The 55611-nt window shown below is 70.4% G+C and carries 53 protein-coding genes and 2 pseudogenes (2 of these 55 running past the window's edge); 27 read left to right on the top strand and 28 right to left on the bottom strand.

The annotated features are described in order from the left end of the window. Positions 1-431, top strand: the end of a protein-coding gene (locus ACFPZ3_RS06735) for a TIGR03619 family F420-dependent LLM class oxidoreductase (RefSeq protein ID WP_379513074.1). The gene continues 481 nt to the left of window position 1, outside the view; the window shows 431 of its 912 coding nt (coding positions 482-912); the start codon falls outside the window, past its left edge; the stop codon is at positions 429-431. 3 nt (positions 432-434) lie between these two features. Here the strand turns inward: ACFPZ3_RS06735 and ACFPZ3_RS06730 are convergent, their stop codons facing one another. Next, positions 435-1607 carry an MFS transporter gene (locus ACFPZ3_RS06730; protein ID WP_379513073.1) on the bottom strand — a complete coding sequence of 391 codons (1173 nt, stop codon included), beginning with the start codon at positions 1605-1607 and terminating at the stop codon, positions 435-437. A 97-nt stretch (positions 1608-1704) separates the two neighbouring features. Here ACFPZ3_RS06730 and ACFPZ3_RS06725 point away from each other — a divergent pair, with 97 nt between their 5' ends. From ACFPZ3_RS06725 to ACFPZ3_RS06715, 3 genes are all read left to right on the top strand, one after another. Next, positions 1705-2022, top strand: a complete 318-nt coding sequence (locus ACFPZ3_RS06725) for an ArsR/SmtB family transcription factor (protein ID WP_379513072.1) — start codon at positions 1705-1707, stop codon at positions 2020-2022. Positions 2023-2137: 115 nt separating this feature from the next. Beyond that, positions 2138-2728, top strand: a complete 591-nt coding sequence (locus ACFPZ3_RS06720; RefSeq protein WP_379513071.1) for a VOC family protein — start codon at positions 2138-2140, stop codon at positions 2726-2728. Positions 2729-2733: 5 nt separating this feature from the next. Next, on the top strand, positions 2734-3831 hold the full coding sequence (locus ACFPZ3_RS06715; protein ID WP_379513070.1) for a winged helix DNA-binding domain-containing protein: 1098 nt from the start codon (positions 2734-2736) through the stop codon (positions 3829-3831). Here ACFPZ3_RS06715 and ACFPZ3_RS06710 read toward each other — a convergent pair. Next, entirely contained in the window at positions 3828-4307 is a 480-nt protein-coding gene (locus tag ACFPZ3_RS06710; RefSeq protein WP_379513069.1) for a MarR family winged helix-turn-helix transcriptional regulator, read from the bottom strand. The genes ACFPZ3_RS06715 and ACFPZ3_RS06710 overlap by 4 nt on opposite strands. Before the next feature lie 99 nt (positions 4308-4406). Here ACFPZ3_RS06710 and ACFPZ3_RS06705 point away from each other — a divergent pair, with 99 nt between their 5' ends. Next, a complete protein-coding gene (locus ACFPZ3_RS06705; protein ID WP_379513068.1) occupies positions 4407-4583 on the top strand; it encodes a hypothetical protein in 177 nt (58 codons plus the stop codon). A 6-nt stretch (positions 4584-4589) separates the two neighbouring features. On the opposite strand, the gene ACFPZ3_RS06700 is transcribed toward ACFPZ3_RS06705, so the two are convergent. After that, positions 4590-5288, bottom strand: coding sequence for an SDR family NAD(P)-dependent oxidoreductase (locus ACFPZ3_RS06700; protein ID WP_379513067.1), 699 nt, complete (start codon positions 5286-5288; stop codon positions 4590-4592). Between the two features lie 103 nt (positions 5289-5391). Here ACFPZ3_RS06700 and ACFPZ3_RS06695 point away from each other — a divergent pair, with 103 nt between their 5' ends. Then, complete coding sequence (locus tag ACFPZ3_RS06695) at positions 5392-6279, top strand: helix-turn-helix transcriptional regulator (RefSeq protein WP_379513066.1); 888 nt, start codon at positions 5392-5394, stop codon at positions 6277-6279. 6 nt (positions 6280-6285) lie between these two features. Here ACFPZ3_RS06695 and ACFPZ3_RS06690 read toward each other — a convergent pair whose 3' ends face one another. Further along, positions 6286-7209, bottom strand: coding sequence for an NmrA family NAD(P)-binding protein (locus ACFPZ3_RS06690; RefSeq protein WP_379513065.1), 924 nt, complete (start codon positions 7207-7209; stop codon positions 6286-6288). A 101-nt stretch (positions 7210-7310) separates the two neighbouring features. Between ACFPZ3_RS06690 and ACFPZ3_RS06685 the strand changes: the two genes are divergently transcribed. Further along, a complete protein-coding gene (locus tag ACFPZ3_RS06685) occupies positions 7311-7877 on the top strand; it encodes a TetR/AcrR family transcriptional regulator (RefSeq protein WP_379513064.1) in 567 nt (188 codons plus the stop codon). Positions 7878-7888: 11 nt separating this feature from the next. Here the strand turns inward: ACFPZ3_RS06685 and ACFPZ3_RS06680 are convergent. The 4 genes and pseudogenes from ACFPZ3_RS06680 to ACFPZ3_RS06665 all read right to left on the bottom strand — a co-directional run. Continuing rightward, positions 7889-8321: pseudogene (locus tag ACFPZ3_RS06680) on the bottom strand (cytochrome P450); the annotation flags it as partial. Between the two features lie 316 nt (positions 8322-8637). Next, the gene (locus ACFPZ3_RS06675) at positions 8638-9834 is read right to left on the bottom strand and encodes a hypothetical protein (protein ID WP_379513063.1); all 1197 of its coding nucleotides are present in this window, start codon (positions 9832-9834) and stop codon (positions 8638-8640) included. Positions 9835-9936: 102 nt separating this feature from the next. Next, on the bottom strand, positions 9937-10812 hold the full coding sequence (locus ACFPZ3_RS06670) for an isocitrate lyase/PEP mutase family protein (protein WP_379513062.1): 876 nt from the start codon (positions 10810-10812) through the stop codon (positions 9937-9939). Between the two features lie 125 nt (positions 10813-10937). Then, positions 10938-13034 carry a glycoside hydrolase family 43 protein gene (locus ACFPZ3_RS06665; protein ID WP_379513061.1) on the bottom strand — a complete coding sequence of 699 codons (2097 nt, stop codon included), beginning with the start codon at positions 13032-13034 and terminating at the stop codon, positions 10938-10940. A gap of 456 nt (positions 13035-13490) precedes the next feature. Between ACFPZ3_RS06665 and ACFPZ3_RS06660 the strand changes: the two genes are divergently transcribed. Further along, complete coding sequence (locus tag ACFPZ3_RS06660) at positions 13491-13979, top strand: CAP family protein (protein ID WP_379513060.1); 489 nt, start codon at positions 13491-13493, stop codon at positions 13977-13979. Positions 13980-13991: 12 nt separating this feature from the next. Here the strand turns inward: ACFPZ3_RS06660 and rph are convergent, their stop codons facing one another. The 4 genes from rph to efeU all read right to left on the bottom strand — a co-directional run bounded on the left by rph (position 13992) and on the right by efeU (position 20071). Further along, complete coding sequence (rph, locus tag ACFPZ3_RS06655; RefSeq protein ID WP_379513059.1) at positions 13992-16631, bottom strand: rifamycin-inactivating phosphotransferase; 2640 nt, start codon at positions 16629-16631, stop codon at positions 13992-13994. Between the two features lie 226 nt (positions 16632-16857). Then, on the bottom strand, positions 16858-18075 hold the full coding sequence (gene efeB, locus ACFPZ3_RS06650) for an iron uptake transporter deferrochelatase/peroxidase subunit (RefSeq protein WP_379513058.1): 1218 nt from the start codon (positions 18073-18075) through the stop codon (positions 16858-16860). 21 nt (positions 18076-18096) lie between these two features. Next, positions 18097-19233: an iron uptake system protein EfeO gene (efeO, locus tag ACFPZ3_RS06645; RefSeq protein ID WP_379513057.1), complete on the bottom strand. Its 1137-nt coding sequence runs from the start codon at positions 19231-19233 to the stop codon at positions 18097-18099. 13 nt (positions 19234-19246) lie between these two features. After that, on the bottom strand, positions 19247-20071 hold the full coding sequence (efeU, locus tag ACFPZ3_RS06640; RefSeq protein WP_379513056.1) for an iron uptake transporter permease EfeU: 825 nt from the start codon (positions 20069-20071) through the stop codon (positions 19247-19249). A 228-nt stretch (positions 20072-20299) separates the two neighbouring features. Here efeU and ACFPZ3_RS06635 point away from each other — a divergent pair, with 228 nt between their 5' ends. From ACFPZ3_RS06635 to ACFPZ3_RS06620, 4 genes are all read left to right on the top strand, one after another. After that, the gene (locus ACFPZ3_RS06635) at positions 20300-20698 is read left to right on the top strand and encodes a BlaI/MecI/CopY family transcriptional regulator (RefSeq protein ID WP_379513055.1); all 399 of its coding nucleotides are present in this window, start codon (positions 20300-20302) and stop codon (positions 20696-20698) included. A gap of 386 nt (positions 20699-21084) precedes the next feature. Next, positions 21085-21690, top strand: a complete 606-nt coding sequence (locus ACFPZ3_RS06630) for a pyridoxamine 5'-phosphate oxidase family protein (protein ID WP_379513054.1) — start codon at positions 21085-21087, stop codon at positions 21688-21690. Between the two features lie 113 nt (positions 21691-21803). Beyond that, on the top strand, positions 21804-22211 hold the full coding sequence (locus ACFPZ3_RS06625) for a YciI family protein (protein WP_379513053.1): 408 nt from the start codon (positions 21804-21806) through the stop codon (positions 22209-22211). After that, complete coding sequence (locus tag ACFPZ3_RS06620) at positions 22208-22471, top strand: hypothetical protein (protein ID WP_379513052.1); 264 nt, start codon at positions 22208-22210, stop codon at positions 22469-22471. Before ACFPZ3_RS06625 ends, ACFPZ3_RS06620 begins: the two co-directional genes overlap by 4 nt. A 91-nt stretch (positions 22472-22562) precedes the next feature. Here ACFPZ3_RS06620 and ACFPZ3_RS06615 read toward each other — a convergent pair. The 8 genes and pseudogenes from ACFPZ3_RS06615 to ACFPZ3_RS06580 form a co-directional block, all read right to left on the bottom strand. Beyond that, positions 22563-23161: pseudogene (locus tag ACFPZ3_RS06615) on the bottom strand (alpha-galactosidase); the annotation flags it as partial. A gap of 69 nt (positions 23162-23230) precedes the next feature. After that, positions 23231-25021, bottom strand: coding sequence for a DUF2264 domain-containing protein (locus tag ACFPZ3_RS06610; RefSeq protein WP_379513051.1), 1791 nt, complete (start codon positions 25019-25021; stop codon positions 23231-23233). Between the two features lie 31 nt (positions 25022-25052). Beyond that, positions 25053-26099, bottom strand: coding sequence for a LacI family DNA-binding transcriptional regulator (locus tag ACFPZ3_RS06605; RefSeq protein WP_379513050.1), 1047 nt, complete (start codon positions 26097-26099; stop codon positions 25053-25055). 580 nt (positions 26100-26679) lie between these two features. After that, positions 26680-28143 (bottom strand): alpha/beta hydrolase, encoded by a 1464-nt coding sequence (locus ACFPZ3_RS06600; protein ID WP_379513049.1) that lies wholly within the window; start codon positions 28141-28143, stop codon positions 26680-26682. 97 nt (positions 28144-28240) lie between these two features. After that, positions 28241-29218 (bottom strand): aldo/keto reductase, encoded by a 978-nt coding sequence (locus ACFPZ3_RS06595; RefSeq protein WP_379513048.1) that lies wholly within the window; start codon positions 29216-29218, stop codon positions 28241-28243. Between the two features lie 70 nt (positions 29219-29288). Beyond that, positions 29289-30323 (bottom strand): zinc-dependent alcohol dehydrogenase family protein, encoded by a 1035-nt coding sequence (locus ACFPZ3_RS06590; RefSeq protein ID WP_379513047.1) that lies wholly within the window; start codon positions 30321-30323, stop codon positions 29289-29291. A 293-nt stretch (positions 30324-30616) separates the two neighbouring features. Further along, a complete protein-coding gene (locus ACFPZ3_RS06585; protein WP_379513046.1) occupies positions 30617-31159 on the bottom strand; it encodes an MmyB family transcriptional regulator in 543 nt (180 codons plus the stop codon). A gap of 70 nt (positions 31160-31229) precedes the next feature. Beyond that, complete coding sequence (locus tag ACFPZ3_RS06580; RefSeq protein WP_379513045.1) at positions 31230-32195, bottom strand: TetR/AcrR family transcriptional regulator C-terminal domain-containing protein; 966 nt, start codon at positions 32193-32195, stop codon at positions 31230-31232. 219 nt (positions 32196-32414) lie between these two features. Here ACFPZ3_RS06580 and ACFPZ3_RS06575 point away from each other — a divergent pair, with 219 nt between their 5' ends. Then, positions 32415-33416, top strand: coding sequence for a hypothetical protein (locus tag ACFPZ3_RS06575; RefSeq protein ID WP_379513044.1), 1002 nt, complete (start codon positions 32415-32417; stop codon positions 33414-33416). Positions 33417-33452: 36 nt separating this feature from the next. On the opposite strand, the gene ACFPZ3_RS06570 is transcribed toward ACFPZ3_RS06575, so the two are convergent. The 3 genes from ACFPZ3_RS06570 to ACFPZ3_RS06560 all read right to left on the bottom strand — a co-directional run bounded on the left by ACFPZ3_RS06570 (position 33453) and on the right by ACFPZ3_RS06560 (position 35868). Then, positions 33453-34403 (bottom strand): GNAT family N-acetyltransferase, encoded by a 951-nt coding sequence (locus tag ACFPZ3_RS06570; RefSeq protein ID WP_379513043.1) that lies wholly within the window; start codon positions 34401-34403, stop codon positions 33453-33455. A gap of 90 nt (positions 34404-34493) precedes the next feature. Further along, entirely contained in the window at positions 34494-34730 is a 237-nt protein-coding gene (locus ACFPZ3_RS06565; protein ID WP_379513042.1) for a DUF6289 family protein, read from the bottom strand. Positions 34731-34839: 109 nt separating this feature from the next. Continuing rightward, on the bottom strand, positions 34840-35868 hold the full coding sequence (locus ACFPZ3_RS06560) for an alpha/beta hydrolase (protein WP_379513041.1): 1029 nt from the start codon (positions 35866-35868) through the stop codon (positions 34840-34842). A gap of 143 nt (positions 35869-36011) precedes the next feature. Between ACFPZ3_RS06560 and ACFPZ3_RS06555 the strand changes: the two genes are divergently transcribed. Continuing rightward, entirely contained in the window at positions 36012-36884 is an 873-nt protein-coding gene (locus ACFPZ3_RS06555; RefSeq protein ID WP_379513040.1) for a helix-turn-helix transcriptional regulator, read from the top strand. Here ACFPZ3_RS06555 and ACFPZ3_RS06550 read toward each other — a convergent pair. Next, positions 36854-38299 (bottom strand): MFS transporter, encoded by a 1446-nt coding sequence (locus ACFPZ3_RS06550; protein ID WP_379513039.1) that lies wholly within the window; start codon positions 38297-38299, stop codon positions 36854-36856. The genes ACFPZ3_RS06555 and ACFPZ3_RS06550 overlap by 31 nt on opposite strands. 59 nt (positions 38300-38358) lie before the next feature. Further along, positions 38359-39393 (bottom strand): LacI family DNA-binding transcriptional regulator, encoded by a 1035-nt coding sequence (locus ACFPZ3_RS06545; RefSeq protein WP_379513038.1) that lies wholly within the window; start codon positions 39391-39393, stop codon positions 38359-38361. A gap of 32 nt (positions 39394-39425) precedes the next feature. On the opposite strand from ACFPZ3_RS06545, the gene ACFPZ3_RS06540 reads away from it, so the two are divergent. After that, positions 39426-40688 carry an MFS transporter gene (locus ACFPZ3_RS06540; protein WP_379513037.1) on the top strand — a complete coding sequence of 421 codons (1263 nt, stop codon included), beginning with the start codon at positions 39426-39428 and terminating at the stop codon, positions 40686-40688. Positions 40689-40708: 20 nt separating this feature from the next. Here the strand turns inward: ACFPZ3_RS06540 and ACFPZ3_RS06535 are convergent, their stop codons facing one another. Then, positions 40709-41311 carry a response regulator gene (locus ACFPZ3_RS06535; protein ID WP_379513036.1) on the bottom strand — a complete coding sequence of 201 codons (603 nt, stop codon included), beginning with the start codon at positions 41309-41311 and terminating at the stop codon, positions 40709-40711. A 206-nt stretch (positions 41312-41517) separates the two neighbouring features. On the opposite strand from ACFPZ3_RS06535, the gene ACFPZ3_RS06530 reads away from it, so the two are divergent. The 5 genes from ACFPZ3_RS06530 to ACFPZ3_RS06510 all read left to right on the top strand — a co-directional run bounded on the left by ACFPZ3_RS06530 (position 41518) and on the right by ACFPZ3_RS06510 (position 46026). Beyond that, positions 41518-42402 (top strand): ABC transporter ATP-binding protein, encoded by an 885-nt coding sequence (locus ACFPZ3_RS06530; protein ID WP_379513035.1) that lies wholly within the window; start codon positions 41518-41520, stop codon positions 42400-42402. 24 nt (positions 42403-42426) lie between these two features. Continuing rightward, positions 42427-43146, top strand: coding sequence for an ABC transporter permease (locus ACFPZ3_RS06525; RefSeq protein ID WP_379513034.1), 720 nt, complete (start codon positions 42427-42429; stop codon positions 43144-43146). 29 nt (positions 43147-43175) lie between these two features. Further along, positions 43176-44621 carry an alpha/beta hydrolase gene (locus ACFPZ3_RS06520; protein ID WP_379513033.1) on the top strand — a complete coding sequence of 482 codons (1446 nt, stop codon included), beginning with the start codon at positions 43176-43178 and terminating at the stop codon, positions 44619-44621. Beyond that, positions 44534-44809 (top strand): GPP34 family phosphoprotein, encoded by a 276-nt coding sequence (locus tag ACFPZ3_RS06515; protein WP_379513032.1) that lies wholly within the window; start codon positions 44534-44536, stop codon positions 44807-44809. The genes ACFPZ3_RS06520 and ACFPZ3_RS06515 overlap by 88 nt, the downstream gene beginning before the upstream one ends. 185 nt (positions 44810-44994) lie before the next feature. Further along, positions 44995-46026 carry a hypothetical protein gene (locus ACFPZ3_RS06510; RefSeq protein WP_379513031.1) on the top strand — a complete coding sequence of 344 codons (1032 nt, stop codon included), beginning with the start codon at positions 44995-44997 and terminating at the stop codon, positions 46024-46026. A gap of 69 nt (positions 46027-46095) precedes the next feature. Here ACFPZ3_RS06510 and ACFPZ3_RS06505 read toward each other — a convergent pair whose 3' ends face one another. Together ACFPZ3_RS06505 and ACFPZ3_RS06500 are read right to left on the bottom strand one after the other, a co-directional pair. Next, positions 46096-46995, bottom strand: a complete 900-nt coding sequence (locus tag ACFPZ3_RS06505) for an LLM class flavin-dependent oxidoreductase (protein ID WP_379513030.1) — start codon at positions 46993-46995, stop codon at positions 46096-46098. A gap of 89 nt (positions 46996-47084) precedes the next feature. After that, positions 47085-48017, bottom strand: coding sequence for a TIGR01777 family oxidoreductase (locus tag ACFPZ3_RS06500; RefSeq protein ID WP_379513029.1), 933 nt, complete (start codon positions 48015-48017; stop codon positions 47085-47087). Positions 48018-48160: 143 nt separating this feature from the next. Here ACFPZ3_RS06500 and ACFPZ3_RS06495 point away from each other — a divergent pair, with 143 nt between their 5' ends. The 7 genes from ACFPZ3_RS06495 to ACFPZ3_RS06465 all read left to right on the top strand — a co-directional run. Then, positions 48161-48469: a MiAMP1 family antimicrobial peptide gene (locus ACFPZ3_RS06495; protein WP_379513028.1), complete on the top strand. Its 309-nt coding sequence runs from the start codon at positions 48161-48163 to the stop codon at positions 48467-48469. Between the two features lie 96 nt (positions 48470-48565). Next, positions 48566-49405, top strand: coding sequence for an aromatic amino acid lyase (locus ACFPZ3_RS06490; protein WP_379513027.1), 840 nt, complete (start codon positions 48566-48568; stop codon positions 49403-49405). Positions 49406-49417: 12 nt separating this feature from the next. Further along, a complete protein-coding gene (locus tag ACFPZ3_RS06485; protein ID WP_379513026.1) occupies positions 49418-50014 on the top strand; it encodes an aromatic amino acid lyase in 597 nt (198 codons plus the stop codon). 165 nt (positions 50015-50179) lie between these two features. After that, a complete protein-coding gene (locus ACFPZ3_RS06480) occupies positions 50180-53041 on the top strand; it encodes a peroxidase family protein (protein ID WP_379513025.1) in 2862 nt (953 codons plus the stop codon). A 14-nt stretch (positions 53042-53055) separates the two neighbouring features. Further along, positions 53056-54420 carry a hypothetical protein gene (locus ACFPZ3_RS06475; RefSeq protein ID WP_379513024.1) on the top strand — a complete coding sequence of 455 codons (1365 nt, stop codon included), beginning with the start codon at positions 53056-53058 and terminating at the stop codon, positions 54418-54420. A gap of 32 nt (positions 54421-54452) precedes the next feature. Further along, positions 54453-55283, top strand: a complete 831-nt coding sequence (locus tag ACFPZ3_RS06470; RefSeq protein WP_379513023.1) for a helix-turn-helix transcriptional regulator — start codon at positions 54453-54455, stop codon at positions 55281-55283. Beyond that, a protein-coding gene (locus ACFPZ3_RS06465; RefSeq protein ID WP_465263540.1) for a quinone oxidoreductase family protein crosses the window boundary here: on the top strand, positions 55280-55611 show its beginning. 661 nt of this gene lie beyond the right edge of the window; 332 of the gene's 993 nt are visible here — the first part of the coding sequence; its start codon is at positions 55280-55282; the stop codon falls past the right edge of the window. The genes ACFPZ3_RS06470 and ACFPZ3_RS06465 overlap by 4 nt, the downstream gene beginning before the upstream one ends.

The following is a 55611-nucleotide window of genomic DNA, read 5'->3' as shown; positions in this document are numbered from 1 at the left end:
CCGTCGAGTTCCACGGCGAGTACTACTGGATCCCGCCGTCCAAGGTCGGCCCGAAGCCGTGGGGCGGCACCATCCCCCTGTTCGTGGGCGCGATCACCCGCCCCACAATCGAACGAGCCGCCCGCATCGGCGACGGCTTCATCACCGTCGCCGTCGACTGGGAGGACACCCGCACCAAGCTCCGCTGGTACCGGGACGCCGGCGGCACCGGCACCGCGGTGGTGAACGCCATCCCGGCCCGTCCTGGCGCCCCGATCTCCCCGGGCGCCTTCACCGACGCCGTACTGGCCGACCTCGACCGCCTCGTGGCCGTCGGCGCCGACGAGACGCACATCGCGCTCCACCTCCTGGACGCCGACCCGGAGCAGCAGGTCGAACTGCTGGAGGCGCTGGCGGCCAAGCTCGGCCGGCCCTCGGCGGCGACCGCCTGACGGCTATGCCCTGCTGGGCACCTCCCCCGGCGAGGGGGCAGGCGCCGCCTTCTGGCGGATGAGCAACGTGCCCAGCAGGGCGAGCAGGTACACGGCGCCGGCGAGCAGGGGCACCGCGGTCACGCCGAGCGTGGCGAGCGTCACGCCGCCCAGCCCGCCGCCCACGGACATGCCCAGGTAGAGCGCGGTGCTGTTCAGGCTGAGCAGGAGGGTGCCCGCCTCCGGCGCCGCGGCCATCAGCCGCCACTGCTGGGCGGGGACGATCCCGGCGGCGGCCAGGCCCACCAGCCCGATGACGGCGCCGGCCAGAACGGGATCGTGCGCGAGCAGCAGCGCTGGGGTGCCCACCAGCGCCGCGCACAGAGCGATCAGCAGAATCCGCCGCCCGCCGTACGCGTCGATGGTCCGCCCTGTCACGGCCGTCCCCGCCAGACTCGCCGCGCCGGAGACCAGCAGCACGAGCGTGAGCCCGCGCCCGCTGATGCCCGCCGTCTCGGCCAGCAGCGGCGCCAGGTAGGTCATCAGCGCGTAGGCGCCTGCCATGGTCACGGCCGTCACCCCGAGCACGCCCGCGATCCGCGGCTGTGCCGCCATCGCGATCCGCTCGCGCAGCGAAAGCGTCACGGGCAGGTGGATCGACGGCAGGAAGAAGGCCACTCCGGCGGCGGCGAGCAGGCCGAGCGCCACGATCATCCAGAACACGCCGCGGGGCCCCAGCTCCTGCGCCACCAAGGTCCCGAACGGCACCCCGATCAGCCCGGCGGCGCTGAGCCCGCCCATGACCAGGGCCAGCGCCCGCCCCGACCGCTCGGGCGGGCTGAGGATCACGGCGGCTCCTGAGGCGTTCGGCAGGTAGAGCGCCGCTCCGAGCGCGGCGATCACCCGTGAGGCCATCATCAGCCAGTACGTGGGCGCGACCGCCGACAACGCGTTCCCCGCGGTGAACACGAGCAGTGTTACGGCCAGCAGCCGCCTTCTGTCGATGTGGCCGGTCATGGACGTCAGCACGGGCGCGGCGATGGCGTACACCAGCGTGAACGCCGTGACGAGCTGCCCGGCGGCGGCCACGGAGACGTCCAGGTCGGCGGCCAGTTCGGGGAGGATCGGAGCGACCACGAACCCGTCCACCCCGATGGCGAAGGCGGCCACGGCCAGGATGAAGAGCCTGGGGGACATACAACTCCTTCGATAGTTCCAATATCTTCGAACAAGGAGCAAAGCATGCCGCGAGGCTTATTTCAATAGTTCTCGAACTTTCGTATAAGGTGGGGGCATGAGAGAGCTGAGCCAGCCCGCCAGGGACGACATCGACCTGAGCAACGTCCTGTTCGCCCTGGCCGATCCGGTCCGGCGGCTGCTCATCGCCCGCCTGGCCGAGGGCGGGGAGTGCGGGACGACGCAGTGCGCGGGTGAGGACATGGCCGCCTCCACGGCCTCCCACCACTTCAAGGTGCTGCGTGAGGCGGGCGTGACGAGCACGCGCCGCGACGGCACCCGCCGCCTGGTCTCACTGCGCCGCGCCGACCTCGACTCGCGCTTCCCCGGCCTTCTCGACGTCATACTCGACGCCGACGACGCATCGGCCAGCTGAACGTCTTCGGGCCGCCGCGAGAAGCGGCCACAACCTGGCCTCTTCCCCTGTGATTGTTGTCTCGCGCCGGACGACGGCGTTCGGAAAACGATGATCGAAGGTCAGGAGCCAGAAGATGGCGGTCAAGTCCGTTGCCCATCTGAACTTCCGCGGCGACGCCCGCGCGGCGCTCGAGTTCTACCAGTCCGTGTTCGGTGGTGACCTCGCCGCCGTCACCTACAAGGACGCCGGTAACCTGCGGGATCCCGCCCAGGCGGACCAGGTGATGTGGGGCCAGGTGCTCGCCGGCGACGGGTTCCACGTGATGGCGTACGACGTGCCCGCGCACATGCCGTGGAACCGGGGCGAGAACTCGTTCTTCCTCTCCATCCGCGGCGAGACCGCGGCGGAGATCACCGCGTACTGGGAGAAGCTGTCCGTGGGCGCCACCGTCGCGCAGCCGCTGGCGCCCGCGCAGTGGGCCCCGCTCTACGGAATGCTCACGGACCGCCACCCCGACCTGCGGACCGACATCGAGGAGATCCTCTCCGCGCTGACCGACCTGACGCGCGAGGGGAAGGTGCGCGCCATCGGAACCTCCAACGTCCCCGCCTCGGACCTCGTCGAGGCCCAGTGGGTGGCCGGAATGTCCGTGTCCTACGACCCGCCGGCCATCACCCGATCGGCGCTGCGCCGGCGAGTGGCTGGCGAGCGGGCCGCGGCGTGACCCCGATGACCGTTCTCGACACCCGGGCGCTCAACCGCGCGACGCTCGCCCGGCAGTTGCTGCTCGATCACGCCGGCGTACCGGCGCTCGACGCCGTCGCGCATCTGTGCGGGCTGCAGGCGCAGGAGCCGCAGGAGCCGTTCGTGGGGCTCTGGTCGCGGCTGCGCGCGTTCGACCCGGCGATGCTCTCCGACCTGCTGACGGGGCGTCATGTGGTGCGGACCCACCTCATGCGCCGCACCGTCCACCTCCTGACCGCCGATGACGTCGTGGCCTGGCGGGCGCGCTACGACGTCATGCTGCGCCAGCGGGTCCTGGGGACCTACCGTCGCGAGCTGGCCGGTGTGGACCTCGACGAGCTCGCGGCGGCCGGGCGGGCGGTGATGGCCGACGACGAGCCCCGTTCGATGAGCGAGATCGCGCGGGCGGTGGCCGGGCGCTGGCCGGAGCCGGGGACGCGGGCGCTGGGCGAGATGTTGCTCGCCGCGCTCCTGCCGGTGGTGCAACTGCCGCCGCGTGGGTTGTGGCGCACGAAGGCGCGGGTACGCAACGCCAGGCTCTCCTCCTGGCTGGGACGCGAGATCGACCCGCCGGCCCAGGACGGCTCCGATCCGGTCGGCCAGGCGCTCGTGCGCCGCTACCTGGCCGCGTTCGGCCCCGCCGCCACGGCAGACCTGCGCGCCTGGAGCGGCCTGACCGGGCTCCCGGCCGCGGTCGCCGCGATCCGCGAGGAGCTGGTCACCTTCCGCGACGAACGCGGCCGGGAACTGCTCGACCTGCCAGGCGCGCCGCGCCCCGACCCCGGCACCCCCGCCCCGGTACGGTTCCTGCCGGCGTTCGACAACGCCATCCTCGGCTACCACGACCGCAGCCGGATCATCGACGACGCCCACCGTGGCCTGTCGGTCACCGGCGCCCGCGTCGTCCTGGTCGACGGCCGGGTCTCCGCGACCTGGACCGCCGAGGCCGGCGCCGTGACGGTCACCCCGCTGCGCGGCCTCTCCCCGGCAGAGCGCACCGCCGTGGCCGAGCAGGGAGGGGCGCTGGCGTCTTTCCTGTCCGACGGCGACAGCGACCGGGTGCGGATCGCGGCGGAACCTTAGGCCGTCTCGTCCTGCGGCTTGGGGTCGTCGGCGTGATGCGCCGCCGAGATCACCCGCATCAGCGACCGGTGCAGGTTCTCGAGTTCTTCGATGTCCATGCCGAGCCGGGCGACGATGGCGGGGGGAATCTTCTCCGCCTCTGCCCTGAGCTTCCGGCCGGCGGGGGTGAGGGTGACGGCCAGGGCACGTTCGTCCTTGCTGTTGCGCCCACGGTCGATGTAGCCGAGGGCCTGGAGCCGCTTGAGCAGCGGGGAGAGCGTGCCGGGGTCGAGCTGGAGCAGCTCTCCCAGCTCCTTGACCGACAGCGGCTCGTTTTCCCAGAGCGCGAGCATGACCAGGTATTGCGGGTGGGTCAGCCCCATCGGTTGCAGCAGCGGCCGATAGAGGCCGATCACGCTGCGTGAGGCGACGCTGAGGGCGAAGCACACCTGCCGGTCCAGCGCCAAGAGATCTGTTGCCTGTCTCACAGTCTCCATGTCCGTACGCCTCCGACGTCTCTGGTAAATTACTTGGTGTACAAACCATTAGCCTACCAATAGATGCCACGCAAAGCGTACTGCGGAGAGGGACGTCTCATGTTTCACCGCAAGCCGATCGAGGAGCGCATCGCCGAGCGTGTGGCGAAACTGCCCCCGTTGAAGGAGGGCAAGCACTTCGAGCACGGCCCGGCCAAGTTCGTGTTCGTCACGCTGATCACCGCGGTGGTGCTCATGCACGTCGTCGGGCTGGCCATCGTCATGCACTTCGCCTGAGACCCTTCAGGACCAGGCGATCTCCCCGGTCCGGTCGACGAAGCGCCCGGAGCCCGCGCCGGGCTTCTCGGTCGCCAGGCCGACGATCGCGTCCGTGCCCTCGGTGACGGTCTGAGGGCCGCTGTTGCCGTTGAGGTCGGTCGCCGTGTAGCCGGGATCGGCGGCGTTGACCCGGATGTCCTTCAGCGCTTTGGCGTATTGCGTGGTCAGCATCGTCAGCGCCGCCTTCGAGGCGGTGTAGAGCGGCGCGATCGCGGAGGACTCCGCCCGCGACGGGTCGTGGGTGAAGGCGAGCGAGCCCATGCCGCTGCTGACGTTGACGATGACCGGGTCCGATGATCGGCGCAGCAGCGGCAGGAACGCGGTGGTCGTGCGGACCACACCCGCGAGGTTGACGTCGAAGACACTGAGGGCGTCGGAACCGGTCAGGGCGGCGGGGTCACCGTGGGGGCCGTGGATGCCGGCGTTGTTGACCAGGACGTCGATCGAGCCCTCGTGCGCGGCGACATCCGCGGCCGCGGCGGTGACGGACGCGTCGTCGGTCACGTCGATCTGGACGAACCGCGCGCCGAGCGCGGCGGCGGCCCGCGCGCCCTGTCCGGGGTCGCGGGCTCCGATGAGCACGGTGTGGCCGAGTTCGACGAGGCGGCGGGCGGTCTCGCGGCCGAGGCCCTTGTTCGCTCCGGTGATGAAAGTGATCGTCATATGGCCATCATCGGGTTCACCTGCGGCAGCGGGCCAGGGACGCCTCAACGGTAGGAACAGCGGTACCACCTTCACGAGCGGGGGATGCGGGAAAATGGGTGTCATGACGACGACACCTGGGGCCGGGCTGGGCGCGATGATCCGCACGTGGCGGGATCGGCTGCCCCCGTCGGCCGTGGCGCTGCCGGTGGGCCGGGCACGCCGCGCCACCGGGCTGCGCCGCGAGGAGCTCGCCGAACTCGCCGGTGTGTCGGTCGACTACATCGTCCGCCTGGAGCAGGGACGGGCCACGACGCCCTCGGCCCAGGTGGTCGCGTCCCTCGCGCGCGCCCTGCAGCTGACCACCGCCGAACGGGACCACCTGTACCGGCTGGCCCGTCTCGTGCCGCCGGCGGACGGCGCGATCTCCGACCACATCCCGCCGGGCGTGCACCGTGTGCTCACCCGGCTGGGAGATGTCGCGGTCGCCGTGTTCGCGGCGGATTGGCAGCTGATCTGGTGGAACCGCAGCTGGGCCGCGCTGCTGGGCGATCCCTCGTCCTCGCCGCCACGGCTGCGCAACTTCGCCCGTGACAGGTTCCCGGTGGATGCGGGGCCCGCCCGCCTCGCCCTGTGGCCCGTGGCCGAACTCGACAGTGACACCACCGACGCCGCCGTCGTGTCCGACCTGCGCCGCGCCACCGGCCGCTTTCCTCGGGACGCGCGGCTGGCAGAGCTGATTCGCGACCTGAGCACCGGCAACGAGCGCTTCGCCGAACTATGGGCGGCGGGTACGGTGGCCGCTCATCGCGAGGACCACAAGACGATCGAGCACCCCTCGGTCGGACCGATCACAGTGGACTGCGACGTGCTGGCCGACGGTGACTCCGAGTGCAAGATCGTGATCATGACCACCGTGCCAGGGAGCGCGGACGAGACCAAGCTGCGGCTGGCCGTGGTCGCCGGCGGGCAGCTCTCCCGTACGCCGGCAGGCGAGTGGAACGCTGGGTGAACCGGGTCAGGCCGTCGGCCGCATGTGCTCCCGCGCCCACTCCTCGAAGCTGGTGAGCGCGATGCCCAGGTCCCTCGCGTACTGCGGGCGGCCCGGCTGACCGACCACGTTCAGCCACTCGTGTGAGGCGCCCATCGCCGGCATTCCGGCGGCGATGGCCTCCTTCTCGGTCATGTCCGGCGCGGACAGCCGTATGCCCAGAACGCCGGAGAGGACCTCGGCGATCTCCGCCATCGACAGGTGGTCGCTCGCCAGCTCCAGCTCGACCCCGTCGAACCGCTCCGGTGCGGCGATGGCCGCGGCGGCCGCCCCGCCGATGTCCTCCACCGCGGCGAGGGACAGCCGAGTGCCGGGCTTCAGCACGCTCACCAAGCCGCCCTCGATGCCACGCGGGAACAGGAACGCCATGGACGGCAGGAAGTTCTCCATGAAGAAGCCCGGCTTGAGCAGCGTCCAGTGGGGGAAGCCGGCCTCGCGGACCCGGTCCTGGATCGCGCTCTTGGCGCCCAGGGTGGGTTCCATCGAGGCCCAGCGGCCTTCGGCCCAGCCGGGAGACTCGGTGTGCTGACCGGCGCCGGAGACGGAGGTGTGCACGAACTGCGGCACCCCGGCGGCCTTCGCGCCCTCGACGAGGTTGACGCCCTGGGTCACCTCCCCGTCGAAATCGAAGCCTTCCGCGCTCATGCCGGGCATCTGCACGGAGAAGACGGCGCGGGCGCCCTCGGCGGCCCTGATCACGGAATCGCGGTCGTGAAGATCGCCGGTGACCAGCTCGGCGCCGAGTGCCTCGACGGCCCTGGCCCGGTCGGTGGCCGGGTCACGGACGAGAGCGCGAACGGGGACGCCCGCCGCGCGCAGGGCGCGGGCGGTGGCCCCGCCCTGCCTGCCGGTGGCGCCGGTGACGAGAACGGGTGCGGATTCTGCGGACATGATGCTCCTAGGGTGCTCGTCCAGTAAACGGCGGGGCCCGCCGTTTCACTCTGCGGTACGATACGGCGGGGCCCGCCACTTAGCAACCTGGAGATGACGCCATGCCCGAGCACCAGCGTGCGGACGCCAGGCGCAACTACGCCCGGATCCTCGCCGTGGCCGAGGCGGAGGTCGCCGCCCACGGCGCCGGCGCCTCCCTGGAACAGATCGCCCGCACCTCGGGCGTCGGCTCGGCGACCGTGCGCAGACACTTCCCCACCCGCCGCGCGCTGGTGGAGGCGGTCTCCCGGGAACGGATCGAGGCCCTGTGCGTCCGCGCCCACGACCTGACCGGCAAGGGCGACAGCCGGAGCGCGCTACTGGAATGGCTGAGTGAGGTCGTCGCCTACTGCGTCGCCGCGCGCGGGCTGGCGGCCGCCCTGGTCTACGAGGGGGACGGGCCCGACTCCGTACACGAGAACGCCTGTTCGGCGAGGATGGAAGAGGCGGGAGAACCGCTGCTGAGCCGGGCCGTGCGGGACGGCGCGGTGGCGGCGGGCGTCACCGTCGCCGACCTGATCGCGCTCGCCGTCGGCATCGTCCTCGCCACGGAGCACCATCCGGACCCCGCCGCCGCGGCGGACCGGCTGTTCCGGCTGGCCGTGGCGGGTCTGAGCCCGCAGAGCTGAAGGCAGGCACGTCACCAGCGGACCGGGACGGCGCGCAGACCGCCGACGACCAGCCCCTCCACCCGCTGGAGCTCCTCGGCCGGCACAGCCGGCTCCAGCGTCGGGAGCCTGCGCAGCGGCACCTCCAGCACGACCTGCAACTCGGTGCGGGCCAGCGCCTGCCCCAGGCACGAGCGCGCGCCCGCGCCGAAGGCCAGATGCGGGTTCGGGCTCCGCGTGAGGTCCATCCTCCACCGCCGTGCGGATCAGGGACGGGTCGGCCAGCAGCCGCTCCCACCGGCCGCGCTCGGCCAGCAGCATGGAGATCATCTTGCCGATCATGTTCGCGGTGGTCTCGTGGCCGGCCACGAGCAGCACCATGCCGGTCGCGAGCAACTGGACGTCGGACAGCCCGCCGTCCTCCGGGCCGCCCGCCGCGATCAACTCGCTCAGCAGGTCATCGCCGCGGCCGCCTACCACCGCGTGCACCCGTCCGCTGACGCCTCCCCGGAGCAGGACGGCGCGCGGCCGGACATCCCGCACGACGTGCCCGCCGCGTTCACGGCCGGGGCTATGCGGCACGCGGGCCTATCGTTACCGGGCGCGCGCGCCGGGCGCCAGGAGCTCGGACGGCCACGTCGGGGTCCTGGAACGACGCCGCGAGCCGCGTCATCCTGCCGGCCGCGGCCCGCACTCGGCGCCCTTCGGGGGAAGTTCTGGCATGCCCTTCAATCTCGCGCACCTCCGGCGGCTGCGGGTCAGGCGGTGGGCATGCGCAGGTTCAGCCGGTCCCACCGCGCTGCAGCGTCCGGAACTCGTTGAGCCACGCGTAGCCGCGGCCCGTGGTGCCGTTCGACCATGGCCGCACCGTGTACGGGGCGAAGACGCAGTTGAGCACCCACGGCGGTTTGTCCGCGGCGAAGCTCTGCGACATCGGCAGCCCTTGGCGGTAGTCGCAGGTGGCGACGGCCAGCCGGCCGGTCGCGCGGAACCTCTGCATCTGATCGCGCAGGAAGAACTTCTGGCTCTCGTACCACGGGCTGGCGGACAGGAAGGCGTCCCATTCCTCCTGGGGGAACGGGCGCTGGGTGGCCTCCAGGATCACCTGCCAGACGAGGCTGTCGCGGGAGAACCCGTACCGGTCGGCGAACGCGGCCGGAATCGGGTCTTTCATGTGGGCCTGCCAGTACCAGACGAGCGAGAACTCGGTGACCAGGAAGGTCTGGTCGGCGCGGAGCCTGGGCAGGATGTAGTCGAGGAACGGCTGTACGGCGGCGGCGGACGGGACGTGGGGGTGGATGTCGACGCCGTCGATCTCGGGGGTCTCGCGGACGAACGTCATCCAGCGCTCGGTGGCGGCGGTCTGCCGATCCGGCAGGTCGAGGCGGTTGAGCGCGCCCATGTAGAGCCGGGTGCGGCATGGAGTCCCGCAGTGCGCGCCGCGATAGGCGATGACGTGGCGTGCGACGGTCTCGTAGAAGACGTTCAGCGAGTCGGTACGGTCCTCGGGGCGGCTCTCGATGAAGGGCTCGTTGCCGATCACCAGGATGTCGATGTGCTCCATGACCTCGGCCAGGACCTTGTCCACCTGGGCCAGCACGCTCTCCATCGCCGGGCTGTCCGGTGCCGGGAAGGCGGACTGGTTGTAGGGGAACTTCAGGTTCAGGATGGTCCGGTAGCCGCGAGCGTCGAGGTTCGCGATCATGCGGATGTTGGCCTTGTTGGCGAGCACGCCCTGCTCGGCGTCCGGCATCGGGAAGAATCCCCGCACCCAGTCGGTCTGTCCGAGCTGGAGTTCGCGTAACTGCACATTGGCGAGGAGCTGGTTGAAGTTCCCCCCGAGCGCGCCGTGGGCGTCGGACGCCTGCGTGCCGGCTTGGGCGAGCGCCGGGGTCGCCGGCCCGAAGGCCGTGGACAGGCCGATCACCCCGGACCCTTCGATGAAGCGGCGCCGGGACATCCGGCGGGAGCCGGTCATGGTTGCCTCCTGAGCACATCGGGGATCATGAAATTACCGCGTGGCATGCCGCGTGGCAATACGTGGCTCAAGCACGAGGGGGAGGGGGTGCGGAGTTTGGCTTCAGGGCGTGGAGCGGTAGCGATCCTCCAGCGCCGCGTGCTCATCGAGGCCCATCAGCTCGTTGAACCCCTCGAACGCGATCATCCTCGGCAGGATCGTGCGTGTGTCGCCCTGCGCGGCGAGCGTTTCCAGGTAGTCGCTCATTCCCTTGGCGGCGGCGAACGCCACGCCCACCGAGAACAGCGCCAGCGCGTACCCCATCTCCTGCAGCGCCCGCACACCCACCAGCGGCGTCCGGCCGCCCTCGATCTGGTTGCTCAGCACGGGCACCACGCCCCGGAAGGCCGCACCGACCCGCCGCATCTCCTCCTCGCTCTCGGGGGATTCGATGAACAGCATGTCGGCGCCTGCCTCGTGGTAGGCGACGCCCCGCTCGATCGCCTCGTCCAGTCCCAGACTCGTCCGCGCGTCCGTACGGGCGATGATCACAAATTCGGGGTCGCGGCGGGCGTCCACGGCCGCCCTGATCTTCTCGATCATCTCCTCCCTGGCGATGACGGTACGGCCGGTCATGTGCCCGCACCGTTTGGGGAACGTCTGATCCTCGATGTGCAGGGCCGCGGCGCCGGCCGCCTCGTACGCCCGCACCGCACGTCGCACGTTCAGCGGGCCGCCGTACCCCGTGTCGGCGTCGGCGATGAGGGGCAGGTCGGCCGCCTCGGCCAGCGCGGCCACCCGCGCGACCATCTGCGTCATCGTCAGATAACCGACGTCGGGCTGACCCAGCAGGCTCGCCGCCGTCTGGAAGCCGCTGACGTACACGGCCTGGAACCCCATCGCCCGGACCAGCCGCGCCCCGGTGCCGTCGTACGCGCCGGGCACCACGAGGATCCTCGGGGCGCCGAGCAACTCCCTCAACCGGGCGGTATGCCGCATCACCGGTCACCCCCCTCTCCTCTGTACGCCTTCTACCCCTCCCATCGGCCTTCGAGGAGGCCGTGTGCAAAGAATTGGCACCGGTCCCGTCCCTCCCTCTGACATGGGGGAGGGACGGGACAGGGTCACCGGCTCCGGTACACGCGCACGTAGTCGAACTCGGCGTCCACCGCCGGCTGCGCGCCCCCGTGCGCGACCAGCCCGATGCGCGGCGCGGTGTCCTTGCCGAACGTCCACACCCCGCCCCACGTCCACGTCTTGCCGTCGGCGCTGGACGCGGCCCGGAACTCGTGCTCGCCGTTCACCGGGTCCACCTGGTGCACCAGCCGCAGCCAGGTGGTCCTGGCCGGCGGGCCGACGATGTTGGCTCCGTACGACAGGCGCCCGGCGAAGGACAACTCCCGGCCGTACTCGACCTGGCGGGTGTTCCAGATGGCCACCTGGCAGAGCCGGGCGAAGTCGTCGTCCGACACGTACGCGACGAGTCCCGCCTGCTGGTAGTTCCGTACCGTGTCCTCGCCCAGGTCGAGCGTCACCTTGGTCTCGATGATGTAGTCGCCCTCGGGCGGGGTGCGCAGCAGCGCGCCGGCCGCGTTCGCGCTCCCGCTCAGGTCGCCGCCCTGGACCGGCCAGCGCAGCACGCCGCCGTCGACCTTGGCGGCGCCGTCCTCGCGTACCCACTGCCAGCCGCCGCCCCGCCCGTCGAACTCGTCGGCGTCGAGCAGCCTGCCCGGCCGGGGCGTCGGCACGAGGCGGGTGACGGGCTTGGCCAGGCGGGTGAGGCTGACGTTGTCGAAGTCGGCGGCGCCTCGCGCGACCAGCCCGAACGCGCCAGAAACCGGAGTGGGCGAGTCGAGTCGCACCGTGGCCTGCGGGTTCTCGAGGCGGTCGGCCGCGCCGACCTGAGCGGTGATCGTAGGCCCCTTGACCGTGACGGCCAGGTTGCGCCAGCTCGCCGCGCCGCCCGGCAGCGCGACGGCACGCCGCACGCCCCCCGCCGTCACCGTGAGCTGCTCGCCGGACACCTGCACCCTCGCCCCGCCGATCCGCAAACCTCCGGCGGCCTCGTCCGCCAGCCGGAGGTTGGTCTCGGCCCGCACGTCACCGCCCGAGCCCTGCCGCGCGGTGAGGGTCCCGCTCCCGGCGCCATGCCGTACATATCCCTCTTGTACGCTCCACCCCGCCGTACCGCCGCGCCATCCGGACAGATCGCCGGTGAAGCGGTCGTCGACGACACCCCGGGTGACGGGCGCCTCGCCGGACCGCTCGGACGGTCCCGCGCCGGCCCGGACCGTCGGCCAGCCGTCGATCCAGTCCAGCCGGTCGAGCAGCATGGGCCGCTCGTTGATCCCGAAAGGCTCGTCAAGGTAGGGATCGGCGCGGTCGATCGCGTGGTAGAGCATCCAGTCCTGCCCCGCCAGGTCCGTGAGCTGGGCATGGTGGCCGGTGCCGATCCAGCGGTCGCCGTTCTGGTCGAGTACGGGGGTGCCCCCGGCCCGGGACGCGAGCAGCGGTCGCCCTTCCTTGTCCGTGAACGGCCCGCGCGGACTGGTGGCGCGGCCGGCCAGCACGGAGTAGCCGGTGGTGGGGCCGGCGCAGCAGTTCGCGGAGGAGGCCAGCAGGTAGTAGTAGCCGTCGTGGCGGACGACGAACGAGCCCTCGAACTTGTTGTCAATGGCGACCTGCTGCGGCTGACCGACCGTGCGCAGGCCGTCGGCGGTCAGCTCGGTCATCCACAGCCCGCCGAAGAATCCGCCGAAGTACAGATATTTCCGCCCGTCCACGTCCGTGAACTGCGCAGGGTCGATCGTGTTCCAGTACGCGTCCCCTGACGGTCGCGGCGGCACCACCGGCGCGGACACGTGCGTCCACGGCCCCGTCGGGGTGGGCGCCGTGGCCACGCCGATCGAGTAGTCCCATTCGTGCGGCGTGGTCGTGGTGTTGGTGACCGTGAAGTACATGACGTACCGGCCGTCGAGGTAACGCACGTCGGGCGCCCACAGCAGGCTGCCCGGTGCGGCGTACGGCGGCAGCTCGTCCTCCCCGAACGCGTCCCCCACGTATGTCCAGGTCACCAGGTCGCTGGAGCGCGCGATGGGCAGCCGATGATGCTTGCCCTCACCCTCCAGGAGTGGATCGGAGGTCCCGTACGAGTACCAGTACCCGTCGAGCCCGCGCACCACAGCCGGATCGGCGAAGCTGTCCGCGAACCCTGCGGACACGGGGTTCGTGTAGCTGGAGGGAGCATCGAGTAAGGGCGCACCGAGTAAAGAGAGAACGAGCGATGCGACCGCTGCAATATGCATATATCAGCCTTTCAGCCCACTATGGGAAATACTGTCTGGCGCCCGCCATGATCACCGCATGGTCGAACCATCTGCATCACGCTCCTGCCGCATGCGGTGATGCCTTGTTTTTACATCGTTGTAACCAACGTTGTAAACAGCGCCCTTCCTCTTCGTCGAAGCCTTGTGCCAGCGGGCGGCAGCGTGACGCATCGTCTCGGCCCGGTGGCTTAGTGTCCGATGTCGGACAGCGGTTGTATCTGGTAAATGTCCGTGGGCGGCAGAGGATGAGGGACAGGCGGCCGCGGTAGAAGTCGCCTTCCGCCGGCAAGAAGCCGCGATGAGCAGCGATCGCGATCCGGCGGGTGTCCACACGCTGCCAGAGGATGTCCCATGCCAGGAACCCGCCCCGCGCTTCCCGACGCCACCACGCCTGAATTCCAGGCAGAAGCGCTCGCCGAAGCCAATGCCTTCCGGGCCAAGCACCATGCGCCGCCGCTGGTCATGGACCCCGAACTCAACGCGTACGCGATGGCGCGGGCAGCCTCACGCTCGGAGCAGGAACGGCTCAAGGCCGGTCACGCCGACCTGCGCGCGCAGACGGGGGAGAACATCTTCTGGGGCGGCGGCTCCGAGGCCCTGCCCGGCTCGGACGCGGTCAACCGCTGGTACAACGAGATCTCCGCCTACGACTTCGCCGCGGCCCAGTTCTCCTCCGGTGCCGGCCACTTCACCCAGCTGGTCTGGAAGGCCAGCACCAAAGTCGGCATCGGCCGCGCCGCCGGGCAGGGCGGCGAATACTTCGAGACGTACATCGTGTTCGTCTTCGAGGAGCGGGGGAACATGCAGGGCGCGTTCGCGGACAACGTCCTGCCCGCCTGAGGAAGCGCAGGGTCAGGGCAGGAGCTCGACGTACCCGTCGGTTCCGTGCACGCGGATCCGCTGCCCGTCCCGGATCAGCCGGGTGGCCTGCTCCACGCTCACGACGGCCGGCAAGCCGTACTCCCGGGCGATCACCGCGCCATGGGTCATCAGGCCGCCCACCTCCGTCACCAGGCCCGTGATCCCGACGAAAAGGGGCGACCAACTGGGGTCGGTGTAGGTCGTGACCAGGATGTCGCCCGCTTCGAGGTCGGCCCGCGCCATGTCCAGGATGACGCGGGCCCGGCCTTCGACGGTCCCGGCGGAGACCGGCAGGCCGATCAGAGCACCGGCCGGCACGTCGTCGCGCCGGTACGCTCCGGTGATGACCTCGCCGTCCGAGGTGAGCACCCGGGGCGGTGTGAGCGCCTGGTACGACCGGAACGCGTCCTTGCGCCGCTGGATGAGCTGGTGGTCCACGCTGTTCGAGCGCACGACGTCGTGGAGTTCCTGGAACGTGAGGTAGTAGATCTCCTCCTTCTCGGACAGCACTCCGGCCCGCACGAGGCGCTCGGCCTCCTCCAGAACGGCCTGCTTGTAGACGAAGTAGCGGCTGATGATGCCGTACTTCGGGTACTCCCGGTAGCCGATGAAGGTCCGGACCCGGTCGATCATCCGCTTGGTCTCGCCGGCCTTCCGCTCCCCGTCAGGAAGGGCCCGCAGGCGTGACAGCACGTCCTGCTCCTTCTTCTTCGCCTCCTGCCGCCCGTGCTCGAAGCGCCGCCCGGCGGCGCCCGGCTCGAAGTTCCTGACGTTGTCGAGGATCAGGGGTACGAGCGTGGTGGGGCGCTCGCTCCAACGCGGCCTGGTGATGTCGATCTCGCCGACGCAGCGCATGCCGTACCGGTCGAGGTAGGCCTTGATGGCGTCGCGCGCTTCGGTCCCGCCGGCGAGTTCCGGCAGCTCGTCCAGGAAGCCCTCGTCCCCGACGCCCTGCAGGAACGCCACCACCTCCGGATGCGGGCGGATCACGTCCGCGACGTCGAGCAGCGCCAGTCCCATCTCTGACGTCACGTTGTCCGGGACGGACAGCGTGAGCGTGTCAGCCGCGTTCTTCTCCTCCAGCCACTCCCGCAGTTTGTCGTTGAGCCACCACGTGGCCTCCATCCCCGCCATGATCGCCTGAATGTTCAGCGGATCACTGAGGACTCGTTTGTGTTCCTGGAAGGCCTCCAGCAGGAAGTCGAACAGAGCCGGTCCGCTCTTCGCCCGGATGTCGCGGCGCAGAGCGGCGATGGACGCCTCGCTGCGCTCGATCAGCGCGGTGACGATGGCCGGATCGGTCTCGATCGGGGCGGACGCGCCGCCGACCGGCGGCCCGCCGGGACCCGCGTCCGGGAACGACGGGATGAAGTCGTCGCGGTCGAGGACGGTCTCCAGCGCGTCCCTGATCAGCGGCTCGGATTTCCCCATGAGATCCATGAAGGCGGCGCGGCTCGCGGGCGAGGTCAGGCGCCGGGTGGCGTCGACGAACAGCCTGCCGCCGGCCTCGTGCATCGGCGCCATGGCCGTCAGCTGCCAGAAGGAGAGCCCCAGAGGCTTCATGGGGTCGGTCATCATCTGCTGATGACCGACGGAGAGGTAGACGTGATTCTCCTGGTCGCCGATCGCGGGGATGGGGAACAGCGTGGTGATCGGCCGGCTCTGAACGATCTGGAAGCCGTCGTCGACCAGGCACCATTCGATGTCCTGCGGGCGGCCGAAGTGCGCCTCGATCCGCCGCCCGAGCCCCACGAGCCGCACGACCTGCGCATCCGTCAGCGCCGGCTGCTCCTGCCGCCGCGGGTCGATCTCCACCTCCCGCGTCCCACCGGCCGGCAGGGGGTGGATGGCACGCTTCTTGACGGCGATCGCCTTGGCGACGACCTCGCCGTCTCGCACCGTGAACACGTCCGGGTTCACCAGACCGGAGACCAGGGCCTCGCCGAGGCCGAAGCCGGCGTCCACGGTGGCGACCTTCCTGTTGCCCGTGACGGGGTCGGCCGTGAACAGGACTCCGGCCGCCTGCGGGAGGACCATCTGCTGCACGACCACGGCCATGTGGACCTTCCGGTGGTCGAAGCCGTTGCGCTGGCGGTAGGTCACGGCCCGCTCGGTGAACAGCGAGGCCCAGCACCGGCTGACGTGCTGGAGGATCGACGCCGGCCCCACGACGTTCAGGTAGGTGTCCTGCTGGCCCGCGAATGACGCCGTCGGCAGGTCCTCCGCCGTCGCGCTCGATCGGACGGCGCAGGCGGTCTGCTCGCCGAGCTGGGCGAGAGCACGGGTGATCGCCGCCGCGACGTCGCCGGGGACGGCGACTTCTTCGATGCTCCGCCGGATCGCCGCGCTGAGCGTGCGGATGGCCTCCCGGTCATCCGGGTTCAGGCGCGACAGCTGATCGAGCCGATCGCCGATCGACGGCGCTTCCGCGACGATCCGCCGGAAGGCGTCCGTGGTCACGCAGAAGCCGGCCGGCACGCGGACGCCTTCGATCCGTGACAGCCCGCCCAGGTGCGCGCCCTTGCCGCCGGCGACCGCGGCCCGCGTCTCGTCGATCTCCAGGAGACCCAGCACGTACTGCTCGATCATCGCGCCACCTCCGAGCCGGCCGGCCGCTCGGGTGGTGCGCACATCTGCACCGCCCGTCCCATCACAGCTTCGACGTCACCGCGTCCCCCACACGCCGACAAACACACACGCACGTCGTGCCCCCATTCCGCAGGTTGTGGCCTCGGCCGACGATTCTGCGGTACGACCCGGGTCTTGCCGCAAGCCCCCCGCTGCGCTATACGTTAGGAGAGACGGGGAGAGGGATCTTCTTACCTGGCGCCCGTCAAGCTGGAGCCGGCCGCCGCGATCACGCGAACAGGGTGCGCCCCCAGTAGTCACCGGCGTCCCTCACCCCGGGCGGGCAGGCGAACAGGCCGCTGGAGACGTGCTTGATGTACTCGTTCAGCGAGTCGTTCCTGGCCAGGCTCATCTGCACCGGCACGAACTGTTCCCGCGGGTCGCGCTGGTAGGCGATGAAGAACAGGCCGGCGTCGAGCCGGCCGAGGCCGTCGGAGCCGTCGACGTAGTTGTAGCCGCGCCGCAGCAGGTGGGCGCCGCCGTTGCTGCTGGGGTGCGCCAGCCGCACGTGGGCGTCGGGTTTCATCGCCGCCAGGTCCACCGGGTCGAACTCGTTCTTCTTGCCCACCGGCGCGCCCTCGCCCTTGTCCCGGCCGAAGATGTCCTCCTGCTCGCGGAGTGAGGTGCGGTCCCAGGTCTCGATCGTCATGCGGATCTTCCTGGTCACCAGGTAGCTGCCGCCCGCCATCCAGGCGGCGCCGTCCTGGGGCGCGGCCCAGAGCTGGTCGCGCAGCAGGGCGGCGTCCTCCAGCTTCATGTTGTCGGTGCCGTCCTTGAACCCCATCAGGTTGCGCGGGGTCACCTGGGCGCGGGACGTGGACGACGTACGCCCGAAGCCCAGCTGCGACCAGCGCACCGAGACCCTGCCGAACCCGATCCTGGCCAGGTTCCTGATGGCGTGCACGGCCACCTGCGGGTCATGGGCGCACGCCTGCACGCAGATGTCTCCACCGGAGATTTCGGGAATGAGCTGCTCTCCCGGAAATTTCGGCAGATCGAGGAGGGCGGCCGGGCGCTTCCCGGCCAGCCCGAACCGCTCGTCGAACAGCGAGGCACCGAACCCGATCGTCAGCGTCAGCCCCGACGCGGGCAACCCGAGCGCCTCGCCCGTGTCGTCCGGAGCCGCCTCCGCGGCGCCGCCCACCGCCCCGAACGCCCCCGCCTCCTTGCCCTGGGTCAGCCGGGCGGCCGCGGCCGTCCACTCCTGCAGCAGGTCGGCCAGCTCCGCGCGCTTGTCCGTGGTGACGTCGAACGCCACGAAGTGCAGCCGGTCCTGGGCGGGGGTGACGATGCCGGCCTGGTGCTCGCCGTAGAAGGGGAAGGGGCCGGAGTTGGAGAAGGCGTTCGCGACCGGCGGCTCCTGCGGCAGCGAGCGAGCGGCGATCGCGCCGGCCCCCACCGCCGTGACCCCGGCCGCCCCGATGCCGAACACCCTTCTACGGCTCATCCGCTCGCTCATGCCGGCCCGCTACTTCGCCACGCTGGGCGCGATCTTGCTGATCGGCTCGGCCAGCGCGTTGATCACGTCGGACAACTTCTTCAGCTCCTGCTTCGACAGCTCGTCGTGCAGCCGCCAGCCGTCGCCTTTCTGGTGCTTGCCCAGCTCGGCCTCGGCGGCGGCGAACTTCTCGTCCAGGGCCTTGACCAGGTCGGGGGCGCGCTCTTCCAGCACCGGGCGCAGCGACTGGACCGCGGCCTTGGACCCGGCCAGGTTGGCGGCGAAGTCCCACAGGTCGGTGTGGGACCAGACGTCCTCCTCGCCGGTGATCTTGCCGGTGGCGACCTCGTCGAGCAGTTCCTTGGCCCCGTTGGCCAGGTTCAGCGGGGTCAGCTCCGCCGCGTTGGCCTTGGTCACGATGGTCTTGACATCGGCGATCAGCTTGTCGGCGACGGGGCCGTCTTTACTGATGTCCTTGGTGATCCAGAGGTCCTTCTCGATCTTGTGGAAGCCGGTCCACTCCTCGCCCTCGGCCAGGTCCGCCTCACGGGCGTCGATGGCCGGGTCGAGGTCGCCGAAGATCTCCGCGACCGGCTCGATGCGCTCCCAGTAGGTACGCGCGATCGGGTAGAGCTCCTTGGCCTTGCCGATCTGCCCGGCCTTGACCGCGTCGACGAACTCCTGCGTCTTGACCAGCAGGGTGTCGCTCTGGCTCTTCACGTAGCGCTTGTAGCCGGCGCTCGCCTCGGAGAGTTCGGCGTCGGCGTTCAGCGGCTTGTGCTCGCCGGTGACCTTCAGCGCGTTGCGGATGCCCTTGCCGACCATGCCGGGCTTGCAGGCCGTCTCGTAGGCGCCCGCGGGCAGTTCGGCGATGAGCTCGCGGGTCAGGCCGGGCACGATGTTCTCCACCTCGGCCATGACCCGATCGCCCGGCGCGTAGACGTAGAACTCGGTGACCTTGCTGCCGCCGTTGGTGATCGCGAAGGTGCTGGTGCCGGCCGGGATCTCGGTGACGGCCACCTTGCAGTCGGTGTCGCCGGCCGCCACGGCGACCTTGCCCGGCTTCGGCGCCGCGGCCGAGCCACCGGCGGCCGGGTCCTCCGCCGCACAGGCGGTCAGCGCGGCCAGGGCGAGGACGCCGATGGTGAGACGAGTGACAGCGGACATGGATGCTCCTGTTTCAGGCCGCGGGCGCGGAGGCGAGCTGCGCACGGGGGGTACGCAGGAAGAAGGCGAGCGTGGGGATCAGGTAGGCGGCCCAGGCGACCATTTCCAGGACGGTCGGCTGCGGGGTGATGTTCAGCAGCCCGGCCAGCAGGGCGCCGTACCAGGAGTCGGCGGGCACGGCCGCGCTGATGTCGAAGGCGTAGGCCGACAGGCCCGGCAGGATGTCGGCCTCCTGCAGGTCGTGCACGCCGTACTTGGAGATGCCGGCGGCGACCAGGATCAGCAGCAGGCCCGTCCACTTGAAGAACGTGGACAGGTTGATCCGCACGGCCGACCTGTACAGGCCGTACCCGATGGCGATCGAGGTGAGCAGTCCCAGGCTGATGCCGATCAGCGGCTGGGCCGTGGTGGTCGCGCCCTGGACCGAGGCGAAGAACAGCAGGGCCGTCTCCAGCCCTTCACGCGCCACGGCCAGGAACGCCATGACGACGACGGCCAGTGAGCCCATCTCCAACGCGCCCGCGAGCTTGCCCCGCAACTCGCCCGAGAGGGCACGGGCGGCGCGTCGCATCCAGAAGATCATCCAGGTGACGAAGACGACGGCCAGCAGGGAGGTGATCGCGTCGAAGAGCTCCTGGCCGGTGTGGCTGAGGTGGGCCGCGGTGAAGGTCAGCAGGGCGCCGAAGCCCACCGACAGGGCCACGGCGGCCAGCACCCCCGCCCAGACCTGCGGCAGCTTGTCCTTGCGGTCGCTCTTGACCAGGAAGGCGACCAGGACGGAGACCACGAGCGTCGCCTCCAGCCCTTCGCGCAGACCGATGAGATAGCTGGCGAACACGGATCACTCCTGTGCGGTTTCGAGCGTCGAGGCGTGCTTTTACGCGCAATAAAACTTAGCATAGGCTAACCTAGCTATTCGAGATCCCGGTGATTTCCCCGTCTCGGCGTCGAGCCCGCAAAGATGTGCTCTGACCTGCGATGAAGCGTGCCGGATGCCCGCGGGCTCCGGTGGTCGAGCCGAGCCGCGCGACGGCCTGCGTTGGTGGGCAGGGATAGGATTCGGCGGATGACAGAGCGCCAGCCGCCGGCCCCGGGGCCGGCCGCGCCCAGAAGGCGGGCGGGGCAGCTCGAAGCGCAGGTCATCACCATCTTGTCCGCCTCGGATCGGCCGCTGACGACGGGCGAGGTCCTCGACGGTCTCGGCGCCCCGGCGGGCCTGACCTACAGCACGGTGATCACCACACTGAACAGGCTGACTGTGAAGGGCGCCGTGCGGCGGCAACGCGACGGCAAGGCCTTCCGTTACACGGCGATCGCGGACGCGGCGGGCCTGGTCGCCGCGAACATGAACCGTCTGCTGACGGAGGAGAGCGACCGGGCCTCGGTGCTCCGGCGGTTCGTGAGCGGTCTCGAACCCGGCGACGAGGCGACACTCCGCGACCTGCTCGACGACCCCGGCACGTGACGAACGAGCCGGCCCGGCGCTGACGGCCGGTGGGTCGGCAGCGTCCCGGCCGGGTCAGCGTGCCCTCGGCCTGGGTGGCCATCGCGGCGACCAGGTCCCGCGCCGAGGGCAGGTCGGTGATGAGATCGACGGTCTCCGGGCGTGTACGCACTTCACCCCACCCAGGCGCCTGGATGGGCTGCTCACTCAGGTGCGACGCGGGCACGCTTTGAAGCGCCGCCTTATTCAGTGGTCGGTGTTTCCGGAGGTTAAGGGTTCACGCTCGTGATGAACGCTGGCGGTCCCAAGCCATCGGCATCCTCTCAGTCGTGGTCGCGTTCACAGTAGGAATTCATCGCCCAGGCGGTGACATCTGCATCTGTTCGCCGGCATGTTCAGGGGCCAAGGTGGAGGTCATCGGAGGCCCCAAGATCCAAAACCTGGCGGCGGCAGTCGAGCGTCGTGTGGACGCCCGCTGGGCGGACCAGGAAACGACGAAGAGAGGAATGACCGTGGAACCGAACGAGATCACCGAGGTTCTGAACCGACCGTTGAGCCGGGAGCTGCTGGCCCGCGACGTGACCCGGTTGGCCTATGTCGCGAAGGACGGCACTCCTCGCAATATTCCGATCATCTTCACGTGGAACGGTTCGGAGATCGTCGTGTGTTCTCCGAAGAACGCTCCGAAGCTGGCGAGTCTGCGTGAGAATCCGGCGGTGGCGTTGACGATCGACACGGAGTCGCATCCGCCGAAGATCTTGTTCATTCGTGGTCTGGCTGAGCTGGACTATGTGGATGGTATTCCGCAGGAGTATCTCAAGCAGACCAGTACTTATGAGATGACGCCTGAGCAGCGGGTGGAGTGGGAGGTGGAGATTCGTTCGTTGTATCACGACGGTATGGTCCGGATCGTCGTGACGCCGACGTGGGTGAAGCTGATCGATTTCGAGACGACGCTGCCGAGCCCGGTGGAGGAGCTGATCCGGCAGCGGGAGGCGCGCCGGGGCGCCTGAGCGCCGCGCGCTCGCCCACGCCTCAACCGGGAAAAATGTCGAGAACCCGCTCGCGGCTTCGTCCCCGAAGTGAACACGGCCGCAATGGGCCGCACCGCAATGAGGAGAACACGATGGCCAAGTACCTGCTGCTCAAGCACTACCGAGGCGGGCCGGCCGCCTTCAACGACGTGCCCATGGACCAGTGGACGCCGGACGACGTCGACGCGCACGTGCAGTACATGCGCGACTTCGCGGCCCGGCTGGAGGAGACGGGCGAGTTCGTCGACACCCAGGCGCTGGTGCCCGAGGGCGCGTTCGTGCGGTACGACGGAGAGGGGCGGCCACCGGTCACCGACGGCCCGTTCGCCGAGACCAAGGACCTGATCGCCGGGTGGTACATCATCGACGTGGAGTCGTGGGAGCGTGCGGTACAGCTGGCGGGGGAGCTGTCGGCGGCCCCCGGGCCCGGCGGCGGGCCGATCCACGAATGGCTGGAGGTTCGGCCGTTCCTGGCCGGCTCGCCCACGGTCACCGAGTGAACGAGCCGCCGCTGCGGACGACACGCTCCAGCTGTGCTTCCTGTGCGCGCCAGCCGGAGCGGGAGGCGCGGGCCGCCGAACGCGACGGGCCCGCGCCAGGCCAGCACGACCACCCGGTCCCCGCCGGCGTACTGCACGCCGCCGTCGAGCCGGTACTGCTCCCCGGACTGCACGACCGGCCGGAGGTCCTTGTAGACGGCGACCAGCCGGGCCGCCTCGGCCAGCTCCTCCGGGCTCCAGGCGAGCAGGTCGCCGCCTAGTCCGAGTGCGCCCGCCATCGCGACGTGGAAAGCGGAAGCGCAGCGAGGTGATCCGGCCGGTGAGCGGGTTCGGGCTGTCGGTGACCCAGGCGGCCATCGCGCGGGCGGGGTAGATCTGGCTGAAGCCGCGCTGGATCGCGATGCGGTCGTGGGCGTCGGTGTTGTCGGAGGTCCGCACCTGGTCGGTACGGGCCATCATGCCCAGGTCGGTACGCCCGCCGCCACCCGCGCAGCCCTCGATCCGCAGGCCGGGGTGGTCGGCGCGGAGCTGGTCGAGGATGGCGTACACGGCCCTGACATGGTCGTGCCAGACCGGCCGTCCGGCCCCGCCTCGGTGAGCGCGCGGTTGAAGTCCCACTTGAGGAAGTCGATCTCGTGCTCCCCGGCCAGCTCGTGCAGCCATTTGCGCACCTGGTCGGCCACCCCGGGCCGGGCCAGGTTGAGCACGAGCTGGTTGCGCAGCTCGGTGCGCGGGCGGCCGGGCGTGTGGTGCACCCAGTCGGGGTGCGCCCGGTAGAGGTCGCTGTCGGGGTTGACCATCTCCGGCTCCACCCACAGGCCGAAGCCCATGCCCAGCCGATGTACCTCGTCGATCAGCGGCGTCAGGCCGCCGGGGAAGCGCTCGCGGCTGGGCCACCAGTCGCCGAGCCCGGCCCGGTCGCCCACCCGCCCGCCGATCCTGTTCTTCATCGCGCAGAAGACGTTCATCAGGGGCGTCACGCTCACCGGCATCGCGGGACGGTAGCCCTTCGAGGCCCCCTACAGCAGGGGCTCGATGGATGCCCACGTGGGTGGCTCCGGCCACCCGGCCTCTGGTTCCGGCGAAGCCGCGGCCTCCAGGCCGAGGACCGCGCAGGCCAGCAGGTGCTCGCCCGGCGGCAGGTCACCCCGCAGCGTGGGGATCGTGGTGCGCGGGGCGAACACGTTGGTGCCGGGAAGGGCCTTGATCAGGGCTCCCTCCCGCCGGCCTGACAGGTCCTCGATCACGCACAGGCCGTGCGGCGAGTCGAGCCTGGCCCGGCCGGGACCGGTGTCGGCACGGGTGGGCGGCCGGTCCCGGTCCACCGCGAAGGCGCCCTCGGCCGTGCGCAGCGCCCGCCCGGTGCTGATCCGGTGCACCCGGACGTGCCACGGGGGCAGCGCCACCAGCCAGGTCTCGATCTCCACATCGTCCCAGGGCGTCCAGCGAGCGCGCAGCACGCCGTCAGAGGGGGAGGAGGGGTCGTGCGGCAGTTCGCACGGGCGCCAGTGCTCGCCGTCCTCGCTGAGCGCGAGCGTGCTGTCGAAGGCGCCCTGCTCCAGCCCCAGCGTCCCGGCGGGGACGCTGAAGCCGAACCGCGTGGAGTAGGCGAACTTGGCGTACTTGGCGGCGCCGTGCCGCATCCGCGGGCTGTGCTGCCCCGCGCTCAGCATCACCACGTGCCGTCCCTCCTCGCAGCGCAGCAGCGCCGCGCCCGCCTCCGGCTGGCTCCTCACCTCGGGCAGCGGAGGCGCCTCCGCCTCCTTGGCCACCCAGAACGGATGCTCCGCGGGCAGGGCGAGCGGCAGGAGCGCCTTCATGGCCCAGTACGGCGAGCCGGGCGCGTTGTACTGCTCGGCCAAGTGCGGCTGGGGATAGCCGTAGCCGATGGTGAGCAGCCCGGCGGTGTCGCGGATGGGCCGGTCGGCCCACCAGCGCAGGTTCCGCAGCAGGTGCCCCTTGATCACCTCCCAGGGCAGCGCCTCGACCCCGGCGAAGGCCAGCGCCCCCCAGAACGCCGACTGCGCGAAGCGGTAGGTCAGGCTCCTGCCGAACGGGACGGCGACCCCCTCGCTGGTGAACCAGTGCTGGAAGTCCTGGGCGAACGTCGCGGCCCGCTCGCGGAAGCGCTCGGCCCTGGCCGGGTCGTCGCCGAGCGTCGCGTGGATGAGCCCGTAGTAGTGCATGGCGAACGGGATGTAGTAGTCGCGTTGCCACGTCGGCCCGTCGGAGTACCACCCGCGGCCGAGGTCGAACCGCTCCAGCCGGTCGAGCCTGGCCGTGTTGGCGTCGCGGTCGTGGGCGACTCCGACGCGGTCGAGCCCGAGCCCCACCATGACCGGGAAGAACAGCCAGTTGTTGTCGTTCGGCTCCACGGTGACCGCGTGCCGCAGCCAGGTGGCCACCGCGTCGCGCTGCCGGCCGGTCAGCGGGTCCCAGATCTGCTCGGGGGCCAGGGCGAGCGCGAGGCCGATGGCGGCGGTCTCGACCAGCCGCTGGTTCCGGTCGAAGACCGCGCCCCAGTAGTCGGGGTGCTCGGGGTCGGTCCCGGCGGCGAGCCCGGCTCGCCAGAGCTCCCAGTGATCGAACGTCCCGCCGCCGGCCGCCAGCGGCGCCAGCCCCCACAGCGGGCGCGCGTACGCCTCCAGCTCGGACGCCGCCTGGTCGTAGTGCGCCGTGTTGACCCCCAGCCGCAGCCGTCCTCCGCCCGGGCTGAACCGGGCGATCAGCGGCGCGACCAGATCCCTTACCTGACGTCCCAGGTCGTCCCGGTCGTCCGCCGGCGGTTCTGCGCGGTGCTCGGTGTCCACAGGCTCCCTCTCCTCTGTCGCGAAAGCGCTTTCACAGGGCAGGGTTCCCGCCACCGCCCTCGCTTGTCAACGCCCGGGGCGGTGCGGTGCTGTCGCGGACGTGCAGCTCCATCGGCAGGTAGACCGGCTCCCCGTCGTGCCCCTCGGTCATGAGGGCCTCCAGCATCTCGGCCGCCTGCTTGCCCAGCCGCCCCCGGGGTACCGAGACCGTGGTCAGGCTCGTGTGCGCCACGTGGTCCAGCTCGATGTCGTCGAACCCGACCACCGACAACTCCTCGGGAACCCGCACCCCGAGCTCGCGCATCCGGGTCAGCGCCCCCAGGGCCACCAGGTCGTTGTAGGTGGTGAGCGCGGTGGCGCCGGTGTCGGCCACCTTGGCGGCGGCCTCGTACCCGCAGCGGCTGGTGGACCCGCAGGGCAGGATCGTGACGGACAGGCCGAACGCCTTGGCCGCCTCCAGCGCCCTGATCCGCTCGGAGTTGGCCCAGGACACCTCGGGCCCGCCCAGGTAGGCGACCCGGCGGTGGCCCAGCTGCGCCAGGTGGCCGCAGATCAGCATCATCCCGCCGAAGAAGTCGGCGGAGACGGCGGGCGCGGCGATGCCGGGGACTATCCGGTCGAGCAGGACCAGCGGGTGGTCCCGGGCGGTCAGGGCGGCCAGGGCGGAGCGGTCCATCCGGGGGGAGCAGAGCAGCACCCCGTCGCAGCTGCGCATCAGGTCCTCGACCAGGTCGTGCTCGATCGAGGGGTCCTCGTCCGACTCCATGACCATGACCCGGCGCCCGTGGGAGCGGGCGACGCCGGAGACGGCCTTGAGCACCTCCGGAAAGTAGGGGTTGGCCAGGTCGGGCACCAGCACGCCGATGGTGCCCCACTCCCCGCGGGCGAGCCCCTGCGCCGCGGCGTTGGGCCGGTAGCCCAGCTGCCTGACCGCGTCGTGGACGCGCGCCGCCAGCGAGGGGTCGACCTTGGCCGTGCCGTTGAGCACGCGGGAGACCGTCGAGGCCGACACCCCCGCAGCCGCCCCGACGTCGCTGATCGTCACCCGGACCGGGCGGCCCTCCCGGGGATCACGCACCCGCTGCTCCTGAGAGCAGTCCGCGTAGATGCTCCAGATCCCTGCGTACGGCGGATCGCCAGACGGCGTTCTTCACTCCCATACAGGCCATCCGATCACCCAGCAGGTCGACGTTGAGCGCCCATGCCTCGCTGCCCTCCTTGGCCTGGTTACCGGGGTCGGCCTAGAAGCGCACGTCGTTCAGGTCGCCCGCGAGTGCGAGGGCGAGCGAGGCGGACGGATGGATCGTACCGTGATGGAGCTGGGCGCCAGCTGCACTCCTCCTCCGACGGCACGATCGTCGAGATGCTCGCGTGGGCCAAGGCGGCTGGGTACACCAGGACGGCTCAGGCGGCGGGCGGCCGGGCAACATCGAAGCGATCACCTACCTGCCGGACACGTTCTTCCGCCACAACCGCGACGACACCGCGTGGAAGTGGATGCGGCACGTCTACGACCACCGCGAGGTCAAGCACGCCGGCAACCGTCAAGGTCTCAACGGCGACTACCCCCGAAGTGCCCTTCACGCTGGTCAGCCAGACCGTCGAAGGCCTGATGGGCATCCAGCCCGACGTGCCCCGCCGTACCGTCGCCACGCAGGTCAGGAGGTCTCGGCCGGGCACGCGGTCCCGGTGGGGGGCAGTTTCCCTGTCACGAGGTAGGCGTCGATGTGCCGGGTCGCGCAGGCGGATCTGCGGTAGGCGGTGTGGCCGTCGCCGTCGTTGGTCAGCAGGCCAGAGCCCTGGATGCGCGCGGACAGGCTGCGCGCCCAGCGGAGCGGGGTGGCGGGGTCGTGGGTGTTGCCGACCACCAGAACGGGCGGCAGGCCCTTGATCGGGCTCTCGTGCGGGGCGCGGGCCGGGGAGATCGGCCAGCCCGCGCAGCCAACGGTCATGTCCCAGAACTCCGAGGTGCCGCGCATGTGGGGGGCCGCCTTGAGGACCTGCCGCATCCGGTCGCGCACGTCACGGTAGCCACGGATCCGGGGATCGACGTCAGAGCAGAGGATCGAGCGGTAGGCGGCCGTGCTCACCGGGTCCTCCAGCGCCTGGGCCCGCATGGTCGAGAAGAGCTGGGCGTCCCCCTGCTCGGCCTGCGCGATCGCGGTCGCCAGTCCGTTGGCGAACTGCGGGATGTTGGTGAGGAACGCGTAGGCGGAGTAGCGCAGCTCCTCGACGGTGAGTGGCCGGCCACCTCGCACCCCGATCGGCTCACGGCCGGCCGTGGCGACCAGGCGGTCCCACACCTCGCCGGCATCGCGGCCGTGCAGGGCGCAGGTCGTGGTGTCCGCGCACCAGGCGGTGAACCGGTCGAAGGAGTCCTCCACCGCCTGGGCCGCGTCGGTGACCAGCCGGGACGCGGGGATGCCCTGGTCGACCGCGCCGTCCAGCGCCATCGTGCGCACCCGGCCGGGGAAGAGGCGGGCGTACCGCGCGCCGAGCATGCTGCCGTACGACTTGCCGAAGAAACTCACCTTCGTCTCGCCGAGCGCGGCCCGTACCGCGTCGAAGTCGCGTGCGACGTTCGCGGTGTCGAGGTGCGCGAGCAAGGGACCGGTGGCTTGCCGGCAACTGCGGCCGACGGCCGTGTTCGACGCGACGAGGCGCTCGTATGCGGTCGGGCTTCGCGGGAACTCGCTGATCTCGGGATCGTGGACGGGCAACCCGCACTTCAGCGTGGGCGTGCTCTCGCCCACACCGCGTGGGTCGATGCCCACGATGTCGAAGCGGCGGCGCAGCTCGTCGGAGAAGGTGTCCGGAGCGTAGTCGCGCACGAGCAGCGCGGCGGGCACGCCGGGGCCGCCCGGGTTGTAGAAGAGCGTGCCCACCCGAGCGGCGGGATCGGTGGCCTTGCGGCGTACGACAGTCAGCTCGATCTTCGCCTCGGACGGCGCGCTCCAGTCGAGCGGCACCTTGATCACACCGCATTCGGCGCCCGGCCGGTCGGCGCAGCCGGACCACGTCAGATCCTCTGGAGCGGGGGCGCTCGCAGAGGCAGGCGCACCACCTCCGAGGCCGATCACTGAGGCGGAGGCCACCGCGAGAATCATCGGGAATCGGTTCACGGAGCAGTATTCTTCGCGCCCGCTCAAGCTTGATCATCGACCGAAAGGACGATCCCCATCGGCCGGACGGCCACATGGCAGACGCCGGCCGTCCGCCTCAGCGCTGGATCATCCGCATCTGCTCCTCGTTGTGGTCCTCGCCGGCGGCCGGGGGCAGGTTGTCGAGCTGGGCGATCTGCTCGGCGGTCAGTTCGATGCCGTCGGCGGCGGCGTTCTCCTCCACCCGGGAGACCCGCTTGGTGCCGGGGATCGGGGCGATGTGCTCGCCCTTGGCCAGCAGCCAGGCCAGCGCGACCTGGGCGGGCGTGGCTCCTGCCTCGGTGGCGATGGTCCGTACCTCGTCGGCGAGGGCCAGGTTGCGCTGGAAGTTCTCGCCCATGAAACGCGGGCTGCTCCTGCGCCAGTCGCTCTCGTCGAACTGCTCGGGGGAGCGGATGGCGCCGGTGAGGAAGCCGTGCCCGAGCGGCGAGTAGGGGACGAAGCCGATGCCCAGCTCGCGCAGCACCGGCAGCACCCGCTCCTCCACCTCCCGGGTCCACAACGAGTACTCCGACTGCAGGGCGGTGACCGGGTACACGGCGTGGGCGCGGCGGATCGTCTCCGGGCCGGCCTCGGACAGGCCGATGTGGCGGATCTTGCCCTGCCGTACCAGGTCGGCCAACGTTGCGACGGTGTCCTCGATGGGCGTGCCGGGGTCGACGCGGTGCTGGTAGTACAGGTCGATGTGGTCCGTGCCGAGCCGCTTGAGCGAGCCTTCGACGGCGGTGTGGATGCTGGCCGGGCTGCTGTCGAGCTGCCCGGCGCCGCGGCCGGTGTGCGAGATCATGCCGAACTTGGTCGCCACGACGACCTGGTCACGGCGGCCCTTCATGGCCTTGCCGACGAGTTCCTCATTGGTGTACGGGCCGTAGACCTCGGCGGTGTCGAGGAAGGTGACGCCCAGCTCCAGCGCCCGGTGGATGGTACGCACGGACTCGGCGTCGTCGCTGCCCGCGCCGGTGTAGCCGAAGGACATGCCCATCGCGCCGAGACCGATGCGGGAGACGTCCAGATCTCTCAGGGTGGTGTGCTTCATGATCACCTTTCCGGGACGAGCTTGATGGCGCCGGGGTTGGCCGGTGCAGGCGCTCACCGTTCTCTTCGGGTCAGGGCTGGATGAGGACCTTGAGCGCGGTGCGGTCGTTCATCGCGCGGTAGCCGTCGGGGACCTCGTCCAGGCCGACGGTGCGGTCGAAGACGCGGCCGGGCTCGAGGGTGCCGTCCAGGATCTCCGGCAGCAGTTCCTCGATGTAGGCGCGGGCCGGGGCGACGCCGCCGGTGAGGGTGAGGTTGCGCATGAACTCGCCGAAGCCCATCGGGACCTTCTCGTACTGGGGCGCGCCGATCCGGCTGATCGTGCCGCCGTCGCGGGCCACGGCGAACGCCGTCTGGATGGCCTGCTCGGTGCCGACGCACTCCAGCACGGCGGGGGTGCCGTCGCCGCCGGTCAGCTCCCGTACCCGCTCGACGCCCTCCTGGTCGCGTTCGGCGACGATGTCGGTGGCGCCGAAGTCGCGTCCCAGCGCGGTGCGTTCCTCGTGCCGGCCCATCAGGATGATCCGCTCGGCGCCGAGCCGCCTGGCGGACAGCACCGCCATCAGCCCGACCGCGCCGTCGCCGATCACCGTCGCCGTCGTGCCCGGGCCGACGCCGGCGGTGACCGCGCAGTGGTGGCCGGTCGCGAAGACGTCGGACAGGGTGAGCAGGGACGGCAGCAGCGCGCTGTCCTCGCCGACGGGCAGCTTGACCAGCGTGCCCTGAGCCTGCGGTACGCGGACCGCCTCGCCCTGGCCGCCGTCCACGCCGTCGGCCCCCCACTGGCCGCCGTGCCGGCAGGAGGTCTGCAGGCCCTCACGACAGAAGTCGCAGGTGTTGTCCGACCAGACGAACGGCGCCACCACGACGTCGCCCCGCCGCAACCCCGGCACGTCCGTGCCGACGTCCTCCACGACACCCAGGAACTCGTGCCCGATCCTGTCGCCCTGCTCGGTGGCCGGGCGGGACTTGTACGGCCACAGATCACTGCCGCACACGCACGAGCGCAGCACGCGCACCAGCGCGTCGGCGGGCTCCCGCAGCACCGGGTCGGGCACGTTCTCCACGCGCACGTCACCGGCGCCGTAGATCAAGGTTGCTCGCATGAGAAGGTCTTTCCTCGTCGATGGTCCGTCATCAGGCCTACCCGCGGCCGGTCGAGGCAGGGTGACCGGCATGCCTGGCCGAGGTCCGCTGTCGGTAAACCCGGCCGGTGACGTCACGGTGTGCCGTCGGGCGGGGCCTCCAGGTAGCCGACCGCCGCCTCCAGCACCGCGTGCACGCCCTGCCCGCCGGTCAGACTGATGCGAGGAACTTTCATGTACGGCAAACAGGCTTGTCCGGGCATGCGGCAGGGCCTGCTGTTACAGGTGATGACAGAACCCCCCGGCCGGCCGGGTCAGGTCTGCGCCTCGGCGAGGTCCTGGGTGGCCGCCCAGCTGGCGAGCATCTTCAGCCCGTCGGCGGTGGGACTGCCGGGGGCGGCGGTGTAGACATTGAGGGTCAGGCCGGGCTCGGAGGGCAGCTCCATCGACTCGAAGGCCAGATCGAGCTGGCCGACCACCGGATGCCGCAGCCGTTTCTGGCCGCTGCGGTGGAACTGCACGTCATGGGAGGCCCAGCGCTGCCGGAAGATCTCGCTCTGCGTCGAAAGCTCACCGACCAGCTCGATCAGCGCCTCATCGTGCGGGTTGCGGCCCGCTTCGAGCCGGAGCATGGCCGCGGCGTCGTTGGCGATCCGGTCCCAGTCGACGAAGAACTCGCGCGCGGCCGGGTCGAGGTAGAGGAACCGGGTGGTGTTCGCCGGGCGGCGCGGGCCAGGGCGAACAGGTGGTCCCGCTCGGCCTCGTCCAACCGCGGCGCCCGCCTGCTCGGGTGTGATGCGCGCCCGCCGCGAGCTGAGAAACTCGCGGACCTCGGCCCGCTGGTCGATCTGGCCCATACCCCCAGGTATGCAAGGTGACGGAGGCGAAGGAGGTAAGGCCAGTACCCCGAACACTTGGCGACACCCGTCATGGCGATCTTCGGGATGGATCGTCGATCATGGCGGCGAAACCGTCGAGATGGCGGGCGAGGCTGTACTCGAACAATCCGTCCAGGTCCGAGGCCGTTTCCTCGGGAACCGTGGCCAGCAGGGGGAACCGTCCGCTGTCGAGGAGCTCGCCGGCGTGCTGCCGCTGGGTGAGCCACCACCGGGTGAGCGTCACCCCGGTCTCCTGCTCCGCTTCGACCTCGTCGGCCAGGGACAGGGCGACGGCGCCGACCAGGGTGTGCAGCGTGAGCGCCTCCCGGATCAGGGTCGTCATGGGCAGCCCGAGCCCGTCGAGCGCGCGCAGGGTCCACTCGGTGTGAGCCATCATGTGGGGCAGCAGCAACGGGCGCGTGAACGAGACGGCCCTGGGCAGCCAGAGGTGCCGCCGGCACAGCTCCCATTCGCGGCGGGCGATCAGTTCGAGCTTGGCCCGCCACCCCTCAGGACCGGGTACGGGCAGGTCCGGCTCGCCGAAGACGTCGTCCACCATCTGCGTCACCAGTTCGTCCTTGTTGGCGACGTGCCGGTACAGCGACATGGGGCCGACGTCGAGTTCGGCCGCGAGCCGCCGCATGGAGACGGCCTCGAGCCCTTCGGTGTCCGCGATCGCGATGGCGGTGCGGAGCAGGTGCTTGCGGTTCAACGCCGGCCTCGGAGCGCCGGCCTGCCGTGGTCTCGGGGGAGTGGCCGGGCCGGCCGGCTGCTCGCGGCCCTGGCCGGCGCTGACCACCGTGCCGGCGCCGACCCTCGCCTCGACCAGCCCCTCGTCGCGCAGTGCGGCCATCACCTTGGTCGCGGTCGCGATCGCGACGCTCCACCGCTGGGCGATCTGCCGGATGGAGGGCACGCGCTCGCCCGGCCGTAGCTCCCCGGCCAGGATCCGGGCACGGAACTCCGCGACGATCCGCCGGTAGGGCGGATCCGGCCGCTGCGCCGACGACGGCATGGCACCCCTCGATTCGTTGACGATGATGTGATCTGCCAGCAAAAGTGTACTAGTTCACTCTCTTGAGTACTAGTGCACTTTGTTGGCCTGATCAGCGGAACAACCTCGAAACGTATGGCTCTGCTCATACGATGTACGCATGACACTAAATACACCGTACGCATCCGATGGGCGGGCGCCGAATCTCCTGGCGCGTCGGCTCCGTGGGTGTGAGCTCGTATGAGGTCCAACCCGGTGGCCGAAGTGCGATCGTGGCACCGGCCCCTGATGATCATGGTGGCGGCGATGTCCGCGCTGGTCGTCGTCGCGACCGCCGGTCTCCTCGTGGACGGTCGCGAGCTCATGCAGCAGTCGATCTGGGCGAAGCCGCTGAAGTTCGGGGTGTCCTTCGTCATCTACGGCGCGACGCTCGCCTGGCTGTTGCCGCAGCTTCGCCGGGCGAAGCGCATGATGTGGACCCTCGGTACGGCCTTCGCCGTCGCCGGCCTGATCGACGTCGGTTTCATCGCGGTGCAGGCCGCTCGCGGCACCTACAGCCACTTCAACCACAACACCGACACCTTCAACGTGATCGGGCAGCTGGTCTTCTCCTCCGGCGTGGTCGGGTTGTTCGGGGTGAGCCTGCTCATGGCCGTCATGCTGCTGTTCCAGCGGGTCGGCGACACGGCACTCACCTGGGCCCTGCGGGCCGGGATCGGGCTGGCCGTCCTCGGCATGGGGCTGGCGTCCTTCTGGGTCGGGTGGGCCGCGACCGCACCCCGGACGGTCGAGGACGCCTACGGGAACCCGGTCTCGCTGGTGGGCCAGCACGGGGTGGGGGCGCCGGACGGCGGCGGCATGCCGATCACGAACTGGAGCACCGCCGGTGGTGACCTGCGCGTTCCGCACTTCATCGGCCTGCACTCCGTCCAGGTGTTCGTCCTCGCCGTGCTGGTGCTCACCGCCCTCGCGGCCCGGATCGGCTGGCTGCGCGGCGATCGCGTGCGCGCCCAGCTGACCGGGGTCGTCATCGTGGGGTACACCGCGGTGTTCCTCATCACGGCGTGGCAGGCGCTGCGCGGGCAGTCGCTGGTCCACCCGGACGCGGCCACCTGGATCGCGCTCGCGGCGACGGTCTTCGTGACCGTGCTGCTGGCGGCCGTGGCCGTCGCGGCGGCCCGCCGCCGCGAGGCGGCACCCGCCTGGCCGGACGCGCGGCCCGCCAGAGAGCCGGTCAGGTAGCCGTGAGCCTCAACGGCCGCCAGTCCTGGGGGTCGGCTACGCGGTCGCGGTCTTGATGAGCGGCGCGTCCCGCGTGAACTCCCGGAACCCGACGCTGTAGTACAGCCCGCGCGCCCGAGGATGCCCGGGCGCGCCCAGGCAGGCCACCGTCATATGGGTGGCCCCGGCCGCCCGCGCCAGCCGCATCCCGTGCAGCAGCATCGCCCTTCCCAGCCCCTGACGCCGGTAGTCCGGATGCGTTCCGACCGGCTCGAACTCGGCGGTCCTGTTCGCTTCGTCGAGCCACATGATCGTCGAGGATGCCATCGTCCCGTCCGGCGCCTCCACCAGGAGGTGCAGGTCGCCGCGGTACGCCGCCGTCTGCCGGACACCCTGGTAGGCCTCGGCCGAGTACGCCGAGGGAGCCCAGGCGTCCAGATGGGCCCGCACCACGGCCTCCGGCCCGGCCTCGTCGGCGGTGCGGAACCGGAATCCGTCCGGCAGCACCGGCTGTTCGACGTCGGTGAGGTCGCGCTGGTTGAGCTGGGTCCAGGACCCGGTGTCGCCGAGCGAGGCCGGGTCGGTCTCATAGCCGTGCGCCGTCCATCGCTTCAGGGCGAACTCGTCGGCGGCGCTCGGCACCACTGTGCGCTCGAGGTCCGCCGCCGTGCCGTCGTACCAGTCGATCACCTCGTCGACGAGCCCGGCGTGGCCGGGATGGACCTGATACGCCAGATAGGCGTCGGTGACGTCCTTCACCGACCCGTCGTTCCGCCTCACCTGGCGCGGAAGATGGGCCCAGCTCCACGCCACCAGCTCCCCGCCGGAGAACCACAGCCGCCGCTGCCAGCTCGCGCCGTCGCTCGCGTGCCCCTTGCCCCAGTTCCAGGCCAGCTCGCCGAAGGACGCGTCGCTGTTCACCAGGTCCGGGCGGGTGGCGGTGACCCGCTGCGCCAGACCCTGCATGAGCTGCACGTCCACGCCGGTCAGAAGCTCGAAGTTCGCCATGGTGCGCCACTGTGTCAGGACTCCGCAAAGCCGTCGAACCGTTTTCGGGGTCCGCCGATCGCGGCAGCCAACAGCCGTAGGCGGGCCCGATCAGGTGCAGGGGCTGGTGGACCAAGTGAGGTAGCCGGTGACCCTGCCCCAGGTCGAGACCTCGCCATTGCAGAATTCCGTCTTGACCCCGACCAGGTTGGTGCGCGCGGCGTCGGAGAAGTACTGGCTGTTGCACAGGTAGCCGGCCCGGCAGAGAGGGGCGGCCTGCGCGCCGGCCGGTACGGTGGCCAGCGTGGCGGTGGCCAGGACCACGACGGCCAGTACGCGACGGATCATGAATTCGTCCTTCCCGAACGTGGAGCAGCGGGCGACCCGAGCTCCGCGACAAGATCCCCGAACGCATCATGCGCCGCGAAGCAGATCTTGGCAACGGGGTTGGAGAGGCCTACCGCTCCGTCGCCGGATCCCAGCTCGGCTGCCAGTTGGCGAACCCCGGGCAGAGCCCGGCGGCCTGCGCGTCCGGGGCGAGCGGCGTCGTCGCCGGGTCACGCGGCTCACCCGCGGGGCGCCCGCCGGCGTCGAAGCGCCGGGTCAGCGGCCTGCCCAGGAGATGGTGATCGAACCACTCGATGGTGGCCCGCATTCCCTCGCCAAGGCCGGGCTCGATGTAGAGACCCATGCTGTCGTAGGGAAGCACCACCATCCGCTTCGGCTCGCGGACGGAGTCCTCCATCACCTGCCGCATCTGCGTGAGGTCGTGGTAGGCGTCGTCGCCGCTGACTCCGAGGAACTGCACGGGCGTGGGCGAGATCTTGTCCGCGAACCGGGCGGGATTCCAGAGGGTCATCTTCTCGAAGGACTCCACCAGGATGGTGTTGTCGAACGTCGGGTACAGCTCCGTCGCCTGGCGTGCGTAGCCGCGGGCGGGCTCGGTCCAGGTGTCGACGCCGACGAACTGCCGGGTAGCTCCCCTCCCGGTTGCGACGCGTTGCGCGATGTCGTTCTGGATCATGTCCTGCGGTAGCTGCGCCCAGCCCATGAGCGCGCTCGGGTAGAGGACGGAGACGCATCTCACCCGCCGGTCGAAGGCGGCGACCTGCAGGGCCACGCCTCCGCCCAGGCTGACGCCATGGAGCCCGATCCGCTCGGGGTCCACCTCGGGGCGGGAGCTCAGGTAGAACAGCGCGCAGCGGACGTCCTGCACGAAGTTGTCGGGGTAGAGCTGACCCCGGGGCGTGCCCGCGCTGGCCCCGGAGGTGCGGAAGTCCATGGCCAGGCAGGCGTAGCCGGCACGGGCCAGGTACCAGGCGGCACCGGTGTTGGCCTCCTTGGACACCGTCCCGCTCCAGAACAGGATGATGCCCGGCCTCCGCTCGGTACGCGATGCGCCCTCGGGCAGGTAGAGGTCGGCCGCGCAGTCGGTGATGCCGCTCTCGGCGCCTCCGGCGGGAAACGTCACGTGCTCGACTGTCACGCCTGGAGGGTAGGTGAAGCCCAGATCCGTCATGTCGATTCCATTCGCTGCGTTTCGTACGTTCAGTTTGAACTTAACATACAGGACGGGCTGAGCGAATCCAGGGGTGCTGCCATCACGGTTGACCTGGCAGTCTTGATGGCATGTATCCCAGTTCTGCTCTCGGCGAGTTCCTCCGATCCCGACGGGCCCGGGTTCGTCCCGAGGAGGTGGGGCTGAGCTCGGGAGTCAAGCATCGGCGGGTGGCCGGGTTGCGCAGGGAGGAGCTGGCGCCGCTCGCGGGGGTCAGCGTCGGTTATTACACCCGGCTGGAGCAGGGGCAGAGCCCGAACGTCTCCGACGAGGTCCTGGACTCCGTCGCCCGCGTCCTGCGGCTGGACGACGACGAGGTGGCTCACCTGCACCGGCTGGCCCGGGTCACGCGGGCCAGTGAGAAGGTACGGCCTGAGCGGCTGCGTCCCGGCATCAAGCTGATGGTGGACTCGTTCACCGAGGCGCCCGCCATCGCGGTGGGCAGGCGGGGCGACATCCTGGCGTGGAACCGCCTGGCGCACGCCCTGCTGGCTCCGCACTGGCCTTTCGAGGGCGGGAAGAAGCCGAACTTCGTCCGCATCGACTTCCTTGAGCTGGACTTCTCCCGCGCCCTCTATGCCGACTGGGAGCAGAAGGCCCGTGACGACATCGCCTACCTGGAGGGGTCGCTGAGCCGGTTTCCCGGGGACGAGGGGCTGAGCGCTCTGATCGAGGAACTGCTGACGCTCAGCCCGGAGTTTCACGCCATGTGGACCGAACATCCGGTGAGCAACTGCGCGTCCATCTCGCGCGACTATCGGCATCCTGACGTGGGCGTCATGACGCTCACCGCCGAGCTCCTGCGGACGCCCGACGACGAGGGTCAGGGCGTGACGGTGTTCCAGGCCGAGGCGGGCTCGCCGTCGCGGGAACGGTTGCGGCGCCTGGCCGGCCTGGTCACTGTCGCCGCAGGTCAGGCGGCCAGGGAAGGCTCCTCGGCCTGACCGGTGCCTGCCCGGCGGAGAAGGACGCCGCCGGCGACGGCGCCGAGCAGCGCGACCGCGCCGGCCACCAGGAAGGCGGTGTGCAACCCGCCGAGGGTGGCCAGCGCCTCGGTGGTGGCGGGGGCGAGCGCCTCGGTGCGGGCGGCGACGATCGCGGTGAGCCCGGCCACGCCGATGGCGCCGACGAACGTGGGCATCTGGGCCAGGCTCCCCGCGACGCCCTGGTCGGCCTCGTTCAGGCCGGAGGTGATCGTCGTGATGGCGGCCACGACCGTGAGCACGTGCCCGAAGCCCATCGTGGCCGAGCTCGCCAGCAGGAGGACCAGGCCGCCCTCGGCGGGCAGGAACACCATCGCGGCCGTGCCGATCGCCTGCACGGTCAGGCCGATCACGATGGTCGGCACCGTACCCCGCGTGCCGATCAGCCGGGCCGCCAGGGTCCCGGCGATCAGGGCCGCGACGCCCTCGCCGAGGAAGCCGAGCCCGGTCTGCAGCGGTGAATACCCCAGGACATTCTGCATGTGAAGGCTGAGCAGCAGGGTCGCCCCGCCGCACATCCCGAAGGTGACCAGTCCCACCGTCATGCCCCATTTGACGGTCGTACGACGCAAGAGGCGCAGCGGGACGAGAGGGGCCGCGTGCCGCGCCTCGACGGCCAGGAACGCGCCGAGCAGAAGCACCGCGGCCAGCAGCGTCGCAAGAGTCGGTACGCTGCCCCAGCCTGCCCGCTCACCCGTGGAGATGCCGTAGACCAGGGCGAAGAGCCCGCCGCTCGCCAGAAGCGCACCGGGGACGTCGAGCCTGGCGCGGCTCCGTACGGCCGTCTCGCGAACCATCGTCACGGCGCCGAGCATGACCAGCGCACCGATGCCGAACAGGATGAGCATGGTCCAGCGCCAGTTCAGCCCGCTGGTGATCAACCCGCCGCCGATCGTCCCGATGACGAACCCCAGCGAGAGCAGGGCGCCGTTGACCCCCAGCGCCCTGGTGCGCTGCGGTCCCTCGGGGAACGCGCCGGTCATCAGCGCGAGCGCGGTCGGGCCGATCATGGCCGCCGCGACGCCCTGCCCGGCACGCGCCGCCAGCAGCAGCCCCGGGCTCGGCGCCAGCCCGGCCAGCAGCGAGAACACGGTGAACGTCGCCACCCCCGCGATGAACAACCGGCGCCTGCCGACCATGTCGGACGCCCGTCCGAACAGCGGCATCAGGGCGGCCGTCGGCAGCAGGCACGCGGTGGCCACCCACTGGAGGGCCGACGCGCTGGAGAAGCCCAGGTCCCGGCCGATCTCCGGCAGCGCCACCGTGATGATCGAGTAGTCCAGGCCGGTCATGAAGGTCGCGCCGCACAAGGTGATGAGGATCAGCCAGCCGCGAAGCCCCAGCCGCGCAGCTCTGTGAAGAGTCTCTGTCGTCATGCCGACCAGATTGCGGCCCGCCGGAACGAGCAACCAGCGCTCTGGTGAGGGTACATCTGTCAGGTGCAGGCTCCGCCCCCGGAGACGATGCTCCACGGGATCTCCTGGTCGCCGGGTCGGCCGGGGTCGAGTGCGGCCCGCGCGCAGCGGCGGCCCTGGTCTCGTAGCGGGTTCGTGACCGACGTGATGCCGAGCTGCCGGCCGGCCGGTGAGGCGTCCCAGCCGAGGTAGGCGGCCTCCGGATGAGTCTCCAGGAGAGCCTGGCGGGCTCCCAGGGCGAGTTCGTCGCTCATCGCGATGATGAGCGCATCGGGCGTGAGCTGGGGAGCGAGGTCTCGCGCCGCCTCGACGCCGTCTCGTTGGGTGTTGCGGGCCACGACGGCGATCGGTGTGCTCCGCCAGCTGAGCCCGGCCTGTTCGATGGCGGCGCGGTAGCCGCGCAGGCGGGCGTCGGTGACGGGAAACGGTGCATGGGACGGCAGCTCGGCGCCGATCGTCACCATGCGCTCGCGGTCGCGATCGAGGGGGAATGAGATCACTACGGGCGTCCGGCCTTCGCGGAGTCCCTGGGAGGCGACCGCGAGGGCGGCCCGGTAGTCGTCCTGCGTGACGCATACGATGCCCTGGCGTGGCGGACCGCCCTGGATGACGGCGGGGCGGGGGTCGCCGGCGACCGCCGCCAGCACCGGATCGTCCTGCGCGGTGGTCCACAACACGAAGCCGTCGACCGCTGCGGACAGCACCCGACCGGCGTCGGCGGCGTCGCCCCGCGTCGGGATGAACGTGAGGCCCTGGCCTTCCTCGACGCAGACCTCCGCGACCCCGGCCAGGAACTGTGCCGCCTGGGGATCGTCGAAGGCGTAGGCCAGGTGCTCGCTGAAGACCACCCCGATCTGGTGCGTACGCCCGGATTTCAGCGCGCGGCCCACGGCGTCGGGGCGATACCCCAGCTCGCTCGCCGCGCGGTGCACACGATCGCGCGTGTCGGCCGCGACCCGGGCAGGCCGGGTGAAGGCGTAGGAGGCGGTCATGGGGGACACCCCCGCGCGAGCCGCCACATCCTTCAGCGTCACGCGTCTGCGGTTGGTCGGCACGGGACCCATCCTAGTTGTGTAGCGTTACACATATGTCGACCACGATCACACGCCCCGGCCGGATGTTCCGTGCGGCGCCGTTCCTCGCCTTCGCCGGATTCGGCGCCTTCTGGGGGGTGTGGGGTGCCACCCTGCCCCTGCTGCGCGCCCAAGCCGGTGTGAGCGACGCACAGTTCGGCATCGCACTGCTCCTCGTGGCCGCCGGGGCTCTGCCCGCCATGCTGCTGACCGGGCGGCTCGTCGACACGCTCGGGTTACGCGTCGCCGGAGTGCTGCTCGCGCTGCTGGGCGTCATGGGCGTCGTGCTTTCCTTCGCCTCGGTGAGCTATGCCGGGTTGTGCGCCGGCATCCTCGCGGTGGGAGCCAGTTCGGGAGCGGCTGATGTGGCGATCAACACGCTGTCGGCGACGGTCGAGAAGCGGACGGGACGCCCTGTCGTGACCCGTTCGCACGCGATGTTCTCCGCCATGGTCGCGGTCTCGAGCCTGGGCGCCGGCGCGCTCTCCGCGATGACGGACAGCCTGCCGGTGGCCTTCACCGCGGCCGCCGTGGTCGTCGTGGCTCTCGGCCTGGCCGCCGTCGCCGCGACGCGCTCGGCCCCCGCTCACGACGCCGCTCACGACGCCGCTCACGACGCCGCTCACGACGCCGCTCACGACGCCGTCGCGCCAGAGGATGCGCCGGCGCACTCCGGTCGAGTGTCCTGGCGGATCGCCCTGCTCGTCATCGGTGCGATCGGCGCGCTGGCGTTCGCCTCGGAGAACGCCTTCCAGACCTGGGCCGCCGTCCTGCTGACCGACGCGTTCACCGCCTCGCCGGCGCTGGCCGCCGTGGCGCCGGCCGTGTTCGCCACGACGTCCGCGCTGGCCCGCCTCAGCGCCGCCACGACCACGCTGCGCCGCCCGATCGCGACGCTGGTCGTGGCCGGCGTGATCGCCACGACCGGAGGCGTCCTGACCGCGTACGCGTCCACGCTGCCGCTCGCGCTGATGGGCATCATCGCCGCCGCCGTGGGCACCTCGGCGCTCTTTCCCACCCTGCTGTCCTACGGGCTTCGACCCGTCCCCGACGAGTCACGGGGACGAGCCACGTCCACCATCTCCACGGTCGCCTATCTCGGTTACCTCGCAGGCCCGGCGTATTTCGGCCTGCTCGCTGACGACATCGGAGTGCAGAAGGCGTTCCTCGGCATCGCCGCACTGACCGCCGTGCTCCTGGCGACGATCCCGGCACTGTCGGCGCTCAAGCGCGCAAGGGCCGCTCCGTCCCTCGACGAGACGCCGATCCCCACCTGACCGCCGACGGCTCCGGTGGCTCACAGCCAGTCGTGTTCGCGCGCGTACCGTGCCGCTTCGTGCCGGGTCCTGGTCTGGGTCTTCTGCATCGCGTTGGACAGGTAGTTGCGCACCGTGCCCTCTGCCAGGTGGAGCCGGGTGGCGATGTCGGCGACCGAATAGCCTTCGCCGGTCACCCGCAGCACATCGATCTCGCGGTCGGTGAGCGGGCAGTCGTCGACGACGGCGAGCGCGGAGACATCCGGGTCGATCCACCGCTTGCCCCCGTGCAGCGTCTTGATGACCGAGACGATGTGCGCCGGCTCCGCGGACTTGCTGACGAAGCCCCGGACTCCGAGCTTCAGCGCCTTGCGCAGCACCCCCGGCCTGGCATGGCGGGTCAGCATGAGGACCACCTGCTCCGGCCGCGCACGACGGATCTCCGCGACGGCGCCGAGTCCGTCCACACCGGGCATCTCCAGGTCGATGACGAGCACATCGGGCAGGTGCCGCAGCGTGGCCTGGACGGCCGTCTCACCGTCCTCCGCCTCGGCGAGCACGGTGATCTCGCCCTCGAGCGGGAGCAACGCCGCCAGCGCTTTGCGGAGGAGCGCCTCGTCGTCGGCGAGCACCACGGTGGTCATCAGTCGTCCTTCCCCGTTCCTTGAGGGGTGGCGAGCCCCCGGTCATCACCGTGCCCGATCGAACAGCAGAGTTCGCCCCAGTATTCTTCCCGGTTCCGTGGCGGCACCAGTGACACCGCGTCATGCCTTCACTCCCGAAATGTCATGGCGAGGTCATGACGTGGCCGCACTGCCCGGTGAGCGCGGCGGCTGGTGTGATCAACGGCATGTCCTCGACACCAGTCATCGACGTTGAACGTCTGAACGTCACCTACGGCGACTTCCATGCCGTGAAGGACCTGTCCTTCCGAGTGGAGCGCGGAGAGCTCTACGCGCTGCTCGGTACGAACGGGGCAGGCAAGACCTCGACCCTGGAGACCGTCGAAGGCCACCGTACGGCCACCTCGGGCACCGTGCGGGTCTTCGGCCAGAGCCCACGCGACCGGCGCGCCGTGCGCCCTCGGATGGGCATCATGCTGCAGGACAGCGGGTTCTCCCCGGACCTGACGGTGAAGGAATCGGTCCGGCTGATCGGACAGCTCACCCAGCGCGCGGACACGGTCGAACGCGTCCTCGGCGTCGTGAACCTCACGCGCAAGGCCGGCACCAAGGTGTCCCAGCTCTCCGGCGGGGAGAAACGGCGTCTGGACTTCGCCACCGCCGTGTACGGAGCGCCTGAGCTGATCTTCCTGGACGAGCCCACCACCGGCCTGGACATCCAGTCCCGGGACGATCTGTGGGACACCGTGGACAAGCTGCGCGAGGACGGCTCCACCGTCGTTCTCACCACGCACTACCTGGAAGAGGCGCAGCAGCGCGCCGACCGCATCGGTCTCATGCACAAGGGCGCCTTCTACCGGGAGGGGACGGTCTCCGAGCTGACGCAGACCCTGCCGTCCGTCATCCGCTTCTCCCTCGCGGCCCCCGCACCCGCGCTACCGCTGGAGGCCAGGCGCGAGAGCGAGGGAACCTTCCTCATCGAGACCTTCGGCCTGCAGAAGGACCTGCACACCCTGCTCCGCTGGGCGCAGGACCACGCGGTGGAGCTGCGCAGGCTCGAAGCCGGACCCACCCGGCTCGACGACGTCTTCCGCGCCCTCGGCACTGACTAGACCTTCCAGGAAAGGACCTTCGCCATGCTCTCGATCGCTCTCAGCGAGCTGATCCAGATCTTCAGGAACCGGCTGGTTCTGGTCACCAGTCTCGTCATGCCCGCGGCGGTCAGCGCGTTCTTCATCTACCAGCACGAAGTCTTCGCGGCCCTGGGCAGCCTCGGATACATCGCGGGGGTGGTGACGTTCACCGTCGGTGCGTTCGGGCTCTACACCGCCGCGGTGACCACTCTGGCCTCACGCCGGCAGAACCTCTTTCTCAAGCGGCTGCGTTCCACCGCGACGAGCGACACCGGCATTCTCTCCGGGCTGCTCCTCCCGATCACCGCCATCTCGCTGGTCCAGGTGGCCGTGATCATGACCGTGCTGGCCGCCGTCACGGACGGGCCGGACAACGTCGTCCTCCTGGCGGCGGCCGTCCTCTCGACGGTGGTCATGATGCTCGGCCTCGGACTGGCCACGGCGGGACTGACGAACTCCCCCGAGCACGCCCAGGTGACCACGCTGCCCATCAGCATCGGCACCATCGCCGTGGCCAGCTGGGTGGGAATCTCCGGCACCGAGGAGCTCACCCTGCTCAAACGGCTGCTTCCCGGTGGCTCGGCCACCGAACTGGTCGTCAACGCCTGGAACGGCGGCGTCCCCATCACCGACTCCCTGATCCTCCTGGCGCCCACACTCAGCTGGGTCGTGGTCGCCGTCGCGCTGGCCGCCCGGATCTTCCGCTGGGAGCCGCGCCGATGATGACCGCCGTATCCCGAGGAGGAGCACGGATGAGGAAATCCGTCATGACCGTTCTCGCCGCCGCCGTGGTCGCGTCGCCGACCCCGGCGGGGGCGACGGCGACAGACACCCTGAACTGGGGGAAGTGCCCGGCGGATGTCACCGGCGCCGGTCTGGAGTGCGCGACGCTCGACGTACCGCTGGACTACCGCGACCCCGGCGGGCGAAAGATCGAGATCGCCGTCTCGCGCCTGGCCTCCACCGACCCCGGCAGGCGCCGCGGCGTGCTGCTGACCAACACCGGCGGTCCCGGCGGGACAGGGCTGACCTACCCCGGCATCCTGCGGGACATGAAGCTGCCGCGGAGTGTGCTGGACACCTATGACGTGATCGGGATCGACCCGCGTGGCACCGGCCACAGCACCCCGGTGACCTGTGACCTGAAGCCGGAGCAGATGGCGAGCAACATCCCGAAGTACGCGCTGACCGCGGCCGACGTCGCGGCGCAGGCCAAGGTCGTGTCCGGCATCGCCGAGCAGTGCGGCTCGTCGGCGACGGCGTCGATCTTGCCGCACATCACCACGGCGAACACCGCACGCGACATGGACCGGATCCGGAAGGCGCTGGGCGAGTCGAAGGTGTCCTACTTCGGCATCTCCTACGGCACCTACCTCGGTTCCGTGTACACTACGCTGTTCCCGCACCGCAGCGACCGGATCGTGCTCGACAGCGCGACGGGCCCCGGCGGCTGGGACGCCTCGTTCTCACGGATGTTGGGCCGGGGCGTCGAGGACCGGTTCCCGGACTTCGCGAAGTTCGCCATCGCACATCCCCAGCACGGCCTGGGCCGGACACCGGAACAGGTGAAGGCGAAGTACTTCGACCTCGCCAGGCGACTGGACGCGGCGCCGAGTCCGGAGGGCATCACCGGCAAGTTGTTCCGCGAGATCACCTTCGCCCAGCTCTACTACGACAAGGGGATGCCGTGGCTGGCCGAGTTCTGGCACGCGCTCGACACCGGCAGCCCCATGCCGGAGCCGCCGGCGAGTCCGCCCAACCTGGAGAACTACCTGGCTAGCCAGCTGCACGTGATCTGCAACGACTCCGACTGGCCGGAGTCGGTACGGACCTACCAGCGCAACGTCGCGATCGACCGGAGCCGCTACCCGATGTTCGGCGCGGCCGGGGCCAACATCACGCCGTGCGCGTTCTGGCCGTCCGAGCCGGTCGAGCCGCCGGTGAAGATCACCGACCGTGGGCCTTCGAACGTGCTCATCCTGCAGAACCTCCGCGACCCGGCGACGCCGCTGGCCGGCGCCAGGAAGCTGCGCGAGGCCCTCGGTGACCGGGCCCGGATGGTGACCGCCGACCAGGGCGGGCACCTGGCGTACCTGTTCCTGGACAACCGGTGCGCCAACGATCGCGTGACGACGTTCCTGGTCACCGGTCAGCGCCCGCGGCACGACGTCGCCTGCGGGGCCGGACCGGCCCTCTGATCGACCGGCTGGTCGAGCGCGGCCTCATCCGCCGCGAGAGCAAGCGGGTGCTGGGCGTGTTCCGCATGACCACGTTGCCGGCCGCGGACACCCGGCACGAGGCGGAACTCCGGCCCTCGCCTGGTCGGCCGAGGTCCACCGGCGCGCGAAGGAGCTCGAGAAGGGCAGCTGGGGGGCCGCGGCCGTGAACACCGCGGTGACGCGGACCGCCGCGGCGATCGCCGCCTCCAGTACCGCCGTCAGTCTCTCCGTGATCACGGCGGTCACCTGGTTCGAGTTTTCGTGGGCAGGGTTTCGGAGACATGCCCGGTCCGGAGGGATTACGGTGGCCCATTGACGATCAGTCAAGCCTGTAAGTCTCCCGGAGTCTCTTTTGCGCACCGCAGTGGCAATTCTCTCCTTCCTGCTCGCCATCTCCATCCTGCCCGTCCAGCCGGCCACCGCCGTGGCTTCGGCCGCGTCGCTGCCCGGCGGCAAAGCCACCTATGTGATCTCACAGGGCCATCTCAAGGCCTCCTCCCAGCAGAACTGGCTACGCCTGGGCAGCTACCGCTTCGCCGCGGACGGCACGGTGAAAGCCTCCATGTACCTGTGGTGGCAGCGTCACCCCCAGGCCAGGCAGCGCACCGGCACCGTCCCCGACCCGAGCTGCACCACCAAGGCGGGCGGTGTCGCCTCGCGGCCCCGCGCCTGCGAGGTGCTCACCGCGGGGGGCTTCACCGGCGCCCCCGACGAGAGCCGCACCGGGACGTACACCATCGCGGGCGACGTGCTCAGCATCCGGTGGAAGATCGCCCAGACGTGGACGGAGCAGTGGTACGTGCGGCCCTCGCCCGACGGCAAGCTGGCCCGTCTCGACCTCAAGCAGAGCACGCTGGCCACGAACGGGTACGGCTACGGCAGCAACGCCGCGATCGGCACCCGGCGCGCGATGAGTTCGGTGAAGGCGTTCCCCGGCTCGCTCAGGCAGGACCTGACGAGCTGGGCGAGCGGCAAGATCGTCAAATCCGCCAACCAGCCGTTCGGCCTCTCCTCCTTCCGCGCCTGCGCCGCCACCACCTCGTGCCTGACCTACCTGCAGCCGTCCTCGCGCGGCGCGTGCCAGAAGTCCGGCGGCTGCCCCAAGTACGGCGGCGGAACTCGCCCCAACGTCAGCTCGATCCAGTACTACCTGACGATGATCTCCAAGACCGACCGCCGCGACACGCTCTGGCACTGGTGCACCTGCCTGGCGATGGAGCGCGGTGAGTTCTGCTACACCGGCAACTCCCACGTCAAACCGCTCATGCAGATCATCGACGACACGGGGGCCTTCCGCGGCTGGGTCGGCGCTGAGGCGTCCTTCTCGACCGGCTCCCGGGCGACGGACATGCTGGCGGTGCTGCGCATCTCCGACTTCCGCTGACCGGCTTCAGCCGTAACGGCGCTCCTCCGGGGCGCCGTTACGGAGGGTTGTCGCCGGCATGAGCCCTCGCTACGCGAGATTGGCCTTCACCAGCGGGACGACCTCCTCGGTGAAGCGCCGGACCTGATCCACGCTCTGGCGCTCAGGCCAGAAGACGAAGCCGGTGAACGGCTGCTCCGTGGCGAGCCTGGTCAGCTCGGCGGCCCAGCCGTCCGCGCCGGCGCGCAGGGGGTCGGCGCCGGTGGTCATCCTGGCAGTGCCCGGGCCGCTCCCGCCGGCCTCGACCGTGCCGACCACCTGGGCCAGCCGCACGACCGACCCGGGGTCGCGGCCGGCATCCTCGGCGGCCTTGTCGATGATCTGGTTCGACCCGGCCCACCGCTCGTACGGCAGGTAGGACGGAATCGGCGCCGCCCAGCCGTTCGCCACCCGGCCCGTGAGCGCCAGGCTGCGCGGTCCCTGCGCGCCGATCCACACGTTGATCGGCGGTGTACCGGCCTCGGCTCCCTGCACCCCGTCCACCCGGTAGTAGTCGCCGTCGAAGCGGACGTTCTGCCCCGGTGACCACATCCCCCGCATGACCGTGATCGCCTCCTCGAGCGCCGCCAGCGCCTCGGCGGCCGAGCGCCGGGGCACGCCCATCTTGATGATGGCGTCCCAGTAGCCGCCGGCGCCGATGCCGAGCTCGAAACGGCCGCCGGAGAGCACGTTCAGCGTCCCCGCCGTCCGCGCCAGCATGGCGGGCGGCCGCAGCGGCAGGTTGGCGACGTTGGGGAAGAAACGCAGGCGTGTGGTGCGGGTCAGCAGATGCCCGATGAGCGCGAACGAGTCCAGGAAATCCCCCACGTACGGATGGTCCTGGATGCCGATGAGATCGAGCCCACCATGCTCGGCCGCGTCGGTCATGTCGTGTGCGAGGGAGAGGTCATGGGTCGGGTTCAGCGAGACCCCGAAGACATATTCGCTCATGGTCATCGCACCCTACTAGAAGGGAAGATCGCCATCGGTTCCGCGGCGATCGGCCGCCGGCGTACGTCACGAAGGTTCGCGGGGTGGAGTCAGACCCGTCGCACGAGCTCGGCGGCGGCCTCCGGCCACTGCGGATAGTCGAAGGCGAAGCCCGCTTCGAGCAGGCGGCCGGGGACGACGCGGCGGCTTTTCAACAGCAGTTCGGTGTCCGAGCGCAGCGCGAACGCCCCGAGCCCGACCATCCACCTCGTCGCGGGCAGGCCCACCGGAACCCCCCGCGCGGCGCGCAGCACGCGCATGAACGCGCGCTGCGGCAGGGGGGCGGGAGCGGCGAGGTTCACCGGCCCGGCGAGGTCGTCCCTGCCGATCAGGAACTCCACGGCGCGCACGAAGTCGCCGCCGTGGATCCAGGACATGTACTGCGTGCCGCCGGCGATCGGGCCGCCGAGGCCGAGCCGCGCCAGCCGCAGCAGGACGTCGAAGACGCCGCCGCGATCGGGGCTCATCACCATGGCGGTGCGCATGCCGACCTTGCGCGTGTCAGGGGTTTCCGCCTGCTCCTGCGCCCGCTCCCAGGCTTTCGCGATCTCGATGCTGTTGGCCCAGTAGCCGGGCACGCCGGGCTCGGTGCCGCCGATCAGGCCGGTCGCCTCGTCGTTGGGCGCGTCGAAGCGGTGGGAGTAGATCGTGGCGGTGCTCATCTGCAACCAGACCCGTGGAGGTCGTGCGGCGGCTGCGATCGCCTCTCCCACCACCTGGGTGGAGCGCACCCGCGAATCCATCATGGCCCGCAGGTTGGCGGGCGTGTAGCGGCAGTTGACGCTGCGTCCGGCCAGGTTGATCACGATGTCGCTGCCATCGATCTCCTTCGCCCATGGGCCCAGGGTCTCGGCGTCCCAGTGGATCTCGCGGTCGCGCGCCGGCCGTCTGGTCAGGATGGCTACGTCATGGCCCGCGGCGGTCAGCGCGCGGTCGAGGATGGTGCCCACCTGCCCGGTTCCCCCGGGTATCACGATCTTCATCAGGCGTCCCCCCAAGGTGTGTGGGACGAGCCTAGCGCGGCCGCCTGAACGCGTTCAAAGTGGCCCCATTGCCTGGACGTACGCGGAGCGTTGCCATACAATTACCCATCGTAACCGTCGGGCGAGCTCTTGGAAGGACCATCGTGAAGAGATTCATCCTCACCTCCGCGTTCACCGCCGCCATCATCGCGGGCACCGCGGGCGCCGCCTACGCATCGCAGTACGTCGCCTACGAGGGCCAGGGCTTCTCCGGCAGAAGCGTCGTCATCAGCGCGTGCGGCGTGTCCAACATCCCCTACCACGGCTCCTACAAGTGGTACGGCGACGGCCAGAGCGGGCGCATGTACAACCAGCCCAACGGCCAGGGCGTGGCCCACTTCACCTTGGCCTCCGACAGGAACGCCGAGCAGCGTAGCCCGGTGGGCTGGAAGAGCATCTTCATCGTGTGCTGACCCCGCCGGCCCGCGTCCGCCCGGTCACGGACCTCCGTGGGGCGGACGCGGGCCTACCGCCCCCGAGAACTTCCTGTACCGGGCATTCTGGGCCGCATGACAGTAGAGATCGACGGCGAGGGCCTCACCGCGGCCCAGGTGGTCCAGGTGGCGCGTGCGAGTTCCGAGGATGCCGTGCTGGCGGCGGCCGCCCGTGAACGGCTGGGCCGCACCAGGGCGTATATCGAGTCGCGGTGGATGCACGATGAGGCGCCGCTGATGTACGGGTTCAACACCGGCGTCGGCTCCTTCAAGGACCAGCGGGTCCTGGTCGCCGACATGGAGGAGTACCAGAGCCGCCTGATCAGGGCGCACGCGAGCGGCGTTGGCGAACCCTTCGAGCAGGACGTCGTCCGCGCGACGATGATGTTGCGCGCCAACGCCTTCGCCGCCGGTTACTCCGGGCCCGCGGTCGGTGTGGTCGATCGCCTGCTGGCCTTTCTCAACGAGAGACTGCACCCGGTGATCCCGCGCAAGGGGTCGGTGGGCGCCTCCGGAGACCTCGCCCCGCTGGCGTACCTGGCGGCGGCGCTCGGCGGATTTCCCGAGGCGAGGATCGACTACCGGGGCGCCCGTCAGCCCGCGCGAGAGGCGATCGCCGCCGCGGGGCTGCCCGTCGACTTCGCGCTGGTCGCCAAGGACGCCTCGGCGCTGCTCAACGGCTCCACCGTGTCGCTGGCCCTCGGAGTGCTCGCCGCGCACGACGCGCGGCGCGTCGTCCAGGCCGCCGACGTCGCCCTGGCCATGAGCCTGGAGGCGATGCGCGGCGAACTGGCCGCCTTCCATCCCGCGGTCCACCGGGCCAGGCCGCATCCCGGCCAGCGGAGCACGGCCCGCAACGTGCTCAAGATGGCCGGCGACTCCCGCCGATCAACTCGGCCACCGACAACCCGTTGATCTTCAGCGACGGTGACGACCACATGGTTCTCCGGCGGCAACTTCCACGGGCAGTCGCTGGCCCAGATCATGGACCTCGTCGCGATCGCCGTGACGGACCTCGGATCCATCAGCGAACGGCGCCTGGCCCGCCTCATCGACCCCACGATGAGCTACGGCCTGCCGCGCAACCTCAACGCCGGCCCCCAGGGCGTCAACACCGGATACGCCGCCGTGCAGTGCTCGATGTCGGCGCTCGTGATGGAGAACCGCACCCTGGCGACCCCCGGTTCGATCGACTCCATTCCCGGAAAGGGGAACGCCGAGGACCATGTCTCCAACTCCACCTGGTGCGCGAGAAAGGCCCGCACCATCGTGGCCAACACCGAGCAGATCGTCGCCGTCGAGTTGCTGATGGCCGCGCAGGCGTTGGCGCTGACGGCCCCCCTCGCCGCCGCGCACCCCCTGGGCCGGGGCACCGCGGCCGCCCTCGACGTGATCCGTGCCGCCATCCCACCGGCGCTGGACGGCGACCGCCGGTTCGACACCGAGATGGCCACCGCCCTCGACCTCGTACGTTCCGGCGCGATCATCGAAGCCGTGGAGGCCACGGTGGGACCTCTGGAGTAACCCCGGTATAAGTGCATAAAGCGCCATTTCCATTCGGCAATGCGCTCAGACTTTAACGTCCCCGCGAAAGAAGAACGCATTATTTAACCGAGCCGGGGAATAGCGAGATAAACGTTCCTGCGCCGCCCTCGCGACCGATTGAGGGCGGCATCGGGGGGATCGCACATGGACGAAGCCCAGCAGTACGAGCGCTATGTCGGAGGCACTCCAGAGGCCGAGCAGGCGATCTTCGAGAAGCTCGCCCGCGACCTCATGCGGGTCCAATGGAAAATCAGGAAACGCGGCGGCGCCGCCGACATCGACCGGACCTTTCACGCCAAGGCCATTCTCGCTGTCGAGAACGCCCGGCTGAGTTTCTCTTCAGACCTTCCCGAGGACCTGCGGGCCGGTTTCGCCCAGCCCGGCGCCGAATACCCGGTCACCGTCCGGCTGTCCAACGCCAGCGGCGCCCGCCAGCCGGACTTCGCCCGCGATCTGCGGGGCGCGGCACTGCGCGTCCAGGCGAGCCCGGAGCAGGCGCACGACCTGCTCATGACCAGCCATCCGGTGTCCCACGCCAGGAACGCGCGCGAGTTCGTCAGGTTCGCCCAGGTCATGGCGGCTGCGGACACAGCCGTGCGCAAGGGGATCGCGCTATACGTCAAGCTGCCGCTGAAGGTCGGCTGGGCCACCGCCGCGCGCATGCGGCGAAACGTCAAGGCGGCGAGCGGACGCGAGGTGCGAAGCCTCGCCCTCGAAACGTACTGGAGCCGGGGCGCCATCCTGTGGGGACCGGCCGGGCCGGTTCGCTACCTGCTCCGCCCGGCCGCGGACGCGCCGCCGGCGCCCTCTCCGTCGAAGACCGACCCCGACCACCTCCGCTACGAGCTCCTCGCCCGGCTGGGCAGTGCCGACGTCGTCTTCGACCTGTGCGTGCAGCGCTACGTGGACGACAGGCGCACACCCATCGAGAACGGCGCGGCCGACTGGCGTGAGCAGGACGCGCCCGTCGTACAGGTGGCGACGCTGACCATCCCGCGCCAGGATCCGGGCACCGCGCCGGCCCGCGCCGTCGCGCTCCGGATCGACCAGCTCGCCTTCGACCCGTGGAACACCACCGGGGAGTTCCGCCCGCTCGGCAACCTGAACCGCGCGCGCAAGGCCGCCTACGAGGCCTCCAGCGCCCACCGCCACGGCCACCGCTTCTACACCCCGACGCCGAAGCGCAACATCGTCGTGAGCGCGCTGCTGCGCGGGATGTTCGGCGTCCTCAACCGGTTCGTCCCCTGGCACCGGCTGCCGACCCTGCTCGGGCTCCTCAACGTCGAAGCCATCCGGCAGGTGCTGCGCCGCGACAACCTCATCGACACCGAGATCCGCGAGGCCGCGCCGCGACCCCACCCGGTACGCCCGCCCATTGATGAGCGCGTGCGGATGAGGCGCACCTACGACGGCACCTACAACGACCTGTCCGCGCCGGCGATGGGAGCGCTCGGCTCGGCCTTCGGCCGCAATTTCCGGCCCGTCCACCGGCCCGACCTCTTCGACGTCCCCAATCCGCTGATCGTCAGCAGGGAGCTGCTCCACCGCGACACCTTCATCCCGGCACGGTCGCTGAACGTCCTCGCCGCCACCTGGACCCAGTTCCAGGTGCACGACTGGGTCGACCACAAGCGCTACCCGACCGGGACGAAGAACGTCGAGGTGCCGCTGCCACCCGGCATGACCTGGATCAACAACCCGGGGAGCGCACCCGAGAGCGTGATGCGCTTCGCCGAGAACGAGGGCCTGCGCCCGGCCGGCGGCACGGGGCCGCCGACACTGTTCGCCAACGCGGCCTCCCACTGGTGGGACGGCTCGGAGGTCTACGGCGGGGACGAGAGCGTCGCGAAGTCCCTGCGCGAGCCGGACGGCGGTGCGTCGCTGCGCCTCGAGAACGGCCACCTGCCACTGGGCCCGAACGGCATCCCGATCACCGGCTTCCGGGACAACTGGTGGCTCGGTCTCAGCGTCCTGCACACCCTCTTCGCCCGCGAGCACAACACGGTGTGCGAGGCCCTGCGCGGCGCCTACCCCCGCATGTCCGAGGACACCGTCTACCACACGGCGAGACTCGTGATCTCGGCCCTCATCGCCAAGATCCACACAGTGGAGTGGACTCCCGCGATCCTCGCGACCGAGCTGATCGACATCGGGCTGAAGGCCAACTGGTCGGGGCCGCCGAAGAACTGGCTGACCCAGCTCGGGCTGTGGCTGGTCGACGCGCACGCGCTCACCGGCATCCCCGGCACGCTGCCCGACCACCACAGCGCGCCGTACGCGCTCACCGAGGAGTTCGTCACCGTCTACCGGATGCACCCGCTGATCCCGGACGACTACGAGATGGCCGACCACAGGTCCGGCCGGGCGCTGTCCGCTCTGGGGTTCAACGACGTCCAAGGCGCCGCCACCGAGCCGCTCATGCGGGAGACCGGTCTGGTCGACTCGCTCTACTCGCTGGGCATCGCCAACGCGGGGGCGATCACCCTGTTCAACTATCCGCGCGCGCTGCAGGCGTTCGAGCGGGACGGGGAGATCATCGACCTGTCCGTGGTCGACCTCGTCCGCACGCGCCGCCGCGGCGTTCCCCGCTACAACGACTTCCGCGCCGGGCTGCACAAGCCGCGCCTGCGGCGCTTCGAGGACCTCACCTCCGACCCCCACACGCTGGCCAGGCTCAAGGACGTCTACCGTACGGTCGACGACATCGACACGATGGTCGGGCTCTTCGCGGAGAACCCGCCCGAGCGCTTCGCCTTCAGCGACACGGCGTTCCGCATCTTCATCCTCATGGCCAGCCGGCGGCTGCAGAGCGACCGCTTCCTCACCGTCGATTTCAGACCGGAGGTCTACACCCCGCTGGGGCTGGACTGGATCGAGCGCAACGGTATGAGCAGCGTCATCCTGCGGCACTGCCCCGAACTGGCGGCCTTCCTGCCGAGAACGGCCGGCGCGTTCGCGCCATGGCGCACCGGTGTGCCGCCGGTGGCGGGCACCGGGCGCGTGTGAAAGGGAGGCCGACCTTGTCGGAGACACCGGCGGACGGGCTGGCCGACCTGCTCTCCCGGCCGCTGCTGGAGACCATCTGGCAGCGGCGCACCCACCGGGTCAGCCGCGGCGCGTCCGTTCCGGCCGGCTCGATGAGTTACCGCTCACCGCACCGCCCGCTGCCGCTGACGGAGCTGGAGGAGGCGGTGCTCATCGCGCTCACCGGCTGCTCCGGCCTCACCATGCCCGACCGGCCGTTCGAGGACCCGCGCGACGGCGAACCCATCATGGCCAAGCCCAACCTCACCATGGCCGGCCGGACCGCGGGCAGCCCCGACAACGCGCAGGGCACCCACTTCTTCATGATCAACGACACCGGCACGTACTACCTGAGGAAGCAGCCGCCCGCCCCCGGCCTGCCCTTCGACGCCGCCACCTTGATCGACCGGGCTCGCCAGGCCAAGGTGAGAGTTCTTCCCCACCGTCTCGACGTCGCCAAGGAGATGCGGGACTTCCCGGCCTACCTCGACTCCAACCGCTTCCTGTCCAACCTGCCCGGCACCACGATCTTCCTGCCCGTGGTCGACCTGTCCCACCAGTACGTCAACGGGTTGATGTACCTGCTCACGCAGCCGGACGGCGCCAGGCCGGCCCTGGTGGACGACCGCAACTTCTACCGCCCGGCCGGCGTGCGGAAGTGGGTGAAGAACGGGTTCCTGAACGCGGACCTCAAGCTGCCGCTCGGAGCGCTGGGGCCGATGCGCACCCAGGTCGAGGCCGACCTGCTCCTGCAGAACATGATGCTCACCGCGGACGCCATGGGGCTCGGCGCCTGGATCCACGCCACGGTGCACCCGCAGATCATGCTGGGCGACCCCAAGTTCTCCCGGGCGTACGGCAGGATGCTCGGCTTCGACTTCGTCACCCCGCGCTTCCACCTCGCCGACATCCTGCGCTGGCACGTACCGCTGCCGAAGTACGCCGCCCTGCGCTCCCACCCGGTCGGCCTCCGGGCCGGCGGCGAGCACCTCATCAAGGCCGCCTGCCCGCCCAACCACCCCTCGATGGAGGCGGCCGTCGAGAGCGTCCTGCGGGCGAAGTTCGGGCCCGGCGGCGTCTACACCGACACGCAGACCTTCGCCCGCATCTACAAGGGCGACTACGGGCAGCGCTACCTGACCGAGGCCGGCGGCTACGACCAGCAGGTGATCGACTGCGTGCGAGACGTCTGCGTGTACATCCACGAGACGCACGGCCGCTTCCCCGCGCACACCGACGCCATCCACGTGCCCGGCATCTGGCTCCAGACACACCATGTCGAATCGGAGTACTACGCGCGGTTCTTCACCGACGGAACGACCGAGGCGCATGAGCGGCATGACGCGCGATGGCACGTGTAGGGCCCGCGAACAGGTCGCTTATGGTGTGTTCTGTGACTGTCAGCCAGGGTCGCCGTGACCAGCTCAAAGAGTTCCTGCGCGCCAAGCGGGAGGCTCTCACCCCAGCGGACGTCGGCATGCCCGCCGCGGGGCGCCGCCGCACCCCCGGTCTGCGCCGGGAAGAGGTGGCCGTGCTCGCCGGGGTGGGGGTGTCCTGGTACACCTGGCTGGAGCAGGGGCGCGACATCAAGGTCTCCGACGCCGTGCTGGACGCGGTCGCCCGCGCGTTGAAGCTCGACGAGGCGGAGCAGGCCCACCTGTACGTTCTCGCCGGGCTGAACCCGCCGGACCCCGCGGGACAGCCAGGGGCGCCGGTGAGCGGGCAACTACGCACAGTGCTGGACGCATGGATGCCCAACCCGGCGCACGTGCTGGATCGGCACTACAACCTGGTGGCGATGAACGACGCGGCCCGGTGGGTGTTCGGATTCGACGACGACGTCCGGAACTGCATGGTGGCGTTCTTCACCCACCCGATCTACCGCGGCAGGTTCACCGCGTGGGACGAGTTCGCCCCGGACATGGTGGCCGACTTCCGGGCGAGCGCGGCCCGATACCACGACGACCCGGTCTTCGGGCGGATCGCCGATGAGTTGTGCACGGTCAGCGCGGAGTTCGCCGGGTTGTGGGCGCGGCCGGATGTGCGTTCCCGCTCCCAGGGGATCAAGGCGATCACCCACCCGGAAGCCGGGGACCTCACCTTCGAGTACTCCCTGTTCCGGCTGCCCGACCGTGCGGACCTCAATGTGGTGCTGCACACGCCGCATCCCGACACCGACACCAAGGAGAAGGTGGAAAGCCTGGTGGTGGTACACCCAGGATGAGCCGACACTGCCTCGGCGGGAGCCGTCCCGGCACGATGGACGGCATGAAGGCAATCACGATTCGCGAATTCGGCGGCGCTGACGTCCTCCACCTCGATGAGGTCGAGATCCCCGAGCCCGGGCCTGGGCAGGTCTCCCTCGACGTGGCCTACGCCGGGGCCAACTTCGCCGAGATCCTCTACCGGCAGGGCGTGGTGGACGTACCGCTGCCCTTCGTGCCCGGCATCGAGGTGTCCGGCCGCGTCCGGGCGCTCGGCCCCGGCGTCGAGGGGCTGCGCGTGGGCCAGCCGGTCGCCGCGCTGACCATCGTCGACAGCGGCGGCTACGC

The organism is Nonomuraea insulae (assembly GCF_042656245.1).
The sequence above is the reverse complement of the archived record's forward strand: the minus strand, read 5'-3'. Positions and strand labels throughout refer to the sequence as shown.

Excerpts from the sequence above, each read along its gene's own strand:
- ACFPZ3_RS06500 (WP_379513029.1), bottom strand. The coding sequence starts at position 48,017 with ATGAAGATCGTGATACCCGGGGGAACCGGGCAGGTGGGCACCATCCTC.
- ACFPZ3_RS06670 (WP_379513062.1), bottom strand. The coding sequence starts at position 10,812 with ATGCGGCATACCGCCCGGTTGAGGGAGTTGCTCGGCGCCCCGAGGATC.
- ACFPZ3_RS06565 (WP_379513042.1), bottom strand. The coding sequence starts at position 34,730 with ATGATCCGTCGCGTACTGGCCGTCGTGGTCCTGGCCACCGCCACGCTG.
- ACFPZ3_RS06525 (WP_379513034.1), top strand. The coding sequence starts at position 42,427 with ATGCTCTCGATCGCTCTCAGCGAGCTGATCCAGATCTTCAGGAACCGG.
- ACFPZ3_RS06550 (WP_379513039.1), bottom strand. The coding sequence starts at position 38,299 with ATGACGACAGAGACTCTTCACAGAGCTGCGCGGCTGGGGCTTCGCGGC.
- ACFPZ3_RS06580 (WP_379513045.1), bottom strand. The coding sequence starts at position 32,195 with ATGCCGTCGTCGGCGCAGCGGCCGGATCCGCCCTACCGGCGGATCGTC.
- ACFPZ3_RS06695 (WP_379513066.1), top strand. The coding sequence starts at position 5,392 with ATGACGACGACACCTGGGGCCGGGCTGGGCGCGATGATCCGCACGTGG.
- ACFPZ3_RS06555 (WP_379513040.1), top strand. The coding sequence starts at position 36,012 with ATGTATCCCAGTTCTGCTCTCGGCGAGTTCCTCCGATCCCGACGGGCC.
- ACFPZ3_RS06585 (WP_379513046.1), bottom strand. The coding sequence starts at position 31,159 with ATGGGCCAGATCGACCAGCGGGCCGAGGTCCGCGAGTTTCTCAGCTCG.
- ACFPZ3_RS06700 (WP_379513067.1), bottom strand. The coding sequence starts at position 5,288 with ATGACGATCACTTTCATCACCGGAGCGAACAAGGGCCTCGGCCGCGAG.
- ACFPZ3_RS06570 (WP_379513043.1), bottom strand. The coding sequence starts at position 34,403 with ATGGCGAACTTCGAGCTTCTGACCGGCGTGGACGTGCAGCTCATGCAG.
- ACFPZ3_RS06710 (WP_379513069.1), bottom strand. The coding sequence starts at position 4,307 with ATGGAGACTGTGAGACAGGCAACAGATCTCTTGGCGCTGGACCGGCAG.
- ACFPZ3_RS06725 (WP_379513072.1), top strand. The coding sequence starts at position 1,705 with ATGAGAGAGCTGAGCCAGCCCGCCAGGGACGACATCGACCTGAGCAAC.
- ACFPZ3_RS06720 (WP_379513071.1), top strand. The coding sequence starts at position 2,138 with ATGGCGGTCAAGTCCGTTGCCCATCTGAACTTCCGCGGCGACGCCCGC.
- ACFPZ3_RS06660 (WP_379513060.1), top strand. The coding sequence starts at position 13,491 with ATGCCAGGAACCCGCCCCGCGCTTCCCGACGCCACCACGCCTGAATTC.
- efeB (WP_379513058.1), bottom strand. The coding sequence starts at position 18,075 with ATGAGCCGTAGAAGGGTGTTCGGCATCGGGGCGGCCGGGGTCACGGCG.
- ACFPZ3_RS06480 (WP_379513025.1), top strand. The coding sequence starts at position 50,180 with ATGGACGAAGCCCAGCAGTACGAGCGCTATGTCGGAGGCACTCCAGAG.
- ACFPZ3_RS06685 (WP_379513064.1), top strand. The coding sequence starts at position 7,311 with ATGCCCGAGCACCAGCGTGCGGACGCCAGGCGCAACTACGCCCGGATC.
- ACFPZ3_RS06595 (WP_379513048.1), bottom strand. The coding sequence starts at position 29,218 with ATGAAGCACACCACCCTGAGAGATCTGGACGTCTCCCGCATCGGTCTC.
- ACFPZ3_RS06675 (WP_379513063.1), bottom strand. The coding sequence starts at position 9,834 with ATGACCGGCTCCCGCCGGATGTCCCGGCGCCGCTTCATCGAAGGGTCC.
- ACFPZ3_RS06505 (WP_379513030.1), bottom strand. The coding sequence starts at position 46,995 with ATGAGCGAATATGTCTTCGGGGTCTCGCTGAACCCGACCCATGACCTC.
- ACFPZ3_RS06730 (WP_379513073.1), bottom strand. The coding sequence starts at position 1,607 with ATGTCCCCCAGGCTCTTCATCCTGGCCGTGGCCGCCTTCGCCATCGGG.
- ACFPZ3_RS06530 (WP_379513035.1), top strand. The coding sequence starts at position 41,518 with ATGTCCTCGACACCAGTCATCGACGTTGAACGTCTGAACGTCACCTAC.
- ACFPZ3_RS06575 (WP_379513044.1), top strand. The coding sequence starts at position 32,415 with ATGAGGTCCAACCCGGTGGCCGAAGTGCGATCGTGGCACCGGCCCCTG.
- ACFPZ3_RS06520 (WP_379513033.1), top strand. The coding sequence starts at position 43,176 with ATGAGGAAATCCGTCATGACCGTTCTCGCCGCCGCCGTGGTCGCGTCG.
- ACFPZ3_RS06625 (WP_379513053.1), top strand. The coding sequence starts at position 21,804 with ATGGCCAAGTACCTGCTGCTCAAGCACTACCGAGGCGGGCCGGCCGCC.
- ACFPZ3_RS06590 (WP_379513047.1), bottom strand. The coding sequence starts at position 30,323 with ATGCGAGCAACCTTGATCTACGGCGCCGGTGACGTGCGCGTGGAGAAC.
- ACFPZ3_RS06690 (WP_379513065.1), bottom strand. The coding sequence starts at position 7,209 with ATGTCCGCAGAATCCGCACCCGTTCTCGTCACCGGCGCCACCGGCAGG.
- efeO (WP_379513057.1), bottom strand. The coding sequence starts at position 19,233 with ATGTCCGCTGTCACTCGTCTCACCATCGGCGTCCTCGCCCTGGCCGCG.
- ACFPZ3_RS06490 (WP_379513027.1), top strand. The coding sequence starts at position 48,566 with ATGACAGTAGAGATCGACGGCGAGGGCCTCACCGCGGCCCAGGTGGTC.
- ACFPZ3_RS06540 (WP_379513037.1), top strand. The coding sequence starts at position 39,426 with ATGTCGACCACGATCACACGCCCCGGCCGGATGTTCCGTGCGGCGCCG.
- ACFPZ3_RS06535 (WP_379513036.1), bottom strand. The coding sequence starts at position 41,311 with ATGACCACCGTGGTGCTCGCCGACGACGAGGCGCTCCTCCGCAAAGCG.
- ACFPZ3_RS06635 (WP_379513055.1), top strand. The coding sequence starts at position 20,300 with ATGACAGAGCGCCAGCCGCCGGCCCCGGGGCCGGCCGCGCCCAGAAGG.
- ACFPZ3_RS06705 (WP_379513068.1), top strand. The coding sequence starts at position 4,407 with ATGTTTCACCGCAAGCCGATCGAGGAGCGCATCGCCGAGCGTGTGGCG.
- ACFPZ3_RS06715 (WP_379513070.1), top strand. The coding sequence starts at position 2,734 with ATGACCGTTCTCGACACCCGGGCGCTCAACCGCGCGACGCTCGCCCGG.